The sequence below is a fragment of the Mycobacterium sp. 20KCMC460 genome (assembly GCF_022179425.1).
In the GTDB taxonomy this organism is placed as follows: Bacteria; Actinomycetota; Actinomycetes; order Mycobacteriales; family Mycobacteriaceae; genus Mycobacterium; species Mycobacterium kiyosense.
Map to the genome: position 1 here is coordinate 5,090,224 of NZ_AP025524.1, position 57,671 is coordinate 5,147,894.

At 66.6% G+C, this 57,671-nt stretch carries 47 protein-coding genes and 1 pseudogene (2 of these 48 only partly in view); 20 read left to right on the plus strand and 28 right to left on the minus strand.

Annotated elements, in window-relative coordinates:
* Both MKCMC460_RS23420 and MKCMC460_RS23425 read right to left on the minus strand, forming a co-directional pair.
* Nucleotides 1–97 carry the 5' end (the start) of a cytochrome C oxidase subunit IV family protein gene (locus MKCMC460_RS23420; protein ID WP_236977437.1) on the minus strand. The gene continues 179 nt to the left of window position 1, outside the view, so only the first 97 of its 276 coding nucleotides appear in the window; the start codon lies at nt 95–97; its stop codon lies off the left edge, out of view.
* 3 nt (nt 98–100) lie between these two features.
* A complete protein-coding gene (locus tag MKCMC460_RS23425) occupies nt 101–724 on the minus strand; it encodes a cytochrome c oxidase subunit 3 (RefSeq protein WP_236977438.1) in 624 nt (207 codons plus the stop codon).
* A 233-nt stretch (nt 725–957) separates the two neighbouring features.
* Between MKCMC460_RS23425 and MKCMC460_RS23430 the strand changes: the two genes are divergently transcribed.
* Both MKCMC460_RS23430 and MKCMC460_RS23435 read left to right on the plus strand, forming a co-directional pair.
* Nucleotides 958–1,734 (plus strand): enoyl-CoA hydratase, encoded by a 777-nt coding sequence (locus MKCMC460_RS23430; RefSeq protein WP_236984345.1) that lies wholly within the window; start codon nt 958–960, stop codon nt 1,732–1,734.
* Nucleotides 1,735–2,288: 554 nt separating this feature from the next.
* Nucleotides 2,289–3,194 (plus strand): alpha/beta hydrolase-fold protein, encoded by a 906-nt coding sequence (locus MKCMC460_RS23435; RefSeq protein ID WP_238304898.1) that lies wholly within the window; start codon nt 2,289–2,291, stop codon nt 3,192–3,194.
* Nucleotides 3,195–3,240: 46 nt separating this feature from the next.
* Here the strand turns inward: MKCMC460_RS23435 and MKCMC460_RS23440 are convergent, their stop codons facing one another.
* Nucleotides 3,241–3,684, minus strand: coding sequence for a lipoprotein LpqH (locus MKCMC460_RS23440; protein WP_236977439.1), 444 nt, complete (start codon nt 3,682–3,684; stop codon nt 3,241–3,243).
* 180 nt (nt 3,685–3,864) lie between these two features.
* Here MKCMC460_RS23440 and MKCMC460_RS23445 point away from each other — a divergent pair, with 180 nt between their 5' ends.
* Together MKCMC460_RS23445 and MKCMC460_RS23450 are read left to right on the plus strand one after the other, a co-directional pair.
* The gene (locus MKCMC460_RS23445) at nt 3,865–4,461 is read left to right on the plus strand and encodes a CAP domain-containing protein (protein WP_264889385.1); all 597 of its coding nucleotides are present in this window, start codon (nt 3,865–3,867) and stop codon (nt 4,459–4,461) included.
* Nucleotides 4,462–4,552: 91 nt separating this feature from the next.
* On the plus strand, nt 4,553–4,978 hold the full coding sequence (locus MKCMC460_RS23450) for a hypothetical protein (RefSeq protein ID WP_238304899.1): 426 nt from the start codon (nt 4,553–4,555) through the stop codon (nt 4,976–4,978).
* A gap of 65 nt (nt 4,979–5,043) precedes the next feature.
* On the opposite strand, the gene MKCMC460_RS23455 is transcribed toward MKCMC460_RS23450, so the two are convergent.
* From MKCMC460_RS23455 to MKCMC460_RS23500, 10 genes are all read right to left on the minus strand, one after another.
* Entirely contained in the window at nt 5,044–6,348 is a 1,305-nt protein-coding gene (locus MKCMC460_RS23455) for a hypothetical protein (protein ID WP_238304900.1), read from the minus strand.
* Nucleotides 6,345–7,010: an Mce protein gene (locus MKCMC460_RS23460; RefSeq protein ID WP_238304902.1), complete on the minus strand. Its 666-nt coding sequence runs from the start codon at nt 7,008–7,010 to the stop codon at nt 6,345–6,347. The genes MKCMC460_RS23455 and MKCMC460_RS23460 overlap by 4 nt, the downstream gene beginning before the upstream one ends.
* Before the next feature lie 131 nt (nt 7,011–7,141).
* Nucleotides 7,142–8,647 (minus strand): MCE family protein, encoded by a 1,506-nt coding sequence (locus MKCMC460_RS23465; protein ID WP_238304903.1) that lies wholly within the window; start codon nt 8,645–8,647, stop codon nt 7,142–7,144.
* Between the two features lies 1 nt (nt 8,648).
* Entirely contained in the window at nt 8,649–9,797 is a 1,149-nt protein-coding gene (locus MKCMC460_RS23470; protein ID WP_236977442.1) for an MCE family protein, read from the minus strand.
* The gene (locus MKCMC460_RS23475; protein WP_238304904.1) at nt 9,797–11,200 is read right to left on the minus strand and encodes an MCE family protein; all 1,404 of its coding nucleotides are present in this window, start codon (nt 11,198–11,200) and stop codon (nt 9,797–9,799) included. The genes MKCMC460_RS23470 and MKCMC460_RS23475 overlap by 1 nt, the downstream gene beginning before the upstream one ends.
* Nucleotides 11,197–12,612, minus strand: coding sequence for an MCE family protein (locus tag MKCMC460_RS23480; RefSeq protein ID WP_238304905.1), 1,416 nt, complete (start codon nt 12,610–12,612; stop codon nt 11,197–11,199). Before MKCMC460_RS23480 ends, MKCMC460_RS23475 begins: the two co-directional genes overlap by 4 nt.
* Nucleotides 12,609–13,637 (minus strand): MCE family protein, encoded by a 1,029-nt coding sequence (locus MKCMC460_RS23485; protein ID WP_238304906.1) that lies wholly within the window; start codon nt 13,635–13,637, stop codon nt 12,609–12,611. Before MKCMC460_RS23485 ends, MKCMC460_RS23480 begins: the two co-directional genes overlap by 4 nt.
* A 33-nt stretch (nt 13,638–13,670) precedes the next feature.
* On the minus strand, nt 13,671–15,077 hold the full coding sequence (locus tag MKCMC460_RS23490) for an MCE family protein (protein WP_238304907.1): 1,407 nt from the start codon (nt 15,075–15,077) through the stop codon (nt 13,671–13,673).
* Nucleotides 15,078–15,082: 5 nt separating this feature from the next.
* Entirely contained in the window at nt 15,083–15,946 is an 864-nt protein-coding gene (locus MKCMC460_RS23495; RefSeq protein WP_236977444.1) for an ABC transporter permease, read from the minus strand.
* Entirely contained in the window at nt 15,943–16,737 is a 795-nt protein-coding gene (locus MKCMC460_RS23500) for an ABC transporter permease (protein ID WP_236977446.1), read from the minus strand. Before MKCMC460_RS23500 ends, MKCMC460_RS23495 begins: the two co-directional genes overlap by 4 nt.
* 727 nt (nt 16,738–17,464) lie before the next feature.
* On the opposite strand from MKCMC460_RS23500, the gene MKCMC460_RS23505 reads away from it, so the two are divergent.
* Both MKCMC460_RS23505 and MKCMC460_RS23510 read left to right on the plus strand, forming a co-directional pair.
* Complete coding sequence (locus MKCMC460_RS23505) at nt 17,465–18,073, plus strand: DUF305 domain-containing protein (RefSeq protein WP_236977447.1); 609 nt, start codon at nt 17,465–17,467, stop codon at nt 18,071–18,073.
* A gap of 271 nt (nt 18,074–18,344) precedes the next feature.
* Nucleotides 18,345–18,557 carry a hypothetical protein gene (locus MKCMC460_RS23510; RefSeq protein ID WP_236977448.1) on the plus strand — a complete coding sequence of 71 codons (213 nt, stop codon included), beginning with the start codon at nt 18,345–18,347 and terminating at the stop codon, nt 18,555–18,557.
* Between the two features lie 60 nt (nt 18,558–18,617).
* Here the strand turns inward: MKCMC460_RS23510 and MKCMC460_RS23515 are convergent, their stop codons facing one another.
* Together MKCMC460_RS23515 and MKCMC460_RS23520 are read right to left on the minus strand one after the other, a co-directional pair.
* Entirely contained in the window at nt 18,618–19,283 is a 666-nt protein-coding gene (locus MKCMC460_RS23515; protein WP_236977449.1) for a TetR/AcrR family transcriptional regulator, read from the minus strand.
* Nucleotides 19,284–19,376: 93 nt separating this feature from the next.
* Nucleotides 19,377–20,156, minus strand: coding sequence for a hypothetical protein (locus tag MKCMC460_RS23520; RefSeq protein WP_236977450.1), 780 nt, complete (start codon nt 20,154–20,156; stop codon nt 19,377–19,379).
* Nucleotides 20,157–20,772: 616 nt separating this feature from the next.
* Here MKCMC460_RS23520 and MKCMC460_RS23525 point away from each other — a divergent pair.
* The 3 genes from MKCMC460_RS23525 to MKCMC460_RS23535 all read left to right on the plus strand — a co-directional run bounded on the left by MKCMC460_RS23525 (nt 20,773) and on the right by MKCMC460_RS23535 (nt 26,526).
* The gene (locus MKCMC460_RS23525; protein ID WP_238304908.1) at nt 20,773–22,590 is read left to right on the plus strand and encodes a serine/threonine-protein kinase; all 1,818 of its coding nucleotides are present in this window, start codon (nt 20,773–20,775) and stop codon (nt 22,588–22,590) included.
* Nucleotides 22,591–22,618: 28 nt separating this feature from the next.
* Nucleotides 22,619–24,424: a serine/threonine-protein kinase gene (locus tag MKCMC460_RS23530; protein ID WP_238304909.1), complete on the plus strand. Its 1,806-nt coding sequence runs from the start codon at nt 22,619–22,621 to the stop codon at nt 24,422–24,424.
* A 146-nt stretch (nt 24,425–24,570) separates the two neighbouring features.
* A complete protein-coding gene (locus tag MKCMC460_RS23535) occupies nt 24,571–26,526 on the plus strand; it encodes a serine/threonine-protein kinase PknH/PknJ (protein ID WP_238304910.1) in 1,956 nt (651 codons plus the stop codon).
* Between the two features lie 11 nt (nt 26,527–26,537).
* Here the strand turns inward: MKCMC460_RS23535 and MKCMC460_RS23540 are convergent, their stop codons facing one another.
* The 3 genes from MKCMC460_RS23540 to MKCMC460_RS23550 form a co-directional block, all read right to left on the minus strand.
* On the minus strand, nt 26,538–27,104 hold the full coding sequence (locus MKCMC460_RS23540) for a hypothetical protein (protein ID WP_236977453.1): 567 nt from the start codon (nt 27,102–27,104) through the stop codon (nt 26,538–26,540).
* A gap of 262 nt (nt 27,105–27,366) precedes the next feature.
* Entirely contained in the window at nt 27,367–27,504 is a 138-nt protein-coding gene (locus tag MKCMC460_RS23545) for a hypothetical protein (RefSeq protein ID WP_236977454.1), read from the minus strand.
* Nucleotides 27,501–28,889: an amidase gene (locus MKCMC460_RS23550; protein WP_236977455.1), complete on the minus strand. Its 1,389-nt coding sequence runs from the start codon at nt 28,887–28,889 to the stop codon at nt 27,501–27,503. The genes MKCMC460_RS23545 and MKCMC460_RS23550 overlap by 4 nt, the downstream gene beginning before the upstream one ends.
* Nucleotides 28,890–28,928: 39 nt before the next feature.
* Here MKCMC460_RS23550 and MKCMC460_RS23555 point away from each other — a divergent pair, with 39 nt between their 5' ends.
* From MKCMC460_RS23555 to MKCMC460_RS23560, 3 genes and pseudogenes are all read left to right on the plus strand, one after another.
* Nucleotides 28,929–29,357, plus strand: coding sequence for an HIT family protein (locus MKCMC460_RS23555; protein WP_236977457.1), 429 nt, complete (start codon nt 28,929–28,931; stop codon nt 29,355–29,357).
* 152 nt (nt 29,358–29,509) lie between these two features.
* A complete protein-coding gene (locus MKCMC460_RS31900) occupies nt 29,510–30,376 on the plus strand; it encodes a hypothetical protein (RefSeq protein ID WP_370652964.1) in 867 nt (288 codons plus the stop codon).
* Nucleotides 30,358–32,340: pseudogene (locus MKCMC460_RS23560) on the plus strand (putative bifunctional diguanylate cyclase/phosphodiesterase); the annotation flags it as partial. The gene MKCMC460_RS31900 and the pseudogene MKCMC460_RS23560, both read left to right, overlap by 19 nt.
* Here MKCMC460_RS23560 and MKCMC460_RS23565 read toward each other — a convergent pair.
* From MKCMC460_RS23565 to MKCMC460_RS23575, 3 genes are all read right to left on the minus strand, one after another.
* Complete coding sequence (locus MKCMC460_RS23565; RefSeq protein ID WP_236977459.1) at nt 32,337–33,377, minus strand: LLM class flavin-dependent oxidoreductase; 1,041 nt, start codon at nt 33,375–33,377, stop codon at nt 32,337–32,339. The pseudogene MKCMC460_RS23560 and the gene MKCMC460_RS23565 sit on opposite strands and share 4 nt — an antisense overlap.
* Before the next feature lie 142 nt (nt 33,378–33,519).
* Nucleotides 33,520–34,641 carry an FAD-binding protein gene (locus MKCMC460_RS23570; RefSeq protein ID WP_236977461.1) on the minus strand — a complete coding sequence of 374 codons (1,122 nt, stop codon included), beginning with the start codon at nt 34,639–34,641 and terminating at the stop codon, nt 33,520–33,522.
* A complete protein-coding gene (locus MKCMC460_RS23575; RefSeq protein WP_238304912.1) occupies nt 34,641–35,468 on the minus strand; it encodes a uracil-DNA glycosylase in 828 nt (275 codons plus the stop codon). Before MKCMC460_RS23575 ends, MKCMC460_RS23570 begins: the two co-directional genes overlap by 1 nt.
* 76 nt (nt 35,469–35,544) lie before the next feature.
* On the opposite strand from MKCMC460_RS23575, the gene MKCMC460_RS23580 reads away from it, so the two are divergent.
* Both MKCMC460_RS23580 and MKCMC460_RS23585 read left to right on the plus strand, forming a co-directional pair.
* The gene (locus MKCMC460_RS23580; protein ID WP_238306036.1) at nt 35,545–36,789 is read left to right on the plus strand and encodes an MFS transporter; all 1,245 of its coding nucleotides are present in this window, start codon (nt 35,545–35,547) and stop codon (nt 36,787–36,789) included.
* Between the two features lie 52 nt (nt 36,790–36,841).
* Nucleotides 36,842–38,161 (plus strand): FAD-binding oxidoreductase, encoded by a 1,320-nt coding sequence (locus MKCMC460_RS23585; protein ID WP_236984349.1) that lies wholly within the window; start codon nt 36,842–36,844, stop codon nt 38,159–38,161.
* A gap of 5 nt (nt 38,162–38,166) precedes the next feature.
* On the opposite strand, the gene MKCMC460_RS23590 is transcribed toward MKCMC460_RS23585, so the two are convergent.
* Nucleotides 38,167–39,036 (minus strand): class I SAM-dependent methyltransferase, encoded by an 870-nt coding sequence (locus tag MKCMC460_RS23590; RefSeq protein ID WP_238304914.1) that lies wholly within the window; start codon nt 39,034–39,036, stop codon nt 38,167–38,169.
* Between the two features lie 162 nt (nt 39,037–39,198).
* Here MKCMC460_RS23590 and MKCMC460_RS23595 point away from each other — a divergent pair, with 162 nt between their 5' ends.
* Complete coding sequence (locus MKCMC460_RS23595) at nt 39,199–40,440, plus strand: cytochrome P450 (protein WP_238304916.1); 1,242 nt, start codon at nt 39,199–39,201, stop codon at nt 40,438–40,440.
* Nucleotides 40,440–41,012 carry a TetR/AcrR family transcriptional regulator gene (locus MKCMC460_RS23600; RefSeq protein ID WP_236977468.1) on the plus strand — a complete coding sequence of 191 codons (573 nt, stop codon included), beginning with the start codon at nt 40,440–40,442 and terminating at the stop codon, nt 41,010–41,012. Before MKCMC460_RS23595 ends, MKCMC460_RS23600 begins: the two co-directional genes overlap by 1 nt.
* 53 nt (nt 41,013–41,065) lie before the next feature.
* On the opposite strand, the gene MKCMC460_RS23605 is transcribed toward MKCMC460_RS23600, so the two are convergent.
* The 3 genes from MKCMC460_RS23605 to MKCMC460_RS31565 all read right to left on the minus strand — a co-directional run bounded on the left by MKCMC460_RS23605 (nt 41,066) and on the right by MKCMC460_RS31565 (nt 48,225).
* Entirely contained in the window at nt 41,066–42,196 is a 1,131-nt protein-coding gene (locus MKCMC460_RS23605; protein ID WP_236977469.1) for an acyltransferase, read from the minus strand.
* A complete protein-coding gene (locus tag MKCMC460_RS23610) occupies nt 42,193–43,878 on the minus strand; it encodes a DEAD/DEAH box helicase (RefSeq protein WP_238304918.1) in 1,686 nt (561 codons plus the stop codon). Before MKCMC460_RS23610 ends, MKCMC460_RS23605 begins: the two co-directional genes overlap by 4 nt.
* Before the next feature lie 126 nt (nt 43,879–44,004).
* Complete coding sequence (locus MKCMC460_RS31565; RefSeq protein ID WP_370652966.1) at nt 44,005–48,225, minus strand: PE domain-containing protein; 4,221 nt, start codon at nt 48,223–48,225, stop codon at nt 44,005–44,007.
* A 288-nt stretch (nt 48,226–48,513) separates the two neighbouring features.
* Here MKCMC460_RS31565 and MKCMC460_RS23625 point away from each other — a divergent pair, with 288 nt between their 5' ends.
* On the plus strand, nt 48,514–49,104 hold the full coding sequence (locus tag MKCMC460_RS23625; RefSeq protein ID WP_236977471.1) for an LppP/LprE family lipoprotein: 591 nt from the start codon (nt 48,514–48,516) through the stop codon (nt 49,102–49,104).
* Nucleotides 49,105–49,703: 599 nt separating this feature from the next.
* On the opposite strand, the gene MKCMC460_RS23630 is transcribed toward MKCMC460_RS23625, so the two are convergent.
* Together MKCMC460_RS23630 and MKCMC460_RS23635 are read right to left on the minus strand one after the other, a co-directional pair.
* Nucleotides 49,704–50,141 carry a hypothetical protein gene (locus MKCMC460_RS23630; protein ID WP_236977472.1) on the minus strand — a complete coding sequence of 146 codons (438 nt, stop codon included), beginning with the start codon at nt 50,139–50,141 and terminating at the stop codon, nt 49,704–49,706.
* Nucleotides 50,142–50,155: 14 nt separating this feature from the next.
* Nucleotides 50,156–50,764, minus strand: coding sequence for a ParA family protein (locus MKCMC460_RS23635; protein WP_370653198.1), 609 nt, complete (start codon nt 50,762–50,764; stop codon nt 50,156–50,158).
* A 429-nt stretch (nt 50,765–51,193) separates the two neighbouring features.
* Here MKCMC460_RS23635 and MKCMC460_RS23640 point away from each other — a divergent pair, with 429 nt between their 5' ends.
* Nucleotides 51,194–54,598 (plus strand): TM0106 family RecB-like putative nuclease, encoded by a 3,405-nt coding sequence (locus MKCMC460_RS23640; protein ID WP_238304919.1) that lies wholly within the window; start codon nt 51,194–51,196, stop codon nt 54,596–54,598.
* Nucleotides 54,599–54,619: 21 nt separating this feature from the next.
* Here MKCMC460_RS23640 and MKCMC460_RS23645 read toward each other — a convergent pair whose 3' ends face one another.
* A complete protein-coding gene (locus MKCMC460_RS23645) occupies nt 54,620–56,527 on the minus strand; it encodes an MFS transporter (protein ID WP_238304920.1) in 1,908 nt (635 codons plus the stop codon).
* 210 nt (nt 56,528–56,737) lie between these two features.
* Here MKCMC460_RS23645 and MKCMC460_RS23650 point away from each other — a divergent pair, with 210 nt between their 5' ends.
* Both MKCMC460_RS23650 and MKCMC460_RS23655 read left to right on the plus strand, forming a co-directional pair.
* The gene (locus MKCMC460_RS23650) at nt 56,738–57,502 is read left to right on the plus strand and encodes a hypothetical protein (protein WP_236977475.1); all 765 of its coding nucleotides are present in this window, start codon (nt 56,738–56,740) and stop codon (nt 57,500–57,502) included.
* Nucleotides 57,503–57,629: 127 nt separating this feature from the next.
* A protein-coding gene (locus MKCMC460_RS23655) for a multifunctional oxoglutarate decarboxylase/oxoglutarate dehydrogenase thiamine pyrophosphate-binding subunit/dihydrolipoyllysine-residue succinyltransferase subunit (RefSeq protein ID WP_238304921.1) crosses the window boundary here: on the plus strand, nt 57,630–57,671 show its start. Its footprint extends 3,705 nt past the window's final position; only the first 42 of its 3,747 coding nucleotides appear in the window; it begins with the start codon at nt 57,630–57,632; the stop codon falls past the right edge of the window.

Consider the following 57,671-nt stretch of genomic DNA (forward strand, 5'->3'; position numbering starts at 1 on the left):
CGAATCCGTGGTCAGTACCCAACGACCACGACAAAACGGTCAGCGCACACAGTAGAAACCAGACCAGCGAGGCGTTGGTACGTACCAGCGATTTCACGTTTCACCTCACCAGGAAGATCAATGGATAAATGACGATCCAGAGCAGATCGACCATGTGCCAGAAGCACGCGCCGCCCTCGAAGAAGGCCAAATGCGTTTTGGTCGGTTCCGGTTTGCGGGCCAGGGTCGACAGAACGGTCAGCACGATCAGCCCGATGATCACGTGCGCCAGATGTAGTCCGGTCAGCACGAAGTAGTACATGAAGAATTCGTTGGTGCTCGGCGTGATTCCGGCCGAGACTTTTTCGTGGTATTCGTACGCCTTGATGGCCACGAAGCACGAGCCCACCAGTGCGCCGCCCAGGGTCAAGGGCCGGGCGAGGTGGCGCAGTTCGGGACGCTGCAGGGCATGCGTCGCGAATACCACGAGAATTGAGCTGGTGAGCAGCACCAGGGTGTTGGTCGCGCCCAGCGCCCGGTTGAGGGCCCCCTGGGACTCGGCGAACAATGCCGGCCGGACACCCCGCTGGTGCAGGTACACCGTGAACAAGACGGTGAACACCATCATGTCGCCGAACAGCAGCACCCAGATGCCGGGCTCGCCCGGCACATGCCGTTTGGAGGCCCGTGACCGGCCCTGGTCGGCATCGCCGGAGGAGCGCGCCACCCCGATCACTTCGGTCATGTAGTAGATCCTTTGCCGTCGTTGCCAAAAGGTCATCTTTGAGATAATGCGTCTCAATAGTAGGCAGCGGCCGGCCGGTTCGTCAACGAGACCTGAAGCCGTGAACGATCGCTCACATCAGATTGATATCCTCGCATCCGATCTCGTAACGTGACGGGTGAGCCACCGCGTGGCCGTTGCGCACCGCCGGATGGCGCCTGATTGAGCAGTGCGCCCACACCATCCCGCCGCTGATGCGGCCGAGAAAGGAACTGACCGACGTGGATCGCGTACTGCTCGAGGTCGACAGCGGTGTCGCCCTGATTACCGTCAACGACCCCGACCGGCGCAACGCGGTGACCGACGAGATTTCGGCGGGATTGCGCCGCGCGGTCGGCGACGCCCAGAACGATCAGCGCGTGCACGCTGTGATAGTCACCGGCGCGGGAAAGGCATTCTGCGCCGGCGCAGACCTCAGCGCACTCGGTTCCGCTGCCGAGGCCGGGTTGCGAAACCTCTACGACGGATTCATCGCGGTGGCCGAGTGCCGGCTGCCGACGGTGGCTGCCGTCAACGGGCCCGCCGTCGGCGCCGGACTGAACCTGGCACTGGCCTGCGATATCCGGATCGCGGGACGCAGAGCGCTGTTCGACGCCCGCTTCCAAAAGCTCGGCATCCATCCCGGCGGAGGCATGACGTGGATGCTGCAACGCGCAGTCGGCCCCCAGGTCGCACGGGCCGCGCTGCTGTTCGGGATGCGGTTCGACGCCGACGCCTCCGTCAGACACGGTCTGGCACTTGAGGTTGCCGACGATCCGGTGGCGGCGGCGCGAGAACTGGCTGCCGGTCCGGCATCGGCGCCACGAGACGTGGTGACCGCAACGAAGGCCACGATGCGTGCGACCTACGCCCCGGGCTCCGTCGACACCGATCTGCACACTCTCGCCGTCGAGGCCGAGCTGGGCCCACAGGCCGCCTCGGTCCAGTCGCCGGCTTTCGCGGAGCGCCTCGCCGCCGCGCGCAGCAGGTAGCTCAATCTCGCCCCGAACGATCGTTCGCACGCCGGTCAGCGCCCCCCAGACGGGCTGAGACTCCTGCCCGGCAACCTGACGAAGGGAGCGCGCTATGCGCCGGTCAGACCGAGAATTTGAACGTCCATTCGGTTGCCGGCCAGTACACATCCCAGCGGCGGTCCGGTGGATCGCGGTCTGACTCGAAGCCGCCCCTGGCGATCAATCGGTGCGGTTACCGCTGGCAGCTACCACAAGTTGAGGGCCGCGACTCGATTCCGCTAGTTGGACCCATAGTAAGGCGGCGGGTAGACCCCCCTGGCAAGCCACGCGATCGCCGCCAAGCCGTATTCCAGCTCGTCGGTCGCGTCGTAATCCGGGTACTGGTCCATGCGATCACCTCTGGTCCTCTTTGCCGACAACCCAACCGATACCAGTCTAGGCTGCCGACGGCGAAGAGCGAAAGATCGTTCGCGCATCCGATCTTGCCGCCCAGAGGCGAATAGTGGTTCACTGTGAGGAAATTGACAATTACATTGCGACATTTGATGCAGTGGTAGACGAACGAGGTTGATGTGAAAGGTTTGTCGATGCGGCTGCGTGTCGTCTGTGCTGCAATTCTCGCTGTTGTGTTGTGCGACATCACGGCAACGGCGGGTGGTATCGCCACCGTCAAGGCCGCGCCCGCCTTCGAGTCCCTCATGGTGCCGTCGGCGGCGATGGGCCGCGACATCCCGGTGGCGTTTCTCGGCGGAGGTCCGCACGCGGTCTATCTGTTGGACGCGTTCAACGCCGCCCCTGGCGTGAGCAACTGGGTAACGGCGGGTAACGCGATGAATACGCTTGCCGGTAAAGGGATCTCCGTGGTTGCGCCCGCCGATGGGGCCTACAGCATGTACACCGACTGGGAGCAGGATGGCGGCAAACAGTGGGATACCTTCCTTTCCAGCGAACTCCCGGACTGGTTGGCCGCCAACAAAGGATTGGCGCCAGGCGGACACGGTGTGGTCGGCGCAGCCCAGGGCGGTTACGCAGCGGCGGCACTCGCCACGTTTCACCCTGACCGATTTCGTTATGCCGGATCCCTGTCCGGAGTGCTCGCTCCCGAACGGACCGGCGTAGACGGCGCCGTGCGCGCCGTGCTCGGCGACGGCGGTGCCGATTCGGCGAACATGTGGGGCGCTCCCCAGTACGGCCGCTGGAAATGGCACTCCCCTAATGCGCACGTCGTGCGGTTGGTCGACCAGAACACCCGGCTGTGGGTCTTCAGCCCGGCAGCCGGCAGCCCCAGCGATGGTGGCGCCGTGGGGGCCTTCCCAGACATCTGGCAGAGCACCTGCCGCGATTTCTACGCCGGCTACCGCGCCGCGGGCGGCCACAATGGTCACTTCGACCTGGGTGCCGGCGGCGGCAACGACTGGGGTACCTGGAGCCAGCAGCTCGGCGCGCTGTCGGGCGACCTGGCCGCAAATATCCGGTAACCGCTGCAGGCGCCGCTAACGGCCTAACCGCGGCTGCGCCATCAGATCAGCACGACAACTTCATGGTGAACGGCACCGTAGTGGGTTCGGGAGATTTCGGGCCGTAACCCCGTGCCTCACCGGTGATCTGGTAGGTGTTCTCGGTCATCTCGACGGTGGCATGCAGGTCCGCCAAGCCTCGGTTGTAGTCGCCGGAGAACCCGTTCAGGTTGCGAATTCGGACGAACTCGACGGTGAGCTTGCCCGCGTTGGACACCATCAGCGTTGCCCCCGAGTCATTGTCACCAAGGGAGACCGTGGTGAGGTGTTGCTCCGGTGGCGCACACTCCACGGTCCGGATCAACGGGAGTTCGCTTCCGTCGATGGTGAGCCGTGCCGTGCCGGGATCCAACGTTCCGGGTGTCCGCTTGGCGGCCACTGCCGACGAGCAGGCCGCGCTGCTCCCGACCAATACTGCGGCCGCAGCGACGAGGGCAAAGCGATTCTTCACGGCGATCCTCCTGTCCGCGAATCGTTCTTGCAGTGTATCGAGCCGCAGGTGGGTGCGCGCAAGTATTTTAGGACGATAAGTTTCAGAAATTATCGGTTGCATCGTGCCATGGTTCGGCAAAGGCCACAGCTCGGTGGGACGAAGCGTTACAGCGCATGGTGCCGCCGGTCGAGTGGACCGATGGCGGAACATGATTCGAGAGGGCACCGAAAGGTTCCAACTCATGGATTTGCTGCACCAACTGTGAAAAAATCAGCAATTATGAAAGCGCGCGAAACAAACCACCGGCAGCCTGCGGCGCTTCCGACCCTGGCCTTCATCAGTGCCGGAATCGTGACGCTGTGCGCCGTCTCCGCCACGCCGATAGCAAACGCCGACAACAATCGGCTCAATAACGGTGTGGCGGCAAGCGTTTACGCCATCAAGCGTCAGGCCGGCTGCAAAACCGACTTGAAGAACAACGCCGCCCTCGAAGCCGCCGCCCAGCGGCACGCCGACGATGTTCTGAACAACGTGGACCTCGACGGTGACATCGGGTCCGACGGGTCGACGGTGCAGGCCCGCGCCCAGGCTGCGGGCTACAACGGCACGGTGGCCGAGACGGTGGCCACCCTGCCGTCGGCGTCGATCAACGCCATTGACATCCTCGGGAATTGGTATTACCGCCCCGACTACTACGCGATCATGTCCAACTGCGCCAATACCCAGATCGGTGTCAGAACGTCGAACAGCGTGCCTCGCAGCGTGACGGTGGCGGTGTACGGTCAACCGGCCTGAGCCCCGCGACGCGATGCGGCACAAGCGTATTACCTGCTCGATCCAGAATTTCACAGTCGTTAAAAAATGGTCACTGCGATAGGCTGAGCTGATGATTCGACCGTTCGGGGCTGCGTCGGCGTTCTTTGCGATTTGTCCGGTGGCGCTCTGTATCGCGGGCTCCGCGGCTGCCTCGCCGCAAGACGAGAACGGCCGCTGCACCTTCGTGCTCGACGGCCCGAAAGTAGTAGATGTTTCGGGTGTGAACTACGTGACGGCGAGCGTGACCGTGGGAACATGCACGCTGCATGTCCACACCGAGGCCACCGTGTGCCTCTCCGTCGACGGAGGCGATTCGGCTGGTCAGTGCGGATGGGGATCCGAGCCGCTACCGGCGGTGGTTTACTACCCGTACCGACCAGGCGCGACGTACGTCGTCAAGGGCCACGGATGCACGGACGTCTTGCAGGGCAGCAACAGCCCGGCGTCGCCCACGACCGTGTGCCAAGATATTGCACCGACCCGGGTCACGTTGTAAGAACCCGCATTACGGTCCCCCGGACCACGAACCGAAAACCGTGGTCGGTCAAGCCTCCTGGACTCCTAGACCGGGTCGAACCCCGAAAGCAGCCAGCGCCCGTCGATCTTGTCCAACGTCACCCGCACGCACGTCGTGGAGTCGGCGGGCGGATTCTTGTCGACGACGGCCGTCTGATTGACATAGAGCAGGACCACGGCGTGGTTGGGAGTCGCCGAAACCGAGGCCGCGGCGGGAACGGAGGCTGTGGTGGAGATGTGGCCCTGTTTCGCGCCAGGAATCACCACGTCGTTGATCAGCCGCGTGTAGGACTCCTTGAACCCACCGGTCATCCGATTCTTGGCGGACTCAAGATCCTTTTCCACGGACTCGGACTTATACGAAAGCAGGGCGATCGTGGATTCCTTTGCGGCCGCGACGGATTCGATACGCGCGAGCTGCGTCTGGCGCGTCGTGGAATCCTGCCACTTCAAAAAGCCGGCGCCGGCAGCCAGTAGCAGCGCGATAGCGGGAAGTAGTCCGTACACCACCACCCGGGACCAACTGATCCGGCGCCTGGCCTTGGCCGGCTTCGAGGCTTTGCCCTCGTCCTCATCGGCATCGGTCTCGGCGTCGGTCTCGGCATCGTCGGTGTCGTCGGCCTCGGACGTCGCGGCGTCGGCCTCCTCGGTGACCAGCGTCTCCTCGGTGACCTGGGTATCAGTCGAGTCCGCGGTTTTCACAAGCTCTTTCGCGTCGCCGTCGACCGACTCCTCGTCCGACCGCGCGGATTCGGTATCCGGCACTTCCTTCGTCACGCGAACGCGCGGTTGCAGACGGTGGCTCCTGCGCCGGGTTCTGCCGGTCTCCGGACTCGCGACGAGCCGATCACCCTCGCTCGAGGTGTTTGGTTCGGATGCCGTGGCGTCGCCGCACTCGTCGGATTCCGCGGCTTTGATCTCCTGGGTATCCGCCGAGCGCGCCGTCTCGATGGGTTCTTTCGAGTCGCCGCCGTCCGATTTCTCTTCCCGCGGGCCGGATTCGACGTCGGCGTCCCGCACCAGGCTGGTCACCCGGCCGACGCGCGGTTGCAGACTGTGGCTGCGGTGCCGGCCCGTAGTGGTGCCAGTACGCGTGAGTCGGCGCGGCTCCCTGGCCGGCCCCAGGCGTTTCTGCTTGCCACCCGGGTCGCCGGAGGTGGCCGTGCCGAGCTTCCCGGAGTCAGGTGCGGCGACCGTTCGAGTAGTGGTCTCGCCTGTGATCGACTCGGTGCTCTGCGCCTTCACCCTGTCTTGCTTGCTATCACTGCCTGGTCTAACCCCCACGGTGGCTGAGTCCCCTTCTGATCGATCGGATTTCGCGCCGGCATCGCCGGTGTGCGGCGTGGTCATGGAACGAAGGCGACGTTGGAGACCTTGGTATCGCCACCAGACTTCTCCACTGTGATGCGCATCCGCCACTGCCGGGGCGCCTGCTCTTCTGCGCCGAGGTTGGTGGTCTTGATGGACACGGCGACCAGCACCTGCGCCTTATCGCCGGACTCGGATTCCACACCCGCTTCGGTGATCGTTCCCACCGACTTGGACTGTGCCTTCTTGAGCACATCGATGAAAGGTTGCTTGCGCTTGGAGAATTGGTCGTAGAACTGACCGGTTGCCGAATCGAGAACCCGCTGAACGTCGCCCTCGGCGTGCTGCCAATCGATGGTCGTCAGGTTGAGGGCGCACTGCCGTCCGATCTGAAGGAACATCTGGCGCTGCGTTTCGGCCTGGTGCGACTCGTACGAGCGAAAACCCAGCCAGCCGACGGTGGCTGCCAGGGCGACGATGATGACCGTCCCGACCATCGCTGCCTGTCGCAGATGCGACCGCCTCACCGGAGCCGCGTCCTCGGAGACGTCGTCTTCGTCTTCGCTCTCGGCGTCTTCGCTTTCGGCGTCTTCGTTTTCGGCGTCTTCGTTGACCGCGGTTTCGTTGTCTGCGGACTCTTTGACTGCGGCGTCGTAGTCCTCGGCTACGGCGTCGCCGTCTTCGACCGCGGTGTCGTAGTCCACGATCTCGTCGGCAACGTCATCCGTTTGCTCAAGCTCCGCCGTCGGCGACTCGGTTTCCTTCGCAGTTGGGGAAGCGCCGTCGTCAGTTCGTTTCCGCTTCAGCGAAAATCGGGCTCTCCGCGGGGTTTTCGTTAGTTTCCGGTCGGGGGTGTCAGCATCTGCTGCCATGTCCGCTCCTTGCGCCCACCAGCCAACGTGGGCTGACTGTACCTTTGCCCGTCCGGCCCAACATACTCTCCGGTTGCCGGGTCATATTCTGCTGCCGCGATCGGCGACGGCGGCAGCGCCGCTGGTGAAGCCTGTTCCGGCGAAGCCGGCGGGCCCCCAGGGAATCCCGGTGGAATCGCTTCCCCCGGGTCAAACTGCGGCACGCCCTGTCCGGTGAGCGTCGCGTTCGGGTCGCCCTTCCAGTTGAAGCCATCGTTCAGCGGAATATAGGGCTCATTGCTTTCGCACTGTTTGACGGTCGCGGCCCGTTTGCCCGGCCGCGTCTCACACGGATAGTTGCGCGCACCACGCACCGCGTTGAAAGTCGAATCTTGCGGTATGCGGCAGTAAACCAGGCCCGGCGGACGTGGCGGGGTGTCCTCGAAAACAGCCGAGCGCTGTTGCTGGGTCGGAAAGAACCCGGTAGTACACGGCGGCGGCCAGTTGAGGTTCAGGTTGAAGCTCAGGCCTAGGCCCCGGTAGGGCCCCTTGAGGTCCTTGTCGGCCAGCTGTATCGCCTGAGAGTCGGCCACGATCTGCGGGAGCTCGGTCAACAGCGCTTCGACGTTATCGCGGTAGGTCAACGTGGCGTCGGCAACCGGGACGAGGTTGTTCACCGCATTCGGCAGCGACGGATCCAGCCTGCCAATGACATCACGCAGCGACGCGAACAGTGGACCCACGCCACGAACGGTGCCGCTGAATGCGCCGTCGTTCTGTTCCACCGCCTGCAGTTGCCGGGTGACGCTCGCCAGATGAGCAGCCCAACCCTGAATCGCGTCCGCGGACTCGCCCTGGCTGTCCAACAGCGGCTTCGACTGGTCTATCAAGGTCAGAATGGCGTCAAGATTCTGCCGCGCATCGGTCGCGAGTTTGGCGCCCCCGCCGAACAGCCGGGACAATTCCGGCCCGAGACCCCCTACCGCCGTGTAGGACTCGTCGACCACCGTTCGGAGGTTATCCCGGGGGATGGCATTCAGGCCACGATTCACCGCGCCCAACAGCGAATTGATGTTCGGTGGGACGCGGGTGCGCTCCGGGGGGATGATGTCGCCGTTCTTGAGCAGCGGCCCGTTGCCGTTGCGCGGAACCAGATCGACGTACTGCTCACCGATGGCCGAGGCGCTGTGCACATAGGCCGTGAGATCGGCGGGGATGTGGAACTCCGACCGCAGCGAAAGCACCGCCTCCACACCGGAATTGGTGAGTTGCACCTTGGATACTTTGCCGACTTCCACACCTCGGTAGGTGACGTTGCCGGCGCGGTACAACTCCCCTGCCCGCTCCAAGTGCACCTTTACCGTGTACCGCCCGATGCCGAGATACACAGCCGGCAACTGCGCGTAGTACAACCCGACCAGACCCGCGAAAACCGTTGCGATCAGCGCGAAGATCGCCAGTGTAATGAACGTTCGCCGATGTAGGCGCATATTACGGCCCTTGCTCGAATTGATAGGGCGCAACCAACGGGTTACGTGCGGTGTACGGGCTGGGCATCACTCCGAGCGTGCGGCCCCACTGCATCTCGAGTTCGGTCAGGTTGCCCTCCCACCGGGTGCCGGTGAAGAACGACGAGTCAAGTCGGCTGAGCGTCAGGTCGAAAACACCGGTCAAGTTGCCGTAATCGCCACGAATCCATTTGGCCAGCGGCGGTTTCGAGAACAGGGGGACGGTGATGTAGTCCAGCCCGCGGGTCAGCGCCAACCCGGCGTTGGCCAATGATTGCTCCACCGGACCCACGTCGCCGAGCTCTCTGATGAGGTTTTCCTTGACCTCGGCGACGGTGTCAGCGGCGTCACCAGCGGCTGGCCCGAACCGGGAAAGGGCGCCGGTGAGCTTCTCTTTCTCCTTGTTCAGGATCTCGATGGCGGCCGGGATGGTCTTGAGCGCCTTGTCCAAAACCGGTCTCTGGTCGGCGAATTGACCGACCAGGTTGTTGAAGCTCTCCAGCGCGGCGATGATATCCGCGGTTTGGTCGTTGAGGTAGAAGGTGAACTTGTCCAGCTGCCCGATCAGACTACGCACGTCATTTTCCCGGCCCGCAAATATCTTGCTGACCGACGAGGTGATGTCTTGGAGCTGACCCACACCGCCGCCGTTGAGCACCAGCGACAAAGCGCCCAGCGACTGCTCGGTGGACGGGTAGGCACCCGCCGACGACAGCGGTATCACCGAGCCGTCATGCAGCTTGCCCTTGGCCGGCACACCCGCCGGAGTCGCCAACTGGATGTGCAACGTCCCCAGCAGACTCGTCTGGCCAATGGTGGCGGTCGCGTTGCCAGGTAGCTCCACGTTGGGATCGATTGTCATGGTGACCAGCGCATGCCAGCCCTGGCGCTCGACTCTGGCGACGTTGCCGATCAGCACGTCGTTGAACTGGACGCGGGAATTCTCCTTGAGGTTCTGCACATCGGGCATCTGCGCCTGGATGGTGTAATGCCCTGCGCCAACACCGGCCCGACCCGGCAGCGGCAGCGAGTTCGCACCCCGGAAGTCCCGCAGCGCACCGCATCCCGAAACGGCCACCGCCAGCGCGAGGACGAGCAGCACGCCCACGGGGCGCGCGTAACTTTGCCGCATCAATGTCCACCCCCGAGGCCGTCGACGTTGTCCAAGCTGCCCGGCAGCATCATCGAGCGCAATCCCGTCGCCGGATCGACCGGCAGCGGAGTTGGCGGTTTGGCCGGCACGTATGGAGCGTTGGTGTTGATCATCCCGTTGCCGAAGTAGTTGAAAATCTCGTTGGCCGGCGGCAGCGGCCCGTTGGGCGGCGGCGGCACCGTGCGGAAGGCCTCGGTGGGCGGCGGGCCGGGCGGCGGGATGTAGTCCGGCCGCAGCCAGTCCTCGCTGTAGGTGACTTCGTTGGGACGCGCCGATTGGCCGACGAACGGGTTGAATCCGAGCGGGAAGAAGTTGATCTGACGGTTCTTGATGATCGGCGCCAGATACTGCACGCACAGCTTGGCTGACTGTTCCGCGCCCAACCGCGACGCCGCCTGTACTGCCGAACATATGAACTGAACCGTGTTCGAGAAGTTTTGCAGCGCAAGCGCTCCGGTGAAGGCGCCCTGCGAGGGCTGATAGATGTTCAGCACGTTCTGGAACACGTGGGGTCCCACATGCAGAGCCTGCTTGACGTCGTCGAGGCTCTGGTCTATGGCCGTCGTCAACGTGACGAGTTGATCCGCGGTGACACCCAGCGTCTCGCGATTGTCATCGAGAAATTTCTTGCTCTTGTCCAGAATTTCGTTCAGAGAGGTGGCCCAGTTCCCCACCTCGTTGGGATCGTTACTCAACAAACCCGTTACCGCGGAAAGGTTTTGATTCAGCTGGCGTAGCAGGCCGCCGCTGTCATGCAGCGCCGAAACCAGAGCCGCGAGGTTCTTGAACGTCCCATACAAGTCGCCACTATGGTCGGCCAGCGCCGAAACCGCTTGGGACAGTTTGACAATCGCTACTCGGATGTCTGCTCCCTGGCCGCGGAGGTTGGCGGCCGCGGTGTTGACGAACGCCCCCAAGGTGCTGATTCCGCCGGGCTGGGTTGGTTGCAGAACATCGGTGAGCTTCTCCAGCTGTGCGCGAAGGTCGTCCCACTCGACCGGTACTGCGGTTCGGCTCAGCGGCATGACCGTGCCGTTGGCCAGCGCCGGCCCCCCGGTGTAGACGGGGGTGAGTTGCAGGGCACGGACCGTGACCAACGAGGGGGACAGAATCACCGCTCTGGCGTTGGCAGGCACCTTGTATTTGTTGTCGTACCAGAACGAGATCTTGACGCGATCAGGTTGCGGTTCGATTTTTTCGATCCGGCCGACGGCCACACCGAGAATCATCACATCGTCGCCGACGTAGATACCGTTGGCATTGTCGAAGTAGCCGACGATGTTCGTGCGGCCACTGGACGGTCGTATCAGCGTCACCACCCCGCCGACCAGTGCCAGCAGCAACACCGCGGCCAGAATTATCCGTGATTTGCCGGAGTTCACTGTTGTCCCCCCTGCGCAGGTGCCGGACCCGGCCGCGGACCCGCAGATTCCGTTGGAGCGACCACCGTCGGTGGTCCCGGCGGTATCTGCCCGGGCGCCTGCATCTGGACCGGCCCCGAGGACGCATTGCCAGGCCCGGGACCGAGGGCAGGCGGACCCGGTGGCGGACCGCCCGGCGGCGGCGCCGGCGGCTCCGGCCGCAGCGGGTAGCAGCCGACACCGTTGATCGGGCCGCACGGGTGATCGCCGGGATTGCCGGTGATGGCGTCGGGAATGCTCAGCCGCGGATCGCCACCCTGGCCGGTCCGCGGGTAGGGCATCGGCAGCGGTGGCGTGGCCGGCTGACCGGTCTGCGGATCGGAGAGCTGGGACGGCAGCAGGGTCGCCGGATCCATTCCGAGGTCGGAGAAGGCGGCATCGATGAACGGCTGAACGTACTGTCCGGGAAGCAAATTCACGATGTAGGCCTTGAAGAACGGACCCGAGGCCACCGCTTCACCCAGCGCGAGCGCGAAGCTGTCCAGCCCTTTGATCGCTTCCTGAATCCGCTCTTTGCGGTTGTTGAGCAGCTCGATAACCCCGTTGAGCTTCTCGAGCGCCGGCCGCAACGTTGCGTGGTTGTCGTCGACGATCGGCCCAAGCGCCTGGGCTATCGCGGCGTTGTCGACCAAAATCTTGTCCACATAACGACTTTCGGCCTTCAGCTTGACCAACAGGGTGTTGGTGTCGCCGACCAGGTTGACGATCTCGTCGCTACGCTTGGCCAAAACCTCGGTTACCTTGGCGGCGTTGCCCAGCAGGCTGCGCAGCTCCTTGTCTCGCGCATTCAGCGATTCGGCGAACCGCGCCACACCCTGCGCAGCGGCCTTCACCTGAGGCGGAGTACCGCTGAACTCGTTGGCCAACACCGAGAGCGCGTCGGAGAGCTTGTTGGTGTCCAAGTTGGCCACCGTTGTCGAAAGATCACCCAGTACATCGGGCAACTGATACGCCGGAGTGGTCCGCTCCAGCGGAATCGGAGCCCTGAGCCGACCTTCACCGCGCGGGGTCAGCTCGATGAGCTTGCTGCCCAGCAGTGTCTTCAACTTGATCGCAGCCTCGGTGCGGTCACCGAGTCGCACCGAGTTTGGAACGCGGAATTTGATCAGTACCTTGGGTCCGTCCAAGTCGACCGAAGACACCCGTCCGACGCGAGCGCCCGATACCTCGACGACACTGTTCGTCTCCACGCCGCCCGCTTCGGCGAAGTACGCGGAGTACTCCGTCTCGTCTTTGAGGAACGTCAACTTGTCGTAGTTGAGCGCGGCGAACGAAATGACCAACAGTACGACGATGCCGACCAACGCAACGCGATACGGGTTGCGTTCGGAGAACTGCTTCCCTTCGTAAAGGCGTTTGAGCGGGTTTTTCATTTCGGGGTGCACCTCCCCGAGCGCTGGCTGGCCAGCGTTATATAGGTCGGCTGCCCGTTCTTGCCGTTCACCTTGAGGATCAGGTCGCAAAGATAAAAGGTGAAGAAGTCCCCGTAGAGCCCCTCCCTGCCGATGATCCGGTAGTCGTCGGGCAGGGTGTTGATCAAATTGTCGACGAAGTCCTTGTCGGCCATGATGGTTCCGGCGACGCGGTCGGTCTGATCGACGACCTTCTTCAGTGGCACGCGCGCCCGCTTGAGCACCTCGGCGCCCACCGCGAACAGCCGGTCTATGCCCTTGAATGCGCTGGCGACCTCGTCCCCGTGGGTCCGCAACGTCACCATCAGTGCCGACAGCGAGTCGATCGTCTTGGCCAGCTGACCGCTCTGGTCGCCGACCGAAGCCAATGTGGTGTTGAGGTTGGTGATGAGCTGTCCGATCAACTGATCCCGGTCAGCCAGGGTGTTGGTCACCGCGGCGGCCTGGCCCAGCACCGACTCGACCGTCGGGCCCTGACCCTGCAGCGCCTGGATCAGCTGCCCGCTGAGCGCGTTGATCTGATCGGGGTTCAACGACCGAAAGACCGGACGCAAGCCGCCGATCAGTGCGTCCAGATCGAGCGCCGGCTCGGTCTGGCTGATCGGAATGGTCGAACCTGGACCCAGCTTCTTGACCGAGCCCGCGCCTTCTTGTAATGCGATGTATCTACCACCGAAGAGGTCGTCGTAGCGCACGAGGGCCCGGCTGCCTTCGGTGAGCACCACCGAATCGTCGGCGGTGAATTCCACTCGCACAGTGGAATCGGGCTGGACGACAACTTTCTTGACCTTGCCCACCTCGACGCCCGCGATGCGGACGAAATTGTTCTCCCGCAGCCCCGATACGTTTGCGAATATCGCGTTGTAATTGGTGGTCTTCTGGAAGCGGGCCTGGCCAAACACGGCGAACAGCAGCGCAATACCCGACATACACACGATCGCGTAGATGGCAAAGCGCAACAAAGTGCTGCGGAAGTTCTCGCGCAATGTCTGCCTTTCGTGGTCGCTGGTGGAATCGCTCTAGCGGGGCTTGGGCGGAGTTCCCGGGAAGGGCGGAACGAATGGTTCCGATCCCGCCGGCGGGTTGCCCATGCCGGGGTCCTTGGGCCGGCCGGGCGGCGGCGCGGGCGGCAGGTTGGGATACAGCGGCGTCCCGTCCGGGGCGTATCGCTGCGCACCGTACGGCGGTGCGCCCGGGTACGGCACCGGACCCGGCGCCGGGCCGCCTTCGTCCTTCAAGGTCGGCGGCAGCGGTGTGCCGCGGGTGTACGGCCCGTAGTTGGCGTAGCCGGGGAACCCGACGCCAGGGTTGGGCCGCACATCCAGCCCGCTGCCGAATCCGGAGTCAGTGATCAGGTAGCGCTGCGGGAAGTTCTTCTCCACGTCGGGCAGCGAGCCACAGCTCGGCGTCCCGCCGGGACCGCCCTTGATGTCAAGTTTCGGCAGATTGTCCGGGTAACGATAGGTGTCGTCCCCGAACAGCAGCCCCGCGTCGGCGATGAACGATCGTCCGTTGAAGGTGAAGGCGTCCGCGTAGCCCCGATCCATGAGAAGCTTCGCGCCGAGGAACGTGCAGGTGTATTCGGGGTTGTACTTGTACAGCAACCGGGTCAAGGGCTCCAGCGTGTTGACCAGATGCACGATGTTGGCCTTGTTTATGCCGAAGAGTTGTTCACCAGTCGTACCCAGCCCGGTAAGCGAGACAAGCGCGTAGTCGAGGTCCTTTTCTTGCCTGATGATCACCGAGCTGTCCGCGGTCCCGGCATCCAGCACGTTGACCAGGTTCTGCGCCGCGCCACCGTAGGCGTCGCTGAATCCCTTGAACGCGCGCCAATCTGACCGGATGAGCTCGCTGCGGGGATTGACGGCCATCAGCACCTGGTTGAAGTCGGTGATGGACTGCCCGATGGCCTCGCCCTTGCCGCGCAACCCTTCGGCCAGTGCCGCGATTATCGCGTTGAGTTTGGCCGGGTCGATCTGGTTCAACACGCCGACCAGATCCTTGAGGACCGTGTTGGCTTCGATACTCACCTTATTCGTACGCAACACCGCCCCCGACGCCAGGCGCTTTTGACTCGGGTCGCGCGGGGCCACCAAGTCGACGTACTTGGCTCCGAACGCAGTAGGCGAGCTGATCTGGACGTCGACATTGGCCGGGATGTATTGCAGCTGGTCGGGCCTGATCTCCAAGTGCAGAGTCGCTCCGTCTTTCGGTTGGATCGACGCGACCCGCCCGACCTCGACGCCGCGGTACTTCACGACGGAGTTGGCATCCATGACCAGACCGGCCCGGTCCGAAACGAGCGTCACGTTTGCGTAGGAGATGAAATCGCGGTTGAAGCCGATGATGACAAGCGGGATAGAAACCAAGACCCCGATCACGGGGATCAAGGCCAGCCAGCGGGGGTTCACCCTCTTCTGATTCATCGCGGTTATCCCGACAGGTGGAAGTCGCCCGACTTCCCGTAGAGGAGCAGGGACAAGACGAAGGTGAGCGTGATGGAGACGACGATGGACGCACGCACCGCCCGTCCGACCGCCTCGCCGACGCCGGCGGGCCCGCCCGACGCGGTGTAGCCGTAGTAGGTGTGGATCAACATCACGATGACCGCCTGCACGGTGCATTCGAACAACGACACCAGCACGTCGCGCGGCAGCAGGAACGTGTAGAAGTAGTGGTCAAAACCGCCGGCGCCCTGGTGGTAGGCCAGGGTGACGACCGTCCGCGTGGTGAATACCGACCCGACGAACGTCACGCAGAACAACGGCGGCACCACCATCAGACCACCCAGCACCCGGGTGGACACCAGGTACGGGATGGAGCGGATGCCGATGACCTCCAGCGCGTCGATCTCCTCGCTGATCCGCATCGCGCCGAGTTGCGCGGTTGCACCGGCACCGATGGTGGCTGCCAGACCGTTGGCCACGATGAGCGGAAGCTGTAGGCGCACGTTGGCATAGGCGGAGAAGAACCCGGCGATCGCGCCGACGCCGAGGCTGCTCGCCTGGACATAGCCGAAGATGCCGATGATGGCCGCGGCGCTGCCGGTCAGGACCGCCAGGATCACCACCTCGCCGCCGACCAGTGCCAGGGCGCCGACACCCAGGCCCATCTCGGCCAGCACCCGCAACGTTTCCGAGTGATATTTGACGATTGCGTCGCGCATCGAGGCGAACGCCTTGATATAAAAGGCCGTCTGCTCCCCGAGGCGATCCCAGTGCGCCACCACATTGCGCGCCGACCGCGCCAGCCGCGGAAAGCGGGCCCTGACCACCGTCACCGTCTCGCTGCTCATGTCGCCAACGTCGCTGTCGCGGTCAGGACGCTGATGATGATGTTGACGATCAGCAGCGCCATGAAGGTGTACACCACGGTCTCGTTGACCGCATTGCCTACCCCCTGGGGGCCACCGCCTGCGGTGATGCCCTTATAACAGGCAATCAATCCGGCGAGCATTCCGAACACGGATGCTTTGATGAAGCTGACCAGCACCACCGTCGCGTTGGTCAACAACGTCAAACTCGAAGCGAAAGCGCCGGGATTGCCGTTCAGCGCGAAGACCGAAAAGAGGTAATCGGCGCAGAGGCCGGCAATGATCACCACGCCGTTGATCAGATTCCCGGTGATGAGCAACGCAGTCACCCTCGGCACCACCAGGCGGTGGATCGGGTCGATGCCCAACACCCTCATGGCGTCGAGTTCCTCCCGGATGGTGCGTGCCCCCAAGTCGGCACACATTGCCGTGGCGGCAGCACCGCTGAGCACGAAAACGGTGGTTACCGGCCCGATCTGGGAGACCGTCGCCAGCCCCGATGCCGCGCCCGTGGTGTCACCGGCTCCGAATGACGTCGCCGCCACCCCGAAGAGGAAGACGACCATACCGTTGAAAGTCACCGATTGTGCGAAGGCCGGCAAGGTCGCGACCCGAGCGATGAACCAGCATTGTTCGATGATCTCGCGCCAGAAGAACGGCGGACGCAACGCTTGAATGAACGTGTCCAACGCCAGCGCGATAAAACCGCCGATCTCCCGCATCGGCTTTTGCAGCGGTTTGGTCAGCCCGACCAGAGGAGTAGTGGAAACCATCAACGACTCCTGTTAGTCCACTCGGCGCCGACCGCGATGGTGGCACCCGGACCGGTCAAGTTGGAAGTGAGGGCTCCTGGGATGGCGGCCGCACGCACCCGACCGGCTCCGGTCGGGTGTGGATAGGCACCTGGCGCGATGTCAACCACCCCCATTTGTATCCATCCCCCTCGGGCGGTGAGTTCGGCTTCCAGATGATGCGACTCGGACCACATTCTAAATCCGATGTGCGCGGAACCACATTATGCAGCAACCAGTCTCAAGTCAACACTTTTCTGTCCTTGCCGTCTCAAAACCCCTACGGACCGGCCTTGCCAACACCAGGATCAACCCGACTTGCGCTGGCATGCTTCAGGTTTCGGGCGGGCTTGGCCAGATTTTCGGCTCCGGGCGCGCGATACCAAATACAGTGTTGCTGTACCAATATTTCACCGAGATTAAAGACTGCGACGGCGCCCGGACACCCGCCGACGCGGCGCCAGTAAGCCCGTCCTAGCTGGTCGCAGCCGGTAGACCGAGCGGTTCGCGGGCGACGAAGTTTAGCGACGCTATACCAACCAGAGCCCGTGTCGGAAAAGCGATCTCGCGGCACGCAGCACACACCGGCGCCTGCTGGCACGCAACCTGGCGACGAAACGATAACGGCGCTCGCACGTGTCACAGCCGCCGACCGTATCGCGCGCACCGCGACGAAGAGGGATACCGAAACGTCCTCTACGCTGACGGCGTGCCGCCCCTTTCCGCCCGCATCGCAATCACCGTGACGGCCTGTTGCCTCGCGATGTCGCCGGCAGCATGCAACAGCTCGCATTCCGGCGACCACGCGCATTCCTCCCGCAGCGACGACAAGCCGGTGATAACCGGTGAACCCGCCGCGTACAACGCCGCCGACATCGCGTTCGCGCACAACGCAACCGCGCGTGAGGAACAAGCAATCAGCATGTCACGCCTCGTCCCGGAGCATTCCAACAACTCGGACGTCATTGCGTTCGCCGCGAAGACCGAGTCGGCTCTCCAACTGGACACGCAGGTCTTGAAAGCACTGCGAGCCCAGTGGAAGGAAAGCCAGGACAACCAGACAGGCTCCAGCGCTGCCCCCGCCACACCCGCCGATCCGAGCGCCAACCCCACCGTCGCAAAGCTTGATTCGCTGCACGGGTCCGACTTCGACACACTCTGGCTGAAGTCGATGATCGAACTCTTCCAGGGAACGATCGACCTCGCCAATGCCGAGGTCACCGGCGGAAAAAACGTCGACGCGGTGAGTCTGGCCAGACAAATTGTCACCGCACGGCAGGCCGACGTCGGACAAATGCGGCAGCTTCTCGCCGGCTGACCGGCTGCGGTGTTCGCGCTTCGCGCCAAGCGACGGGCGCCAGCGAACCGAATCCCGCCGGCCGCGGCGTCGCCTGGCTCGTTTCGTGCCACGCACGCCCTTGGCGCCGGATCGACGCCGGTCTGCGCACCACTCCCCCACGCAGCCCTGGCTTCAGGACACTGAAGATCGCGCAGTGCGAGCCGGCCGCAGCTCGCCTTCGGCGGCCCGGTCGTTGGCGTACCAGATCCAGATCGCCGGGGGCGCCGTAATTGGATTACATTGACCGTCAATGCTTTTCGTCGCGTCCGGCGACGGCGGCGAATTCATGCGGCAACGAGGCTTTGGCCGCACGATCGGCCGGTACCGCACTATCCCTTCGGCGGCGACGATAACTCTATTCGGCCGCATTCAAAAGTATTGCACAACAATCGATTTCGAATCGTCATACATTCCGTCCGGCGGGAAACCGAATTCGCGGCCGGTTGAAATGCACAACCCATGAGAATACGAAATGTGTTGCGGTAAGGACTATCTAAGCATCACGACGACCCGGGACTACGGCTCACTGAGCCACCACCGGCGCGACACCCTCGGGGTAGGCACCGTAGATCGTGAGACGAGCCATCTCCTCAAGGAAAGCTTCGGCACTCGGGCTCGGGCGGGTCGCACCCTCGAACATCCAGTCCCCGAACACCGCGAGCGAGAAGACCATCCCGAAGATCACCCGGGTCACCACCGCCGGTTCGAAGGGACGGAAGCCGCGCTGACTGATCTCCTGCTCGATGACCGCCTCGAACTCTTCGAGAAGCGCACCTAGTTGAGGGGCCACCTCGGTGTCCGCACTCAGTGGCCCGCCGACCGCCCGCGCCGCGATCATCTCGTGGATGAGCCGTCGGTTGGCCGACAACACATCGTAGACACCGCGATAGAAGTCGTAGGTCTCCACATAGGCACTTTTCATGCCGCGGGGCCGCCGGCCCCAGTCGGCGATGTATTCGGATACGAAGGTGTTGAACGGGGCCAGTACGGCCTCCTGGAAAAGCTTCGACTTGGATCCGAAGTGCCGGAAAATCATCGGTTCCGTCACCGAGGCCGCACGCGCGATTTCTCGCGTGCTGGTCCCGGCGTAACCGCGCTCCGCGAACAAGGCGCGAGCCGACTCCAGCAGCAAGCGCTTGCCCTCGCCGCGCGTTACTGACTGGCCGTTGGCCGTTGACTTGCTGGACACACCATTATTCTGCATCGACCGCCACTCGCGGACGCGCGATTCCGCGCAGTGGCGCGGAATCGCTTTCGCGACTCTTAGACGACGTTGTCCCGGCTACGCGAAGAAGTTCTCGCTCGGGTCGTCCTGCTGTGCCCGGATGGCCCGGAAGCACAGATTGCTCTGGATGATGATCCAAATGGTGAACAGCACGAAGGGTGACCAGAACACCAGGAGCCCATTCCAGGCGAACGGCCCGGTACGGGGCAGGAAGGCGAACGCCCCGGCCTCGAACATGAACGTGATCCAGAGCGAACCGTAGGCCCACCACCGAGGGAACGGGTTGTTCTTGACCAGCTGGGTAGCCGGACGCAGGGCGATCACCGACACCGCCACCCACGCGAAGATGTAGGCCTGGTCGGTCGTGGTCATCGTCAGCGACGCCAGCTCGTGCATGAGTGTCGTCACCTCATTGTTCTTCCGCGGTGCGGTGTAGGCGGCCACTCCCCAGAACATCGGTGGCAACGCCAGGTAGATCGACATCAAAGTGCCACTTGCCAGGGTGAGCGCACTCCAGACTTTCCAGCGCCCCGGTTCTACCCGGGCCATCTGCGCGGCGAACACGGCCCAGATCGGCATCATGAAACAGCCGGTCCAACTGCAGATGACCGCGCCCCACTTGATCTTGGTCCGGTTGTCCACGTACCACTGGGCCACCTGTTCCGGTGACCACTGCGGGTTCTTCAGGGGGACCTGCTGCAACAAGAACAGGAAAGCGAGGCCGTAGACGATGGCGAGAACGACGCCCCACCACAGGACGGCACGCTGACTCGCCAGGGAGAAGTGGCCGCGATTGTCGACAGTGCTGTGCGGCGGCGATGTCGTGGATGACGTCATGAACTGCCCTCTCAAAGATGCGATCGGTCGTACTCGGTAGGTCGTGTCACACGCCGCGGCAAAGTTTCACGACTACGACATGTACCGAAGTATGATAACGATCGTTCGCATAGGTTCGTCAATAGCTGAACCGGCGCCGCACTGAACGACAGCAACGTGCCGCACCCCGGACCGGCATCGGTCTCGTTCTACTCTGATCGCGCCCGTCACCGCGCGGGAAAATCGACGCTGGTCCGGTTTCGGCAGGGCAGTCAGCCTGCCGCGAAGACCGATCGTTGACATCCGCGCGGTCCCGCCGCGTGCCACCTCGCTTCGAACACCCGGGGACAGAGCCCTGTCACCGGCAGGACGCCCGCGTCGCAGGGCAATCCTCCTCCTTGCCAACCGAATTCGAGCTCCGCGTGCCGATGACGGTGCCGTACATCCGTTTGCTAACCGCCGGCCGGATCCTTTGGCAGGGGGCCTTGCGTTGCCCGTAAGATCTGTTTGCGCTGTCGCATAGCGGGCAGAATGCCGGTCTCCACCTCGCCATGGCATTACGTGCAGTTTTCTCGGCCTGCTATTCCTGGGATCTTGATAGTGTCGGCGGCACCGGGTTGATTTGGAAGGATCAGCGATGAGCGACACGCAGGGCTCACGGGTGGGCTCGATGTTCGGGCCCTACCACCTCAAACGGTTGCTGGGTCGCGGGGGGATGGGCGAGGTCTACGAGGCCGAGCACACCGTCAAAGAGTGGACGGTGGCGGTCAAGCTGATGACGGCCGAATTCAGCAAGGACCCCGTCTTCCGCGAACGCATGAAGCGCGAGGCCCGCATCGCCGGGCGCCTGATGGAACCCCACGTGGTGCCCATCCACGACTACGGCGAAATCGACGGCCAGATGTACCTCGAGATGCGGATGATCGAGGGCACCGACCTCGACACCGTCCTCAAGCGGTACGGCCCGCTGACCCCGCCGCGCGCGGTGGCCATCATCACCCAGATCGCCTCGGCCCTGGACGCCGCCCACGCCGCCGGCGTGATGCACCGCGACGTCAAACCGCCCAACATCCTCATCACCGGCGACGACTTCGCGTACCTGGTGGACTTCGGCATCGCCAGCGCCACCACCGACGAGAAGCTCACCCAATTGGGCACGGCGGTGGGCACCTGGAAATACATGGCGCCGGAACGCTTTTCCAATGACGAGGTCACTTATCGCGCCGACATCTACGCATTGGCCTGCGTGCTCTACGAATGCCTGACCGGCACCCCGCCGTACCGCGCCGACAGCGCCACCACGCTGGTCACCGCGCACCTGATGGACCCCGTCCCACAGGTGAGCACCGCACGTGCGGGCATCCCGAAAGCCTTCGACGCGGTCATCGCACGGGGTATGGCCAAAAAGCCCGAGGATCGCTACGCCAGCGCCGGCGACTTCGCCCGCGCCGCCCACGAGGCGCTCAGTACCCCCGACCAGGACCACGCCGAAAACATCCTGCGCAAGAGTCGGGAGTCGAACGTGCCGAGCACCGCGGCGCTGTCCGGGCCACCGGGAGCCCCTGCCGGCCCCCCGCCACCGGCCGCCCCGCCGCAGTATTCTCCGCCGCCTTCCTATGGCGCCCCGCCCGGTTCGGGTCCGGTCCCGCAGCAGGCACCGCCCAGCGGGCCGGCCTGGACGCCGGGCAGTGGACCCGTGCCCGCACCGAGCGGCCCGGCATCGGCGCCGCAATACCTCGGCAGCAGTGGCTGGGGCGGCACACCGACCCAGCCGCCACCGCCGCCGAGCGGACCGAACCCCTGGGACCAGGGCAACCAGCCGGCCAAGAAGCGCAGCCCGTGGCCGATAGTGGCTGCGGCAGCGGCGGTGGTCGTGGTCCTGGTCCTCGTTGGTGTGGTGATCGTGATGGCTACCGGGTCCGACGACAAGACAGACGCAAGCGGCACCACCACGTCGGTCACCACCAGCACGAGCAAGCCGTCCGTCACGACCAGGACGCCGCCGTCGACGACCCCGGGCGGCGACCCGGCCAGCAAACTGCTCTCGATGCTGCCGTCCGGCTACGCGCCCGGGGTCTGCAACACGACGACGCCGAAGCCGAACACAGTGTGGAGCGGAACCCAGGCGATGATCACCTGCGGACAGAACACCAACCCAGGTGGGCCGAGCCACGCGATCTACGGGCTGTTCCCCAACCTGAACGCGCTCAAGCAGTCGTTCACCGACGACATCAACGCGGTGCAATTGACGAACTGCCCCGGCGAGGGAGCGTCGCCGGGCGGCTGGCATTACGACCGCGACCCGAACGTCACTGCCGGCCAGATCGCTTGCGGCACATACAAAAACCATCCCAACGTGATCTGGAGCACCGAGGGCAAGCTGATGCTCAGCGACGTGTTCGGCGATCCCGCCACCCTCGAGGAACTGCACACCTGGTGGACCAAATACGGCTGATCGACCGGTCCGGCCGATGGGGGGCCCGATGAGTCAGGAACCCGGCTCGCGGTCAGGTTCGATGTTCGGGCCCTACCGCTTCACGCGACTGATCGGGCGCGGCGGGATGGGCGAGGTCTACCAGGCTGAACACACCATCAAAGGGTGGACGGTGGCCGTCAAGCTGATGTCGGAAACCGTCAGCAAAGATCCGGTGTTCCGGGAGCGGATGAAGCGCGAAGCCCGCATCGCCGGCCGGCTGCAGGAGCCGCATGTCGTGCCGATCCACGACTACGGCGAGATCGACGGCCAGATGTTCCTGGAGATGCGACTCATCGAGGGCGACGACCTCGACAGCACGCTGCAGCGCTACGGCCCGATGCCGCCGACCCGTGCGGTCGCCATCATCACCCAGGTCGCCTCGGCGCTGGACGCCGCGCACGCCCTCGGGGTGACGCACCGCGACGTCAAACCGCCCAACATCCTCATTACCCGCGACGACTTCGCTTACCTGGTCGACTTCGGCATCGCCAGCGCCAAAACCGAGGAGAAGCTCACTTCGCTCGGCGCCCCGGTGGGCACCTGGAAATACATGGGTCCCGAGCGGTTCAGCGACGGCGAGGTCACGCCGCGCGCCGACATCTACTCGCTGGCCTGCGTGCTGTACGAGTGCCTGACGGGTGCCGCGCCATACCCCTCCGACAGTGCCGGCGTCCTGATCAGTGCCCACATGATGAACCCCATCCCCCGGCCCAGCGCCGCGCGCGAAGGGGTTCCCCGGCCCCTGGACGCCGTCATCGCCCGCGGCATGGCCAAGAGGCCGGAGGATCGCTACGCCAGCGCCGGTGAGCTGGCGCAGGCCGCGCGTGACGCGCTGAGCAACCCTGACCGCGACCGGGTCTCCGATATCGTGCGCCGCTCGCAGGAGACGGCGTTGCCCGAACGGTTCGTCGATCCCAAGACCGTCCGGCATTCGCGCCCGCCGTCCGCAGACCCGCCCCGCCCGTCCGGTCCGATCCGGTCGGGACCGCCGCCCCTCAACCACCCGCCGGCCGGCCGGCGTGCGCCGCATCCCCCGCAGATGCCATCTGCCCCAACGAGTTCCACGGGCAACCCGACCTGGGCCCCCGCCCGACCACCGAGTGGACCCATCCCCGGCGCGCCGCCGACGCCGCCGTTCAGCGGACCGGTGTCATGGCAGCCTGCGGCGCCACGCGGGCGCAACCACTGGGCGATCGTCGCCGGCGTGGCCGCGGTGGTCCTGGTGCTCATCGTGGCCGCGATCGGCATCTGGGCGGCCACCAAGGACGACGGCAGCGCGCAGGCAGGGGGGCGCTCGACGACCATCGCCCCGCCCACGACCCAGACCACCGCGTCCACCACCGCACCGACGACGCCGGTCCCGTCGTCCGGCTCGTCCGGTTCGCCCGCAGCGCAAGCCCGATTGTTGGCCGCGCTGCCGACCGGCTATCCCGCTGGATCCTGCAAACCGGACGACAAGACGATGCCAGGGGCGATGGTGTCGGTGACCTGCGGGCAGAACACCGACAGCAACGGGCCCAGGGTGTCGGGATACGGGTTGTACTCCGATATCGCCGCGCTGAAAAAGGCGTTCTCCGGGTTCATCGGGACCTTCACCGTCCAGCAGTGTCCCGGCGGCAAGGCGTCCCCGACCACGTGGTGGCACACCAAGGACCCGAACACCATCCTCGGCCAGATGGCGTGCGGCACCTACAAGGGCGACCCGCAGGTCATGTGGAGCAACGAGCAGACGCTGATGTTCGGGCTGGTCTCCGGCAGCCCGCAGGGGCCAAGCATCGACCAGGTGTTCAAGTGGTGGGGCTCGCACTCGTGACCCGGGTTTGACGCCGGCTGGAAATCGCAGCTCGTTTCAGCTTTTGCCGCCGGCCGCCGCAGCTGCCAGTGGCAGATTATCTGGCAATTTACCTCGGTGTTGTTGATAGTGTCGGCGGCAGCGCGGGGTGATTGGGAGGATCAGCGATGAGCGACACGCAGGGCTCGCGGGTGGGCTCGATGTTCGGGCCCTACCACCTCAAACGGTTGCTGGGTCGCGGGGGGATGGGCGAGGTCTACGAGGCCGAGCACACCGTCAAAGAGTGGACGGTGGCGGTCAAGCTGATGACGGCCGAATTCAGCAAGGACCCCGTCTTCCGCGAACGCATGAAGCGCGAGGCCCGCATCGCCGGGCGCCTGATGGAACCCCACGTGGTGCCCATCCACGACTACGGCGAAATCGACGGCCAGATGTACCTCGAGATGCGGATGATCGAGGGCACCGACCTCGACAGCCTGCTCAAGCGGTACGGCCCGCTGACCCCGCCGCGCGCGGTGGCCATCATCACCCAGATCGCCTCGGCCCTGGACGCCGCCCACGCCGCCGGGGTGATGCACCGCGACGTCAAACCGCCCAACATCCTGATTACCCGCGATGACTTCGCGTACCTGGTGGACTTCGGCATCGCCAGCGCCACCACCGACGAGAAGCTCACCCAGATGGGCACGGCGGTGGGCACCTGGAAATACATGGCGCCGGAACGCTTTTCCAATGACGAGGTCACTTATCGCGCCGACATCTACGCGCTGGCCTGCGTGCTCTACGAATGCCTGACCGGCGCCCCGCCGTACCGCGCCGACAGTGCCGGCATCTTGGTGACGGCTCATCTGCGCGACCCGGTCCCGCAGGTGAGCACCGCACGTGCGGGCATCCCGAAAGCCTTCGACGCGGTCATCGCACGGGGTATGGCCAAAAAGCCCGAGGATCGCTACGCCAGCGCCGGCGACCTCGCACTGGCCGCCCACGAGGCGCTCAGTACCCCCGACCAGGACCACGCCGACAAGATCGTGCGCCGCAGCCAGGAGGCCACGCTGCCCGGTCCCCCGACGATGGTCCCACCGACCATGCCGGCCGGGCCGATGTCGCCGCCGCGGTCCACACCGCCACCGCGATCCACACCGCCGCCGCAGTCAACTCCGCCGCCGAACACCCCGCCGCCGGACCCGCGCTATGCCCAGCCCCAGTACCGCGGCGCGCCCGGCTCGTCGGGACCGGTCCCGCAGCAGCGGCCGCCCGCTCCGGCCGGCAATCCCGGCTGGGCCGCGGCCAGTGGCCCGATCTCGGCGCCGAACCCGACACCGCAGAATCCCCCGTACTACCCCGGTGGCGGCCAGCCCGGCGGACCGCCCAGCACACCGATTCCGTATCCGCAGTCGGGTCCGGTTCCGGCCTGGAACCAACCGCCGCCCAAGAAACGCAACCCCTGGCCCATCATCGCGGCCGCCATCATCGTGGTCGCGCTGGTGGCCGGAGGAATCGGCATCTATCTGGCCACGCGGCCCGACCCGAAACCCAAGGTCAAGCCGATCTCCGAGGATCGGCTGAACTCACTGTTGCTCAGCCCATCGGAGATCAACTCGGTGATGGGTTCGTCCACGATGCAAGCCGGCAAGACCCTGACGTCGATGGACACTTCCGACGTGACGCTCTCCGCGCCGGACTGCCGGAGCGCGCGTTACGTCGGCGCGGCGCCGGTGTTCGCCGGTACCGGCTACACCGGGATCAGCGCCGTGCAGCTCGCCGAGCCGGACGAAGATTACAAGCACTGGGTGGTACAGGCCGTGGTCGCGTTCCCGACGGCCGAAAAGGCCCGCGAGTTCATGGACAGTTCGCTGAAAAAATGGAAGAGCTGCGCCGGCAACACCCTGACGGTCACCAGTAAGTCCAAGACCTACCGGTGGACTTTCGCCGACGTGCAAGGCGCGCCGCCGAAGATCACCATCGTCGATACCCAGGAGGGGGCCGACGGTTGGGAATGTCAGCGGGCAATGGGTGTGGCGAACAACGTCATCGTCGATATCAACGCCTGCGGCTACCAGATCACCGATCAGGGCAGCAAGATCGTGGACAAGATCGTCGCCAACGTCAACAAAGAGAAGTAACGCCGCCGGGGTCAGCTCGACAGATCGGGGCCCTGCGCACGCAGGTCGTCGACCGCGGACATCGCGCTGCGCAACTTGGCGAGCCATTCCTCGGTGTGCTCACCGACCAGCTTGACCGACCAGGCCAGGGCGTCGGCGCGGGAGCGAGCGACGCCGGCGTCGACCAGCGTATCGAGCACCTGACGCTCCGGTTGACGCAGCCGCGTCATAACCGGAACAGCGATGTGGGTGAACAACTTTCGTTCGCCGTTGACCTCCACACCCCAGGACACCTTGCGCCCGTAGCGCGCCTGCGCCTCCTCGGCGATGGCTATCCGCTCCGCCCGGGTCTCCTCACGGAATCGCGACGCCCGGCCCTCGGCGCGTGCGGCGCTTTCTTCCTCGGCGCCGTCCGGGACCGCGAGCCTGCCGACAACCGTGATCTCCTCGCGGTCGACCACGACGGTGGGGTCGCCGTCGAACCAGCTTTCGGGTAAGCGACCGGCGAACCATTCGGCCGCGCCGGCCGCGTCGGGCTGATCGGCCTGCTGCCAGCCGCCGGGTCGCCCGTGCCGGCGACCGTGATGATGAATACTCATGATTACATGATTACACCATTACATCGATTACTGAACGATGGTTCGCCGCGAGCGAACAACAAGCGCCGGACAACCTGGCTGAGACAGCCCCCGGAAGCGTTGCCATCAGGTACGGGCGGTTGTATTTTTGGGAGCGAAGCAGGCCCGGAAGTGACCAAATCTCAAGTGCCGGAAGACGGGGTAACACCCGGCCGCGTCCGACCCGCGTACGACGGAGTCGGAACGCCCCCCGAGTCACGCCGGGCCTGCCCTATACGCGTGATCAGTCCCGCCGGACTCGATGCACCCTGGTCTCCCCCTCGATGCCTTTCAGCCGCCGCGCCGGCGAACGACCACTGAAAATCAGCATCGTTGCGTCCAGGCCGTCGAGCAGGTCGTCGATATCGGACCCGTCGCTCATGACACCGGCGGCCGGCGCTGCGCCCACGGCCGGGCCGCTTCGATCTGCGCCGACAGCGACAACAGCGTCGCCTCGTCGAAGGGTCGCCCGACCAGTTGTACCGACATGGGCAGGCCGTCGTCGTCGAAGTCCCAGGGAACCACCGCGGCCGGCTGACCGGTCAGATTCCAGACCTGCTGATACGGAACCCGCTGACCGACCAGCAGTAACGTCGAGATGCCGCCGCGGCGCTGGTAGGCGCCGATGCGGGACGGCCCCGCAGCACAACCCGGCGTTACGACGACGTCGACGTCGTCGAAGATCGACTGGATCCGCGCGCTCAGCCCGATCTCCGATTCCCGCAACGCCGCCATCCGCCGGTCGGAGAAAAACGAACCCAGCCGGGCGAGGTGGCGGGTGCGCGCCTCGAGCCGCTCCGGGTGGGCCTGTGCGTCGGCGTCGTCGCTGATGCCGCGCAGCATGCGAGGCAGATAGTTCGCGTAGAGCGACGGCGGGTACTGCGGGTCGCGATCGATCACCTGATGACCCAGGTCGCGAAGCAACGCTCCCGCCTGTTCGAGCGCGTTGCGCTGAGCCGTGCCGACCCGGACCGGCATCGGCGTCGGCACCTTGGCGCTCAACGCGATTCGCAGCTGCCCCGGCGGTCGTGTCGCGGCGGCGGCGAACTCACCTTCCGGCCCGGGCACCGTCGTCGTCGCATCGAGCATCAGCGCCGCGTCCAGCACCGACCGGGTGAGGGGGCCGTTGACGCTGAGCCCCTCCCAGGCGTCGTCGTGCGGCTCCAGCGAGACCCGGTCGCGCTGCGGCTTCAACCCGAACAGGCCGCACCAGGTCGCCGGGATGCGGATCGATCCGCCGCCGTCGGAGCCCAGCGCGATCGGGGCCAGGCCGGCCGCGACCGCCGCGGCGCTGCCCCCGCTGCTGCCGCCCGGCGTACGACGGGGGTTCCACGGATTGCGGGTCGCCCCGAACGTCAGCGACTCGGTGAACGGCATGATCATCAGCTCGGGCACCGCGGTCTTGCCGATGACGACCGCACCCGCGGCACGCAGCCGACGGACGACCTCGGCGTCGTCCTTCACCGCCGGGCCGTGCGCACCGCTGCCGTAGGTCGTGACCTCGCCCGCGACGTCGACGTCGTCCTTGATCGCGATCGGCACCCCGAGCAGCGGTCGCCGCACCCCGGCGTCCAGGCGCTGCTGGGCGAGCTCGGCCTCCTCGCGGGCGCCGTCGTACCGCACCACCCGGTAGGCGCGCAGTTCGCTGTCCAGCCGCTCGATCCGCTCCAGGTAGACCTCGAGCAGCTCGGGAGCGGTGATCTCGCCGTCGGCCAGCATCCGGGCTTGCTCGGCGGCGCCGGCGAACGCGAGATCGCTAGGGTCCACTGCCGCAGCGTATCTCGGGTTGCCAGTACCGTTGGCGACATGTCCTGCGTGTTCTGTGCGATCGTCGCCGGGACAGCTCCGGCCATCCGGATCTGCGAAGACGACGACTACCTGGCAATCCTCGACATTCGTCCGTTCACCCGCGGCCACACCCTGGTGATTCCCAAGCAGCACAGCGTGGACCTCGGCGACACCCCACCGCAGACCCTGGCCGGGATGATCACCATGGGTCAGCGCATCGCTCAGGCTGCCAAGACGACCGAGTTGGCCGACGCCACCAATATGGCGATCAACGACGGCAGTGCCGCGTTCCAGACCGTGTTTCACATCCACCTGCACGTGCTGCCGCGACGCAACGGCGACAAGCTCGCACTGGCCAAGGGCATGGTGCTACGTCGAGATCCAGATCGGGACGCAACGGGACGGATCTTGCGCGCAGCATTAGCCGGTACTGACAGCCGTGGTTAATCGTACGGCTGGTCGCGAAACCCATTCGATGACTGAATCTGCGTCAGTAATGAGGTAGAAATGCAGTCCAGCGGTCTATTCTGTGAAAGCGCGCGGTGGAAGCCTTCGATTACCTCGCCGGCAGGCGCGCTACGGGCTAGCTGGAGCAGGGAATGAAGCGCTGGACGGGATTGCCGTGCCCGCTCACCGGGCTGACGATGGGCGTCAGCTGTGCGGTGGTCGGCGGTTACGCGCTCGCGGCGGCCCTGGTGCTCCCTTCCTCGCTGCTGGGCTGGCAGGGCCCCTACGCCACGCGGCCCCTCGTGCAGGTCGTGACCGTGCTCTGCCTGCTCTTCGCGGCCGGCTGCGCTGCGCGAGCCGCTCGGCACGCCGTCGGCCGCCGCCGCTTCGGCTGGCTTTCGCTGGCTGTCGCGCTGACCGGCTGGGTGGTCGGTGAAATCATCTGGGCCGTCCTCGACGTGCGCACCGAACTCGACCATGCCAGCCATCCCGCTGCGGCGGAGTTCGTGCTACTGCTGTTCCCGATCGGCGTCCTGACCGCACTGGCGTCGCTGGCCAACCCGCAGGGCCACAACATCTGGCGTCTGGTGCTCGACGGCATCATCGTGGCAACCTCGCTGTTTGTCGCCTCGTGGGTGTTCGTCCTGGACAAACTGCTGCAGACGGCTAACAGCTCACGGCCGACCACGGTGGTCCACGTCGTCACCGACGTCATGCTGATGACCGTCGCCATCCTGGTGTTGTCGCGAGGCCGTCCCGGCGGTCGCCGCAGCATCACCCTGCTGGCCGGCGGAATCACCACCATCATGCTGGCCGACCTGCTGGTCCTGTTTCGCACCGGGGTGGGCAGCTACCACACCGGCGACCTGGTCGACGTCACCCGGGTCGCGGGACTGGGACTGGTCGCGCTGGCGGGTCTGGTCAGCACCACGGAGTCCCCGACCGCCACGAACCTGGACGAGGTCACCTCGCGGGTGCGGCTCTGGTTGCCCTACCTGCCGTTGCTGCCTATCCGCTGACATACGCCGGTCTGCTGCTGCTGATGCAGGCGCGGCTCAAGCGGGTGCCGCTCGCGGTTCGGCTCGACTCGGTGGTGTGCGGACTGGCGATGGCCGCCGTGGCCGCAGCGCTGACCGCGGGGCCGATCCAGGCCGCCACCGCGCGCGCGCCGGCCACCGTGCTGGTGGGGCTGATCTACCCGTGGTGCGACCTGGTGTTGCTGGCGCTGGCCGCCGGGATGCTGCCGATCCTCGGCTGGCGGCACGAGTTCCGCTGGAGCCTGCTGGTCGCCGGATTCGTGTTGTTCGCGGCCGCTGACACGGCCTATCTGTTCGAGACCTCCGCCAGCGAATACCGGGTCGGCACCCTGCTCGACGCCTGCTGGCCCGCGTCGTCGCTGTTTCTCGCGCTGGCCGCCTGGACCGCGTGGTCATCGACGCCCCCACTGCCGCGACGCGGACTCGGCTACTACGCCGCTCCGGTGGCGTGCACCGTCGTGGCGCTCGCCGTCACCGCGGTAGGCCACGAGTCACGCAGCGCGCCGATACTGGCGGCGCTGAGCCTGATCGCGGTCGCGGCCCGATTCTCGGTGACCTTCCGCGAGGTCAGCAATCTGGCCGAGAACCACAAGCAAGCCATGACCGACGGGGTTACCGGGCTGCCCAACCGGCGGTCTCTGGCCACCACGCTGACCGAGGTGCCCGTCTCCCCGCCGCGGACGCCCGTGGTCGGGCCGCCGCTGCTAGCCCGGGCACCGGCTCGTCGTGCACTGCTGTTGTTGCAGCTACTGGAGTTTCACGAGATCAACGACACCGTCGGTCCGCGCTTCGGCGACGAACTGCTACGCCAGATCGCAGATCGATTGTCCCAGAACGTGCGTCGCGACGACCTTCTTGCGCGCGTCGGTGACGACCAGTTCGCGATACTGCTCGCCGAGGGCGCAGACCTGATCGCCGCACGCGCCCAAGCGGGCCGGCTGCTCGAGGCGCTGGGTGAGCCGTTCGCCCTGGACCCGGTGACCATCCAGGTCGACGCCCGGATCGCGATCGCACTGTTCCCCGACCACTGCGACCATCCACAGGAACTGCTGAACCGCGCGGAAATCACACTGCCGCATGCCAAGTCGGCCCACGGCAGGATCGCGGTCTACGACACGGCGTTCGAGCTGTATCGGGAGAACGACCCCAGCCTGATCGAGGAACTTCGAGCCGCCCTGGCCGACGGCTCCGAATTGACCTGCCACTACCAGCCCAAGATCAACGCCGCGGACGGCAGCGTGCACAGCGTCGAGGCGCTGCTGCGCTGGCACCATCCCGCCCGCGGGTTGCTGCTGCCCGAAGAGTTTCTGCCCGAGGCCGAACGCGCCGGCCTGATGCGCAAGATCGCCAACCGCACCGTCGACCTCGCGCTGAAACAAGCTCGAGCTTGGCGCGACCAGGGACTGCCGCTGACCATCGCGGTGAACCTGTCCACCACCAACCTGCTCGACCTCGACCTGGTCGGCAGCATCGATCAACAACTGCGCACCCATGGCCTGCCCGCCGACGCGCTGATCATCGAGATCACCGAAAGCACGCTGGTGGACTCGGCGCGGTCGCGCAACACCGTCGCCGCGTTGCAGCAGCTGGGGGTGCGTATCTCGCTGGACGACTACGGCACCGGATGGTCGTCGCTGGCGCGGCTGCAGGACGTGTCAGTGGACGAACTCAAGCTGGACCGGGTGTTCGTGGCACGACTGGCCCAGGACCCGCGTTCGGTGGCCATCGTGCGATCCACCGTGGCGCTGGCCGAGAGCCTGGGCGCCGATCTGGTCGCTGAGGGTGTCGAGGACGAGGTGACGTTGCGGGCGTTGCGGCAGTACGGCTGCACCATCACCCAGGGTTTCGTGCACAGTCCGCCCCTGCCCGGCAGCGACCTGCGGGACTGGATCCTGACCAATGCGCCCGGCCCGGCGCCGAAGAAAGCTCAGCAACAGCCGAGCTAGAACAGCTCCTTGGCGAGCAACTCCAGTGTGTTGACCCGCGCCGGCGACGTCGCCGGGTCGGTGCCGCGGTACGCCGCGGCGACCGGGTGCACCATCACCTCGTCGACGTCGAAATGCGCTGCCAGCGAACGCAATTGGTCGGCGGCCTCAGCGGGGGCGCCGACGACGGCGCGGCGCAGGCCGCTGTCCACGATGTGCTGTTGTTGCGGCGTCAGGCGGGCCTGTTGAGCCTCTTCGACCAGTTGCACGGGTCCCAGCGGTTGCCCGGTACGCAGCCGCGCCATCATCTGCAGATTGGGCAACAGCAAAGCCGTTGCTTCGTCCCGTGTTTCGGCTACGGATGCATTGACGGTAAGGAAGGTCACCGGCTCGTGGGTCAAATCGCTGGGCCGAAAGTGCTTGCGGTAGTAGGCAAGCGCCTCTTCGGTACCTTGCCCGGAGAAATGATGGGCGAACACGTACGGCAAGCCCTTGGCGGCGGCCAGCTGCGCCGAGTACATCGAGGACCCCAGCAGCCACAGTCTCGGCTCGCTGGTGGCGGCGGGGGTGGCCTTCAGCGTGTAGTCACCGGAACGCAGCGCCAGCCGCACGCCGCTCGCGCTCATCAACGCCGCGACGTCGTCGAGGTACTGCGGGAAGTTCGCTATGTCGCTGTCGTCGGCGGCGCCCCGGCCCGCACGCAGCATGTAGGAAGTCACCGGGTCCGAGCCGGGGGCGCGGCCGATGCCCAGGTCGATGCGGCCCGGCGCGGCGGCCTCCAGCAGCGCGAACTGCTCGGCGACGGCCAGCGGCGCATGGTTGGGCAGCATCACCCCGCCCGAGCCGAGTCGCAATTGGGTGGTCTGGGCGGCGAGGTAGGCGATCAGCACCGGCGGGCTCGTCGCGCCCACCGACGGCATGTTGTGGTGTTCGGCCAGCCAGTACCGGGTGAAACCGAGCCGGTCGGCCGTCTGCGCCAACGCCACCGTCGCGGCCAGCGCATCCCCGGTCGACTGGTCGGAACGCACCGGGACAAGGTCGAGTACAGAAAGTCGCACGCCTTCCTCAACGCGTTCGAGGGTGCAAACCTTCCCGCGCTGAAGTCGGAGTTGATCCGCCGACCGCTGCACTGGCGTGTCGTTCGGCACCCGACGTTGCGCCAGCGTGACGCTCGGCGCGAAGGGGGGAGTCGGGCGCGGATCAGTAGTTCATCAGCGTGATCGAGTTCACGATCATGTCGAACTGCTCCTGCGATATCGGCGCGCCGCCGGGAATGCTGTCGCTGGCCAGGAATTGAGTGCGCTCGGTGTAAGCGTGAAAACGCTTGAAGTAGTTGGCAAATCCGAGTCCATGGTCGGTGCGGGCCAGTTTCAGCTCGCCCGCCAGAATGGTCGCGCCCAGCAATGCCAGGCTGGTGCCCTGCCCGGACAGCGGCGAGGCGCAGTACGCGGCGTCGCCCACCAGCGCCACCCGCCCGATCGACCAGTGGTCCATCACTATCTGCGACATTTCGTCGAAGTAGAAATCCGGCGCCGAGCGCATCAGCTCCAGCAGTTTCGGCCGAACCCAGCCGTCGTCGGCCATCCGCCGTTCCAGCTCGGCGAACTGCGCTTCGGTGTCGCGGTAGTCGATGCGCAGCTCGGGGTCCATGAACCCCAGCATGGCTCTGGCCTCGGAGTTGTTGCGCGCGCTGTACACCCCGGCCATGGTGTGGTCGCCGTAGTGCCACATCTGCCAGTAGTCCAGATTCAAAAAGTTGGGCACCGTGAAGATCGCGGCGAAGGTGCCCAGGCGCTTGATGAACCGCTCCTCCGGTCCGAACACCAGCCGGCGCACGTTGGAGTGCAGGCCGTCGGCGCCGATCACCAGTTCGAAGGTGCGGGGCTCCTCGCGTTCGAAGGTGACCTCCACGCCGGGGCCGAGATTATCCAGAGTGACGATGGTGTCGTCGAACAGGAACTCGGACTTCAATTTCGTTTCGTCGTACAGCAATTCGACCAGGTCATCACGCAGCAACTCGATGTCGGGGCTGCCGATCGGCCCGCCCGTCGGTGTCGACTCGGTGTCCTCGGACAACACGTTGCCGTCCCGGTCGACGACGGACGAACCCCGGATGCGGGTCCGGCAGTCCTCGGCCACCGCGCGCAACCCCATCCGGTCCAGCACCTCTAGCGCCGGGCCGCGCACGTCGACCGCCTGACCACCCGGCCGCAGCCCCGGGTAGCGCTCCACCACGGTCACCGCATAGCCGATCCGGTCCAGCCAATACGCCGCGGTCAGACCCGCGACACTGGCCCCGGAGACCAGCACCCTCTCGACCATTAATCAATCCCTGCCAGCTTCTTAGCGTCCGCGAAGACGTCGTCGAGCATTGCCGGAGTCAACCTACCGGTGAACATGTTCTGCTGGCTCGGGTGGTAGCAGCCCAGCACCCGCACTCCTGACGGCAGTTCGGCGACGACGCCATGGCCGAACTTGGCCCGGCCCGTCCGGCTCGCGCCGGCCAGCTTGAGCGCAATCTGCCAGGCGAAACCGCCCAGCGCCACCAGCACCCGGACATCCGCTGCGACCAGCCGCCACTCGGCCGCCAGCCAGGGTGCGCAGGTGTCGCGCTCGGCGGGCGTCGGGGCATTGGCCGGCGGCGCACACCGCACCGGCGCGACGATGCGAATCTGCTTGGCGCACAATCCGTCTGCGGCGTCGACACTGGTCGGCTGGTTCACCAGGCCGGCCCGGAACAGCGCCGCGTAGAGCTGGTCGCCGGAGCGGTCGCCGGTGAACATCCGGCCGGTGCGGTTGGCGCCGTTGGCGGCCGGAGCCAGCCCGACGATCAGCAGCCGCGGCCGCTCCGCTCCCCAGCCCGGCACCGGACGACCCCAATAGGGCTGGTCGGCGAACGAGCGGCGCTTGGTGACCGCGACCTCCTCGCGCCAGGCCACCAGCCGGGGGCAGGCCCGGCATACGCTGATCCGCGCGTCCAGTTCGGCGATGTCGGGTGCCGTGTCGGCCAGCTCTACGACGCGCGCGGCGTCGGCGGCTACCGGCGTCTCGAGGGTTGCCCGGTCGCCCGGCCACCCGGAGCCCGGCGCGACGGGCGAGCTGAACGCCTGGCCGGTGTTCGGGTGGAAGAGCACCCCTACATCCTGCACGGGCCAGCAAATTCGGTGGTTTCTGTGGCCGGTTTGGCGTTAGATTCAGCCGCGATATCCCATGAGCAGCTTGTCGATGGAAAACAACCGCGGCCCGGTCATTCTCGTCCTCTTTGCCAGTCTGATGGCGTGCTCCGGCGACGGCATCTCGATAGTCGCGTTCCCCTGGCTGGTGCTGCAGCGCCAGGGCAGCGCCGGTCAGGCCTCGATAGTGGCCGGCGCGACGACGCTGCCGCTGCTGGTTTCCACGCTGGTCGCGGGCACCGCGGTCGACTTCTTCGGTCGCCGGCGGGTGTCGATGGTGGCCGACGCGCTGTCCGGGTCGGCGGTGGCCGGCGTGCCGTTGGTGGCGTGGGCGTTCGGCGGGCAGGCCGTCGACGTCGCGGTGCTGGCGGTGCTCGGTGCGTGCGCGGCGGCGTTCGACCCGGCCGGTATCACCGCGCGCCAGTCGATGCTGCCGGAGGCCGCCGCCCGGGCCGGCTGGTCGCTGGACCGGGTCAACAGCAGCTACGAGGCGCTCCTGAACCTGGCCTTCATGGTGGGCCCGGGCATCGGCGGGCTGATGATCGCGACGGTCGGCGGCATCACCACGATGTGGATCACCGCAGGGGCGTTCGCGATGTCCATCCTGGCGATTGCGGTGCTGCGGCTGGAGGGCGCCGGCAAACCGGTGCACGTGAACCGGCCCCGAGGATTGAGGTCTGGGATTGCCAACGGGCTGCGTTTCGTGTGGAGTCTGCGGGTGCTGCGCACGTTGGCGCTGATCGACCTGACCGTCACAGCGCTGTATCTGCCAATGGAGACCGTGTTGTTCCCCAAGTACTTCAGCGACCGGCATCAGCCCGGGCAGCTGGGTTCGGTGTTGATGGCGTTGTCCCTGGGCGGCTTGCTGGGTGCGCTGGGCTATGTGGCGCTGGCAAAACGAGTACCGCGCCGGGTGATCATGCTGACCGCGGTGCTCACCTTCGGGGCCGCCGCCACCGCGATCGCGTTGCTGCCGCCGCTGCCGGTGATCCTGTTGCTGGTCGCGCTGGTCGGCCTGGTGTACGGGCCGATCCAGCCGATCTACGCCTACGTCGTGCAGACCCGGGCGCCGGCGCACCTGCGCGGTCGGGTGGTCGGGGTGATGGCGTCACTGGCCTATGCCGCGGGCCCGCTGGGACTGTTGCTGGCCGGTCCGTTGGCCGATGCGGCGGGCCTGCACGTCGCGTTTCTGGTGCTCTCGCTGCCGATCCTGGCGACCGGGTGGCTCTGCATCGGGCTGCCGTCGTTGCGAGAACTGGATCGCGCACCGGAGTTCGCTGTCGGCTCCTCAACGTAGGATCGGCCCGGTGAGCGTGCTAGACGGCCTGATCTCCGAACTGCCCGAGGGGATGGTGATCACCGACCCCGCGGTGACCGAGGGCTACCGCCAGGACCGCGCCCTGGACCCGTCGGCGGGCAAACCGCTAGCCGTAGTCCGGCCGCGGTGTACCGAAGAGGTGCAGACCGTGTTGCGCTGGGCTTCCACCCACAAGGTGCCGGTCGTACCGCGCGGGGCCGGCAGCGGGTTGTCCGGCGGGGCGACGGCGGTGGACAACGGAATCGTGCTCTCGACCGAGAAGATGCGCGACATCACCGTCGACCCGGTCACCCGTACCGCGGTGTGCCAGCCCGGGCTGTTCAACTCCGAAGTCAAAGCCGCCGCCGCCGAGCACGGACTCTGGTACCCGCCGGACCCGTCGTCGTACGAGATCTGCAGCATCGGCGGCAACATCGCCACCAACGCCGGCGGGTTGTGCTGCGTCAAGTACGGAGTCACCACCGACTACGTACTGGGCATGCAGGTGGTGCTGGCCGACGGCACCGCGGTGCGGCTTGGCGGCCCGCGGGTGAAAGATGTTGCGGGACTTCCCCTTACCAAGCTGTTCGTGGGTAGCGAAGGGACGCTCGGTGTGGTCACGGAGGTGACGCTGCGGCTGCTGCCGGCCCAGCACACCTCGAGTGTGGTGGTGGCCAGCTTCGCCTCGGTGGAGACGGCCATTGATGCCGTGCTCGGGGTCACCGCACGGCTGCGACCGTCGATGCTGGAGTTCATGGACCAGGTCGCGATCAACGCCGTCGAGGACACCTTGCGGATGGACCTGGACCGGACGGCGGCCGCGATGCTGGTAGCCGGCTCCGACGAGCGGGGTCGCGCCGGCACCGAAGACGCCGCGATCATGGCCGAGGTGTTCGCCGAAAACGGTGCGGTGGAAGTGTTTTCGACCGACGACCCCGACGAGGGCGAGGCTTTCGTGGCTGCGCGGCGATTCTGCATCCCGGCGGTGGAGGCCAAGGGATCGTTGTTGCTCGAGGACGTCGGCGTGCCGCTGCCCGCCCTCGGATCGTTGGTGACGGGGATCGCCCGGATCGCCGACGAGCGGGACCTGATGATCTCGGTGATCGCGCATGCCGGTGACGGCAACACACATCCGCTGTTGGTTTTCGACCCCTCCGATGCCGCGATGGCCCAGCGCGCTCAACTGGCCTACGGCGAGATCATGGATCTGGCCGTCGAACTGGGCGGCACCATCACCGGTGAGCACGGTGTCGGCCGGTTGAAGCGGCCCTGGCTCGAGGGGTATCTGGGACCCGAGGTGATGGAGCTGAACCGGCGGATCAAACAGGCGCTGGATCCGTTGGGGATTCTGAACCCGGGGTCGGGAATCTGAGTGGCTCAGAATGAAAATCGGTTGATCACATCGTAATTGCGAATCGGTGTGGCGTTGACCAGCCGCCAAACCAACCGCAGTGACGCCGACGGGATGCGTCCCGACAGTGCCCCAACCGGCGACTGCTCAAGGAATCGCAGCCGCGGGTTCCAGCGCTCAATCTCTCGGGCGTCCCGGATGCCCCACTTGGTGATGCCCCGGGTGAGCACCTTGGACAGTCGCGGCCCCAGCGGCGAGGTGGTGTCGAAGATTAATTCGCCGCTGCTGAACCGATCCGTGAGCCGCTGCAACAAAGTGCACACCTCGGAACCGGTCAGATACATGAGCAGCCCCTCGGCGACCATCAGCAGCGGCCGGTCGGTGGGTATCTCTTCCAGCCAGGCCTCGTCGGTCACTGTTGCGCCGATCATCTGATGCTCGGCCGTGTCGTGATAGAGCTTGCGCCTCAGCGCGATCACTTGCGGTTGGTCGACGTCGAACCACCGCACGGTTTCGGCGGGTTTCTCCTGTCTGAGCGGCGCGCTGTGAGGAGGAGCCGGGTACCCGGGCTTCAGCCGGAACGCGCGGGTATCCATGCCGCAGCCGAGGTGCAGTACGACGGCATTCGGGTGGCGTCGCAGAAAGTCGGCACACCAGTCGTCGAATTGCCTGGCGCGCATGGCGACCAGGTACTGGTTGGACCGGGGAAACGTGGCGCGATGTACCCGGGCCCAGTCGTATTCGATGCGGTCCACCGCTTCAGCTGCCGCGTGGTCCCCCAGAATCGGCTCCGGCGAGCGGCTCTCGTATGCCCGTAGGTACAACGTGCACAGGTTGGTCCATTCCACCGAGCCCCACTGCACGCCGCTGAAGTCGACTTGGTCGGGCGTGGTCATGCTGTTTGTTTGGCCTCCGACACTCGAGTGTGCACCGTGGGCGTTTGCGAGTGAAGCCAGGGCGGGACCTTTCTTTCCCCGCCCAGGATTCACCGGCAACGCTCAGGCGAACGCCACCGGTGCTTCGTTGACAAATACCGGCGAATGTCGTAGATGTAAGACATGACCGCTGTTATGTCTCACGAGGCGCCCGCGAAGTTCGTCCTTGCCACCGCAGAGACCTGGCCCAACCCCTGGCCGATGTACCGGGCGCTGCGCGACCACGACCCGGTTCACCACGTCGTGCCATCCGGGCACCCGGAAAACGACTACTACGTACTGTCCCGGCACGCGGACGTCTGGGCCGCCGCGCGCGACCACCAGACGTTCTCCTCGGCGGAGGGCCTGACCGTCAATTACGGTGACCTGGACATGATCGGGCTGCGGGACAACCCGCCGATGGTGATGCAGGATCCGCCGGTGCACACCGAGTTCCGCAAGCTGGTCTCGCGCGGGTTCACCCCCCGTCAGGTCGAGGCGGTCGAGCCCAAGGTGCGCGAGTTCGTGGTGCAGCGGATCGAGGCACTACGCGCCAACGGCGGCGGCGACATCGTCACCGAGTTGTTCAAGCCGCTGCCGTCGATGGTGGTGGCGCATTATCTTGGTGTGCCCGAAGAGGATTGGGCCCAATTCGACGGGTGGACCCAGGCCATCGTCGCGGCCAACACCGCCGAGGGCGGTATCGCCGGGGCACTGGAAACCGTCGGCGATGCGGTGGGGACCATGATGGGCTACTTCACCGCGCTGATCGAACGCCGTCGCACCGAACCCGAGGACGACACGATCTCGCATCTGGTGGCCGCGGGCGTCGGTGCCGACGGCGACATCGCCGGCGTGCTCTCGATCCTCGGCTTCACTTTCACCATGGTCACCGGAGGCAACGATACCGTCACCGGAATGCTCGGTGGCTCAATGCCTTTGCTGCATCAGCGACCCGATCAGCGCCAGCTGCTGGTCGACGATCACGACCTGATTCCGGAAGCCGTCGACGAGTTGATGCGGCTCACCTCCCCCGCGCAGGGCCTGGCCCGCACCGCCACCCGGGACGTCACGATCGAAGACACCACCATTCCGGCCGGACGTCGGGTGCTGCTGCTCTACGGGTCGGCCAACCGCGACGAGCGCGTGTACGGGCCCGATGCCGGCGAACTCGACGTGCGGCGCCGCCCCCGCAACATCCTGACTTTCAGCCACGGTGCACACCACTGCCTGGGCGCGGCCGCGGCGCGGATGCAGTCGCGGGTCGCACTGACCGAATTGCTCAGCCGCTGCCCGGATTTCGAAGTCGACCCCGAGCACATCGTGTGGTCGGGCGGCAGCTATGTGCGGCGCCCGCTGTCGGTGCCGATCCGGATGCGATCCTGATGGACTGGCTGGCCGAACGGCGCACCGAGGTGGCCGCCGACCGGATTCTGGACGCCGCCGAGAGGCTGTTCACCGAGCACGGGCCCGATTCGGTCGGCATGAACGAGATCGCAAGGGCGGCAGGGTGTTCGCGCGCAACGTTATACCGGTACTTCGACAGTCGGGAGGCACTGCGGACCGCGTACGTCCACCGCGAGACGCACCGGCTGGGCAGCGAGATACTGCGGCGGATCGAGCGGGTTGCCGATCCCCGCGAACGGCTGATCGACGGCATCATCGCCACCCTGCGGATGGTCCGCGAAAACCCCGCGCTGGCAGCCTGGTTCGGGGCCACCCAGCCGCCGATCGGCGGCGAGCTCGCTGGGCAGTCCGCGGTGATCGTCGCGCTGGTGTCCGGCTTTCTGAGTTCGCTGGGCCCTGACGACCCTGTGGCGGTGCAACGGCGGGCCCGCTGGGCGGTACGGGTGATCATCTCGATGCTGACGTTCCCCGGCCGCGACGAGGCCGACGAGCGAGCGATGATCGAGGAGTTCGTGGTGCCGGTGGTGACGCCGGTGTCGGCGCGTCGCTAGTTTTTCCTTCGCTATCTTTTCGCGGTCAGGGTCTGACCCGAAAAGGCGATCGCCTAGACCCGGGTCAACCGGTTCAGTAGCCAGGCCAACGGAATCGTCACCACCACCGTTGCGACGTAGAGATACAGCATCGGACCGGTGTACACGTGCGCTCGCACGATGTAGACCATCGCGAACTCCATGGTGATCAGGTGGATCAAGAAGATCTCGTAGGAGATCTCGCCCAGCCACACCATGGGCCGGCTGGCCAGCAGGACCGAGTACCAGCCCTGATTCCCCAGCGCCAACGGCGCCACCGCCAGCGTGGCGATCACCGTGTAGAAGACCGTCTTCCACAGCGCCTCCGGCAGCGACGCCGGCGAGGTGGTGGGCGCCCCCGCGATCGGCGTGGAGACGATGAAGTAACAGACGACCGCCAGGGGGATCGCGGCGAATGCATAGCAGCGCACGCGCTCCGCCTGCAGCACCGTCAGCAACATTCCGCCCAGAAACCAGGCCAGATAGGTCGGCAGCCACAATCGGGCGCCGTCGGGAATCTGATGATTACTGTGCACCAGGATCAGCCATCCCGGACTGATCAACATCAGCGCCAGGATTGTCGCGATCACCAGTTTGGGCCGCCAGCGCCGTCGGCTTATCGACACCAGCAGCAGGTAGGACAACAGCGGCAGCAGCACATAGAAGGACGCCTCCACCGCCAGGCTCCACATCTGCGTCAGGCCCTGATGCAGGTACTTTCCGAGGTACCCGTCGGTGTAGATCTGGGTGAGCGTCAGGTTGCGGATCAAGCCGAGCCAGCTGTGTCCGGGGTTGGGTCCGGCCTCGCGGAAGTGGTACAGCACGTAGGCAACCAGCACGGTGATCACATAGGCGGGCATGATGCGCCGAACCCGGTGCCGCGCATAGCGAGTCAGCGACGGCGGTGGACCGCCGGTCTGCGCCGCCTTGACCCACGGACGGAACAGCAGGTAACCGGACAGCACGAAGAAGATCGGCACCCCGATCTCCATCCTGGCTCCCACCAGACCCCAGTAGCCGTGGGTGTACTTGCCGGTGGTGTAGGCGGCGTGAGTGCCCACCACCAGCAGTGCCGCGACGGCGCGGACACCGGTCAGCGAGGCCACCCGGTCGACACCGGAGACCTGCTCGAGTCCGCCCTGATCCTGCTCCTCGGAGACCGTCATCCGGCGGGTTTCCGGCGCGGTCTGCCACCGTCGTTGCGGGGCGCCCTCTTGTCGGACTGCCGGTCGGGCCGAAGGTTGATCAGCACACCCGAGATGCGGGTATTTTCAAGCTTTTTCAGCACCGCCCTGGGCAGCTTTGCCGGGAGTTCGACCATCGAGAAATCGGGTCCGATGGCGATATGACCGAAGTCGCTGCGGTGCAGACCCCCTTCGTTGGCGATGGCTCCCACGATCGCTCCCGGACCGATCTTGTGCCGCTTACCCACATCGATTCGGTAGGTGGTGAAAGGCTTTGTCTGCCTGGGCCTTTCGGTACGATCCTGCGGGCCTCGTTTTTCGCGATCGCGTCGCTCCGGCGGCGGGTCGGGCGCCAGCAGGAACGCCTCGCCGTCGCGGGACTGCAGCGCCAGCGCGGCGGCGATGTCGGCCATCGGAACGTCGTGCTCGCGTTCGTAATCCTCCACCAACCGCCGGAACAGCTCGATGCCCTGGCCGCCCAGCGCGCTGGTGATCGAGTCGGCGAACTTGGCGACCCGTTGTGCGTTGACATCCTCGACGGTGGGCAGCGCCGCCTCGGTGAGCGGCTGCCGGGTGGCCTTCTCGATCGCCTTGAGCAGGTGGCGTTCTCGTGGCGAGACGAACAGCACGGCCGAACCTTTGCGTCCGGCGCGGCCGGTGCGCCCAATGCGGTGCACGTAGGACTCGGTGTCGTGCGGGATGTCATAGTTCAGCACGTGCGAGATGCGCTCCACATCCAGTCCGCGCGCCGCCACGTCGGTGGCGACCAGGATGTCGATGTTCCCATCCTTGAGTGCGGCGATGGTGCGCTCCCGCTGACCCTGCGGGATGTCACCGTTGATGGCGGCGGCGGAAAACCCTCGGGCACGCAGCTTTTCGGCGACCTCCTCGGTAGCCTGCTTGGTGCGCACGAAGACGATCATCGCCTCGAACGGCTCCACCTCGAGCACCCGCGTGAGCGCGTCCATCTTGCGCGGGCCCGCCACCTGGATGTAGCGCTGTGAAATATTCTCTGCGGTAGCGGTTTTCGCCTTCGAGGTGACTTCCAGCGGGTCATGCAGGTACTTGGTGGTGATCTTGCGGATGGCCGGCGGCATGGTCGCTGAGAACAGGGCGACCTGCTTGTACTCCGGGGTCTCGGACAGGATGCGGTCCACCTCTTCGGCGAAGCCCATGGTGAGCATCTCGTCGGCCTCGTCGAGCACCAGGTAGTCCACCCGGGACAGGTCCAGCGTGCCGCGCTCGAGGTGGTCGATGACCCGGCCGGGGGTGCCGACCACTACCTGTGCGCCCCTGCGCAGCCCCGCCAGCTGGACGGTGTACGACGCCCCACCGTAGATGGGCAGCACGTTGAGCTGCGGCAGATGCGCCCCGTAGCGGCCGAAAGCCTCGGCCACCTGCAGCGCCAGCTCCCTGGTAGGCGCTAGCACCAGCGCCTGAGTCGCCTTGCTGGTGGTGTCGATCTTGGACAGGATCGGGATCGCGAACGCCGCCGTCTTGCCGGTGCCGGTCTGGGCCAGCCCGACGACGTCGGTGCCGGCGAGCAACGCCGGAATGGTGGCCGCCTGGATGCCGGTCGGCGACTCGTAGCCGACGTCTGCGATCGCCCGCAGGACCGACGGGTGAATCTGCAGGTCGGCGAAGGTTTCGGGAGGGGTGTCCATCGGTTAGGGAGTCTAGTGGTCGGTAAGCCGGCGCCGTCGGGCGCAGGAGGTTAGCGGCCGGTCGGCGGTGCGCAGCATGACGCGGCTCCGGCCAGGCCGCAGCCCGGCCGGAGCCGCGTTCCTCGGTTACGGGTGGTTGGCGCCGTTCATACCAGTGGGGTTGTTCTCGTAGATCGCGTTGTCGACCATGATCACGTCGGCCTTACCGCCGTTGCCACCCGTTCCGATGGTGGTGGCGTTGCCGCCGTTACCGCCGTTACCACCGTGGACTGTCTGGTTGACCAGGTGCGAGGAGTTGCCGGGATCCCCGCTGGGGGAGAGTGCCGCGATGATGTTTCCGTCGGCCGGGCTCCCGCCGACACTGCCGGCACCGGTACCGGTGCCGCCGCTGCCGCCGGTGGCGCTACCGCTCGCGAAGGTGTTCTGACCCAGCGCGCTGATCCGGCTGGCACCGGGAGAGCCTGTGTTGCTCCCCGTTCCGCTGACATTGGCGCCGCCGCCGGTGCCGCCGTTGAGGCCGTCACCGCCCCGGCCGCCCTGCGACGTGCCCGTGGCCTCGGCGTTGGCCCCGCCGGCGGCGATGGACGCGCCTCCTCCGTTGCCACCGTGGCCACCCACAGTCCCGTTACTGGTGGCGTCGCCACCGGCCCCGCCGGTCGACGTACCATGAGCCGTCCCACCGGGGCCGCCCACCGAGATGTCGGGGCCGCCGCTGGGATTGACGACCACGGTCGTCTTGCCGCTCTGGATGTCGGACTGTCCACCCAGACCGCCGACGCTGCCGGTGCCGGTGCCCTTGCCGCCGGCACCGCCGGTTGAGTTTCCATATGAGGTGCCTTGCGGGCCGGCCTCGAGTTCGCCGAAGCCGCCTCGACCACCGGTCCCGCCGCTGACACCTGCTCCGCCTGTGCCGCCGGTTGCGACGGCCTGGAGCCCGGCGCCACCGATCGTGCCGCCGGCGACGGTCGTACTTCCCGTGCCGTCGACGACGACGAGGCCGGAACCGCCCGCGCCGCCGGTTCCGCCGGTGCCTGCGCCACCCTCGCCACCTTGGGCGGTCGCTCCGAAGATGGTGCCACCGTGAACCGTGCCGGTAGTGGGGTCGAAGCCAACGAGGGCCGCGCCGCCGCTTCCGCCGGTGCCGCCGCCGGTGCCGCTGCCGCCCAAACCACCCAAGGCATTGCTGTTGGTGATGTGCCCGCCGCCGCTAGCGGAGACGATGGCCGCGCCGCCGACCTGGCCCGCACCGCCGTTGCTACCGCCGGCACCGCCCTGGCCACCCTTGGCGGTGGTCCCACTGACGGAGCTGCCCGTATCGGACGCGGAGATAGTCGCGGCACCGCCACCGGCGCCCCCACCGCCGGCGGCGGTGCCGCTGCCGTCGCCGCCCCGACCACCGAGCCCGCCAAGGGCAGAGCTGTCGTTGACCGTGCCGCCGCCGGCTGTGGTGATCTGCGCCGCTCCGCCGGCACCACCATTCCCGCCTTTGAAGCCATCACCGCCGGTGCCGCCGGCCCCGCCGCCGCCGCTTTCGATGTAGTTGCCGGACATGTTCTCGCCGGTGACATCGACTTCCTGGGCGGATCCGCCGTTGCCGCCGGTGCCGCCAACGCCGTTGCCGCCCGCGCCGCCGGCGCCGCCGTTGCCGCCGTGAACGGTCATGTCAGTGGAGTGGGTGCCGTTCAGAGGTATCAGCCTGGCGACCGCACCGTCACCGCCATGTCCACCCACGGCGCCGTTCGTGCCGTTGGCGCCGCCGTTTCCGCCGTTGCCGCCGATCGAGGTGCCGTTCACAATCTGTGTGCCGAGCGGACTGGTGTCGGTGTTGTTGGTGACCCACGCGTAACCCCCGTTACCGCCGCTGCCGCCGAGGCCGTCGCCGCCGTTGCCGCCAGTGGCGTGGCCGGTCGCAGAACCGTACAGGCCGCCGACTTGGGCATTGCCCGCCAGGCCGCCGCTGGCATTGAGGGCGCTGGCACTGCCGCCGTTACCGCCCGTGGCGGTGCCGGAAGCCGAGCCGTCAAGCCCCCCGGACAGCACTACTCCGTAGCCGCCGCCCCCGCCGTGTCCGCCGTTGATCGCATCGCCTCCGTTACCACCGGTAGCGATTCCCGAAGAGTCGCCGCCGGTGAGACTCCCCCAGCCTGCCTGTACTTCGCCGCCGCCGTGGGTCGGGTCGTACGCGTTGCCGCCGACGCTGTCGGCGCCGGTGGCCTTGCCGCCGTTGCCTCCGGTGCCCGTGCCGCTCGCGGTGCCTCCGGCACTCGCATTCACGTCACCCAGGCCGCCGTAGCCGGCTGTGCCTCCGTCGACGCTGTCGCCGCCCCTGCCCCCGTTGCCGAAGCCGCTGGCGTGACTGTCCGCGCCGCGGGCCACGATCGCGCCCTGCCCGCCGGCACCGGCGGTGCCACCGGTGCCGAAGGCGTTGCCACCGTCGCCGCCCTTCGCGGTACCGCCGGCGGTGCTGGTTGCGGTGTCGGCCCAAATGGTCGCGCTACCACCGGTCCCCCCGGTGCTGCCGGCCGCACTGGCGCTGCCGTCGCCGCCGTGCCCGCCGTAGCCGCCGGTCGCGGTACCGCTGACGGTGCCGGTGGGTCCCGAAATGAGGGCACCGCCGCCACCGCCGCCACCGCCGCCGCCGTAACCGGGGCCGGCTGCGGTACCGACCGCACCGGCACCACCCGATCCACCAATCTGTCCGGTCGCACCGCTACCGATGCCGGCACCGGTACCGCCGGCCCCACCCGCGCCGCCGCTGCCGTTGGCGCCGCTGCCGTGACCGAGGCCACCCTTGCCGCCGGTACCGCCCGTTCCACCAGCCTGTGCCTCATTTGCGCCACCGAAGCTGGGGTTGCTGAACTGGTTCTGGCCGGCGCCGCCCTTGCCGCCGGCGCCGCCGGTGCCGCCGGTGCCGTTGACGCCACCGTCACCACCCGTACCACCGTTGCCGCCGTGGCCCGCCTGTTGACCGGTACCACCGTCGGCGCCGGCACCGCCTTTCCCGCCATCCCCGCCGTGGCCGAACGCAGTGCCATTGCCGCCGGTGCCACCATTGCCGCCCGTGCCGGTGCCGCCGGCGCTGAAGGTGCCGGTTGCGCCGTCACCGCCATTACCCCCGTCGCCGCCGCTGGTGGCCGCGGCACCACCATGACCCGCCGATCCTGCAGTTCCGGTGCCGGCCAGCCCGCCGGTGCCCGCTGCGCCACCGGTCCCGCCAGTGGCGTGAGCGGTACCGGCGTTGCCGCCGTTGCCGCCGTGACCGCCGTTGCCGGCGCTCAGGGCAGCGCTCCAATCGCCTGCCGCGCCGGCGCCACCCGTGCCGCCGATTCCAGCGTCACCGCCGTTACCGCCGCTGCCGCCGTCGCCATTGGCGCCCAGGGAGCCGAACAATCCGCCGGCGCCGCCCGCGGCACCCTTGCCGCCGTTGCCGGCGAGGCCGCCGTTACCACCGTCGCCGCCGTCGCTGCCGAGACCGGTACCGCCGCTGGCCCACGTGCCGGTCGTGCCGGTGGCGCCGGTGCCGCCCGCACCGCCGTCGCCGCCGACACCTCCCGCGCCGCCGGCACCGCCGGTGGAGAACAAGGCGCGTCCCGCGCCACCCACGCCACCGTCTCCGCCGAGACCGCCGTGCCCGCCATCTCCGCTGGTGCCGGCCGTGGTGACGCCGATGCTGCCGTTACCACCCGCACCGCCGACACCGCCCGCACCGCCGTTGCCCCACAGCAGGCCGCCCGCGCCACCGGCGCCGCCGGTCCCGCCGGACGTGCCGGCCGCGCCATTCGTCCCGGTCCAGCCGATTCCACCGGCCCCGCCGGCACCGCCGTGGCCGAACAGGAATGCGGATCCACCGGCCCCGCCGGTGCCGGCGGCGGTGGTAGCCGTTCCGGCCACACCCGACCCGCCCTTGCCTCCGTTACCCCACAACCAACCGCCGTCGCCACCCTGCTGTCCCGTCCCGGCCGCGCCATCCGCACCGTCGCCGAACAGTGGACGCCCGGTCAGCGCCTGGCTTGGTCCGTTGATCAGGCCGGTCACCTCCTGGGCCAACGTGTCCAGCTGCGATGCCGCGGTCGCTTCGGTCAGCGAGTAGGCCCCGGCGCCGGAACCCAGCGTCTTCACGAACTGGTCATGGAACACCGACGCCTGCGCGCTGAGCGCCTGAAATTCCTGTCCGTAGGTGCCGAACAGCGCTGCTATCGCCGCCGACACCTCATCCGCGGCCGCGGCCGCAACCTGGGACGTCGACCCCGCCGCCGCCGCTCTGGCGGCCTCGACCGCCGTGCCGATGTCGGTCAGATTTGTTGTTGCTGCAGACAATGCACTAGGCGAAACCAACAGGTAATACATTTGAGAGCCCCCATCCGAAATCTGCACGCTCAAGCCACCGCTCCGCTCCCGCCGCGGAGCTTTCAATGGATTAACTAGTGATTGCCAGAGCTCGGTGTGAGTTTTACACAGAAACTTTCGCAGTAGGTCATATTGAAAAAGTAATTTCAACAACTTTTCAGCCGCCGAACGACTCCACCTCATATGACCGGTGGTCATCAACTGCGAGGCAGCAGCAACGCAGCACGGTCACACGCCACATGGTGGTACGGCCGCGCCTGCCACACCCGGCAGCCCGGTGCCGGTACGGTGCCCGATGTGTGGTCGCTCCGTTGTCGTGCCGCTGCACTGACAGCTTTGTCAGCCGCGGCGGGGGCCGCGACATTGGCTGGATGCGGCTCGGGGGACTCAACCGTCGCCAAGACGCCACAGGCCACAAAGCCCACCGCTGCGTCGGCTGTCACCACCGCGCCGACAGCCGCGGCGGGCCCGCCACCGAGCACTAGTGCGGCCCCGCCCGATCCCTGTGCAGTCAATCTGTCCGCACCCACCATCGCCAAGGTCGTCTCGGAACTACCCCGCGACCCGCGCAGCCAGCAGGCGTGGAACCCCGAACCGGTGGCCGGCAACTACAACGAGTGCGCCCAACTGTCGGCGGTGATCATCAAGGCCAACACCAACGCCGAGAATCCGACCACCCGGGCGGTGCTGTTCCATCTCGGCAAGTTCATCCCTCAGGGCGTCCCGGACACCTACGGGTTCAACGGGATCGACCCCGCGCAGAGCACCGGCGACACCGTTGCGCTGACCTACCCCAATGCGCTCGGGGTGGGCAGCGTGGTGAGGTTCCGGTGGAACGGCAGCGGCGTGGAGCTGATCGGCAACACCGGCGGCCGCTGAGCTGCCCGATCATCGCTCGGAGGACGCTCAACGGCGAGCGGATACTCCTCCCCTGACTCGCGCGCCACAGGTGATTGCCAACTAGGGACAGATGGGGCCGCCGGGTCGGGCTTGTCGGCGTCGCCTCGTGCTCCGTCGGCGGTGACGCAGGTAGTGCCGTAGCTGCGCCGGGTCCCTCCGGGATGCGACACACAAAGACGACGGCAAAGACGACTGCGCATCCCGCCACAGCTAGCGCGGACCCCACTCGCAGTAGCTTCCGAAAAATGGTGCGAACGGTTCTCGGCCTCGAGCTTTGCATCAAATTATCTAAAGATTCCCGCCAGAACAGCTATTTGCTAACTCGAACCATAAGGATTTATGGAAGTACATATATGCATCAATATGCGAATGCAAGAACGCTTTTTACAAAGATACTGAATAGTTAAGCAGATGACTATTTAAATAGTAGTGCATTATTTGCCAGATGGCTGGCTGAATCACGTGGTGGCAACTGGGCATCGCGAGCCACCGCTGCGCGCGGCGCGACGACGACAAGCTGAGGCGACTCGGGGACGGAGCTAAGCGGCCACTGGCGTGGCCGTACGGCCTCTAGCCAATCAACGCAGGTCAGGGTAAGTCTGAACGATTGCCGCCATGACAAGCGCTTGCAGGCTCGTCGCCTCATCCGCCACGACCCGCTTGAGGGTACGGTGCATCGCCCGGGGCAAGTCGAGCGTGGTCCGCACACCACCGCCCGCGCCTCGATGAGTCACGGATGCGCGAGCCAACCCAACGGGATCCTTCAGCCCCAAATTGATAGCAGTACGGATGAGTTCGCCCATGGTCGTTTCCTGGTCTAACGCCCGACGCTTGAGTGCGGTACGCATCGTCTGCTGCAGGAGCAATGTGGTCCGCATGGCCTCGTGGCCCACCGGTGCTGGCATGGGTGTGAGCTGCGAAGCCTCGTCGTAGCCCTGAAATGCACTCGCCGCGCGCGCCGTGGCGGCCGCTCCGGTAGGCCGGCGGATCACGGCCTCCCGCACGGCTGCGGACATCGAAGACTTCTCCGTCATACCGTCGCGGCCTTCCCGTCGGTCCACGCTGCAGCAATGAGTTCGTCGAACACGTCGGCGTAGTCTCCCAAATCTTGCGGTATGTCGCGACCGAACGCACGCTCGATCGCACTGTGATGCCGTACCACGCTGTGCATGACCGGGGCGTTGGCAGCAATTAACGCCTGCGGCATTTCCACTGCCTCGACCTTCCGCGCATCCACCAGGGTCAGCAGTATCGTCGTGGGACGGTGCTGCGTGACGTCCAGCGTGGGCCAGACTCGGTCGATGTCCGCCGCGCGGGGGCCGGTCGGAATGATTACCAGGTCGGCTACGTCGATCGCGGCATCGATCGCCGCCGCCACTGCGGGCGGGCTGTCCACCAATATCAGTTCGCCCGGTTCACTCGCCAAGGCGCGCACGGCCGCCGCTGTCCCGGGAACGACATCAAAGGGCAGCGGCGTCCCCCGGTGCGCGGCCCGATCGGCCCACGAAGAGGCTGATCCTTGCGGATCCGCATCGACGACACGCACCGCAATCCCCCGCCGCTCCGCAGCCGCGGCCAAGAACATCGCCGTCGTCGTCTTCCCGACGCCGCCCTTTGTCTGCACTAGCGACCAGATCACAGCTCTGCAAAATCCCCCAAGTAAAGCCCGTATGACGCCGACACCTCGTATTGCGTCGGCACAGCAATCTAGCTGGTGAAACACACCACAGAGTCGACCGCGGCCCGGGGCCGTGGACCGCTGACCGGAGGTGAGTCCAACCCGCCGGCACAGCCCACGGTCAGGCGATATGGGCAACTCTCGCGCAGGAGGTGGATCGACACCGGGACCCCGACCCCTCCTCCCGAACGATCGATGACATTACGCACGATTATGTGCGTTCTGCATGAGTTTCCACAATCTTGTGTGGACGATTCAGAATTCACTTGGCCCGGCGATCGGTTGCACCGCGGGATTTTCAGACCCTCGATGCTCGCGGTCGTCGCGGCTAGCTGCAGCGAACAGAAGAGCCGGCCACGCCTGTCGTACCCCTGACCTACAGTTGCGGCTGTGTTCGTCACCGGCAACAGGATCGTCTACAGCGCTTCGGATCTCGCGTCCGCCGCGCACTGCGAGTACGCGCTGCTGCGTGACTTCGACGCGCGGTTGGGTTGGGGACCCGCCGTCGCCGCGGAGGACGACCTGCTCGTGCGAGCGGCGGTGCTGGGCAACGAGCACGAACGCCGCATGTTCGGGCAGTTGCGCACCAACTACGGCGACGAAGTGGCCGTCATCGGCCGGCCCGCGTACACCGATGCCGGGTTGACTGCCGCCGCGGCGGCCACCATGCGGGCAGTCACCGACGGCGCCCCGGTGGTGTACCAGGCGGCGATGTACGACGGGCGCTTCGTCGGGTTCGCCGATTTCCTGATCCGTGACGGCGAGCGGTACCGGGTCACCGACACCAAGCTGGCCCGTTCCCCAAAGGTCAGCGCGCTGCTGCAGCTGGCGGCCTACGCCGACGCCCTGACGTCGGCCGGTGTCCCGGTGACCGAGCATGCCGAGCTGATTCTCGGTGACGGCACGGTGGTGCCTTACCCGGTCGACGACCTCATCCCGGTCTACCGGTCTCAGCGCGCCCATCTGCAGGAGTTGCTGGACGCCCATCACGCCGCCGGCCGGGCGGTGGACTGGGAAGACGAAGGCGTGCAGGCCTGCCTGAGGTGCACGCTGTGCGCTGAGCAGCTGCGAGACCGCGACGATCTGCTGCTGGTCGCCGGGATGCGGGTCAGCCAGCGCGAGAAGCTGATCGGCGCGGGCATTACCACCATCGGCGAGCTGGCCAACACGGGCGGTCCGGTGGCCGGGCTGTCCCCCAGCTCACTGAGCACGTTGTCCGCGCAAGCCAAAATTCAACTGCTGCAACGCAATACCGGTACTCCGCAGTTCGAGATGGTGAACCCGCAACCGCTGGCTTTATTGCCGGAGCCCGACCCGGGTGACTTGTTCTTCGATTTCGAAGGTGACCCGCTGTGGACTGCCGACGGAACGAACTGGGGCCTGGAATACCTCTTCGGCGTGTTGGAAGCGGGTCCGACGGGCGCTTTTCAGCCGCTCTGGGCGCACAACCGGGCTGACGAGCGTGAAGCTCTCAAACAGTTCCTGGCCATGGTGGCCAAGCGCCGCAAACGCCGCCCCAACATGCACATCTACCACTACGCGCCCTACGAGCGAACCGCGCTGCTGCGACTGGCCGGGCGCTACGGCGTCGGCGAGGACGAGGTGGACGATCTGCTGCGCAACGGTGTGCTGGTCGACCTGTATCCGTTGGTGCGCAAGAGCATTCGGGTGGGCGCGGAGTCGGTCAGCCTCAAGGCGCTGGAGCCGCTGTACATGGGTGCGCAGCTGCGGTCCGGGGACGTCACCACCGCCGCCGACTCGATCACCGGCTACGCCCGGTACTGCGAGTTGCTCTCGCAGGGTCACGCCGGCGAGGCCGCCACGGTGCTCAAGGAGATCGAGGACTACAACCACTACGACTGTGTGTCCACCCGCAACCTGCGCGATTGGTTGCTGATCCGGGCCTGGGAAGCCGGAGTCACCCCAGCCGGAACCCAACCGGTTACCAACCAGGACACCATCAAGGACCATGATGAGCTGGCGTCGAAGCTCGCGAAGTTCACCGGCGACGCCGCGGCCGACGACCGCACCCCGGAGCAGACGGCGGTGGCCCTGGTGGCGGCGGCGCGCGGCTATCACCAGCGCGAGGACAAGCCGTTCTGGTGGTCGCATTTCGACCGCCTGAACTATCCGATCGACGAATGGTCGGACAGCACAGACGTTTTCGTGATCGACAACACAACGGTCGCCGTCGATTGGAACACCCCGCCCCGGGCCCGCAAGCCGCAACGGCGCCTGAAGCTGACCGGTGAACTTGCGCGCGGCGAACTCCACTCGCAGGTGTTCGCGCTCTATGACCCACCGGCCCCGCCCGGCATGACCGACGACCCGGATCGTCGTGCCGCGGCGCACGCCGAAGTCATCGAGGTCGACGATCCGACGCTGCCCACCACGGTCCTTCTGTTGGAGCGAACCGGCAGCGACGGCCACCCTTTCGACCAGGTGCCGTTCGCGCTCACCCCGGGCCCGCCGGTGCCGACGACGGCGCTGCGGGAATCGATCGAGTCCACGGCGCAGGCAGTGGCTTCGGGGTTGCCGGAGCTGCCTCGCACGGCGATCACCGACGTGCTGCTGCGGCGCCCACCGCGCACACCGGGCGCGCTGCCCCGCACCGGCGATACCGTCGCCGACATCACCGCCGCGACACTGAGCCTGGACTCGTCCTACCTGGCCGTGCATGGACCACCCGGCACCGGCAAGACGCACACCGGCGCCCAGGTGATCAACACACTGGTCACGGACCACTCGTGGCGCGTCGGCGTGGTCGCGCAGTCACACGCGGCGGTGGAGAATCTGCTGGACTGTGTGATCGACGCCGGCCTGGACCCGACCCGAATCGCCAAGAAGCGCCACGACGGCAGCCCCAAACGCTGGCAGCAGATCGACAACAGCGCCTACCCGGCGTTCATCGCCGACAATGCGGGCTGTGTGCTGGGCGGCACCGCCTGGGATTTCGCCAATGCGAACCGGGTGCCGCCGGGTAGCCTCGACCTGCTGGTGATCGACGAGGCTGGACAGTTCTGTCTGGCCAACACCATCGCCGTGGCGCCGGCGGCGGCCAACCTGCTCCTGCTCGGCGACCCCCAACAGCTGCCGCAGGTCAGTCAGGGCACCCACCCGGAACCGGTCGACGTGTCCGCACTGGACTGGCTCGTCGACGGCCAGCGCACCCTGCCCGACGAGCGCGGATACTTCCTCGACCTGTCCTACCGGATGCATCCGGAGGTGTGCGCGGCCGTCTCGAAGCTGTCGTACGAGGGCCGGCTGCACTCCCATTCCGAGCACACCACCGCACGCCGGCTGGCCGGATTCCGCCCCGGCGTCCAGGTGCTTCCCGTTGCGCACCAAGGCAATTCGATCGACAGCCCAGAGGAAGCGGCGGCGATCCGGGCCGCGATCCAGAAGTTGATCGGCAATGCATGGTCCGACGGACACGCCACCCGCCCGCTGGACCCCGCCGACGTGATGGTGCTCGCGCCCTACAACGCGCAAGTGACGCTGATCAGACATGAGCTGGCCGCCGTCGGGCTCGACCGGGTGCGGGTCGGTACCGTCGACAAATTCCAGGGCGGTCAGGCGCCGATCGTGTTCATCTCGATGACGGCGTCCTCGATCGAGGAAGTACCACGCGGAATCTCGTTCCTGCTCAACCGTAATCGGCTCAACGTGGCAATCAGCCGAGCGCAGTACGCGGCCGTGATCGTGCGCTCCGAACAGCTGACCCGCTACCTTCCCGCCACCCCGGCCGGCCTGCTCGAGCTGGGTGCGTTCCTGGCGTTGACGCACGCGGACTAGGCGTGTCCGGCCAGTGCCTAGCTAGGACGCCCCGGGGCCCCCGGGCCGGCGTGGTGGAGCCGTTTCGCCGCGCCGGAACGGCACCCGTTGCCGCACACCGACCTGCGGCCCGTGCGGGGCGCCGCCGCCGGGCACACCAGGCCGGGGGCCGGCGGCCGGCGCAGCACGCCACGGCTCGCCGGGCTGCCTTGGCTCGATATGCCCTGGCCCGACACGCCTTGGCTCGCCGGGATGCCTCGGCTCGCCGGAAAGCCTCGGCTCGACGGGACGCCGTGGCTCGACCACGGACCGGCGCGTCTCGATGGGCGGCGCGGGTCGCACTGCGGTAGGCCGGGGTTCGGGGTCGGGTTCACGGCACAGCACGTACTCGACATACGCGTCATCATCGAGTCCGGGGTCGAATTCGGGTTCGCCGGTGTCGTCACCCGCCCCAAAACCCCGCCGGTCGTCGCCCGCCCCCCGACGCCAGCCCTGCGCCGCCCCGACCAGAAACAGCGACGCGACGACGCCGAACAACGCGATGAACGCCGGTAGCAGCATCGACTGCGACATCGCCGCCGCGAACGGCCCCCGCAGGAATTCCGGCAGCTGTAACCCCTCATCTCCTGTTGGATGTGCCGCACCGCCCGAGCCGGGCAGTTCCGCGCCGATCCGTGAGGTCATGAACGCAGCCATGCCGGCGCTGCCCAACACCGCGCCGAGCTGCCGGGTGGCGTTGTAGGCGCCCGAGCCGGCGCCGGCCTGCTCATGCGGCAGGTTTCGGGTGGCGGTCGCTGCCAACGGTGACCAGATGAACGCGTTCGCCACCCCCAGCACTATGAACGGAAGCACCAACCGCCAGATCGGTGTGGCCGGATTCAACTCGATCGAGATCCAGGTCAGCGAGATCGCCAGCGCCGAGAAGCCGAAACCCAGCAGCGGCACCGGGTGGGTCCGGTCGATGAACGTGCCGACGATGGGCGCCAGCACACCGCTGGCGATGGCCACCGGCGCGATCAGCAGCGCCGAACGGGTCGGCGACAACCCGCACACCAGCTGCGCATAGAAGGTCAGCGGCAGCATCATCGCGGTGGACGCGAACGAGATGATCGCCACGCCGATGTTGCTGAGGCTGAAGTCGCGGTCACCAAAGATGCTCAGCGGCACCAGCGGCGCGTGGCGATTGATGGACTGCCAGTAGACGAAGGCGGTCATGAACCCGACGCCGGCGACCAGCACCGCCCAGATCCACGGCGCCCAATGGGCGGATTGGCCTTCCTGCAGACCGAAGACCAGCAGAAACATGCCCGCCCCCGACAACGCGACGCCGATCAGGTCGAAGCGCTGGTCGCGGATCGGCAGCACCGGAACCAGCCAGACCGCCAGCGCCACCGCGATCACGCCGACCGGCACGTTGACGAAGAAGATCCACTGCCAGCCCAGACTGTCCACCAGTAAGCCGCCGACCAGCGGCCCGATCAGGCTGGCGACGCCGGCGGTGGCGCCCCACATGCTCATCGCGGCGCCGCGCCGGTGCGCGGGGAAGATCCGGGTGATCGTCGACAACGTCTGTGGGGTGAGGATCCCGGCGCCGACCCCCTGCACCATCCGGGCCGTGATAAGCATCGCCGCGGAGCCGGCCAGACCGCACCACACCGAGGCGACGGTGAAGATCACCAACCCGACCAGGTACAGATTTTTCGGGCCGAACCGGTCGCCCAGCCGCCCGGCGACCAGCAGCACCACCGCATAGCCCAGCAGGTAGGCGCTGGTCACCCACACGACGGTGCCGTACCCGATCTGCAGGGCCTTCATAATTGTCGGGTTCGCGACGGCGACGATGGTCGAGTCGACCATGATCATGAAAAAGCCGAGCATCATCGCCCACAGCGCCGCCCAGGGGTTCGCGGACAAGCTGCCCGCATGCTCCCGACCGGTCGCCGTGCTCATGTTGCGCACCTCGTTTCGAATCCAGCCCGCATTATTCCCTCCCGGTTGCCGCCGCGCTGCCCGCCGCCCCCGCCGCCCTTCCCGCCCGCCCGGGAACACCTCGAAGTGCCTGCCGCGTTCCCCAGTGGAACATGTGCAGGTTTGCTGCCCGAACCGCGTCCGGCCGCCCGGACGCTAGCCTGGGGAGAGGCCCTTCCCGAGAGAGGCACCATGAGCTTTCGACGAAACAAATCGGCCCCGGACCAGCGAGCTGCCGGCGAGGGAGATACCGGAGGCCGGCCCAAGGCGTCAACCCGCGCCCTGGCACAGGTGCTCGAACGCAGCTCGCACATCCAGGGCCCGGCTGCCGATGCGTACGTGTCGCGGTTGCGTCGCACCTATCCCGGCGCCGACCCCGCCGAGATCGTCGGCAAGCTGGAAAAGCGGTTCCTGTCGGTGGTGACGGCCAGCGGCGCTGCGGTCGGAGCGACCGCGACATTCCCCGGTATCGGCACGCTGGCCGCGCTGTCGGCGGCCGCCGGAGAGACCGCGGTCTTCCTTGAGGCCACCGCCCTGTTCGTGCTGGCAGTGGCTTCGGTGTACGGCATCCCGCTCGACCATCGGGAACGGCGCCGGGCGCTGGTGCTGGCGGTGTTGGTCGGCGAGAACAGTAAGTCGGCGGTGGCCGACCTGATCGGCGGCGGCCGCACCAAAGGCGCCTGGGTCTCCGAAAGCGTGGCCTCGCTGCCCCTGCCGGCCATCTCGAAGCTGAACACACGGATGTTCAAGTACTTCGTCAAGCGGTTCGCGCTCAAGCGCGGGGCACTGATGTTCGGCAAGCTGATGCCGGTGGGCATCGGGGCGATCATCGGCGCGATCGGCAACCGGATGATCGGCAAGAAGTTGGTCCGCAATGCGCAATCCGCTTTCGGCCCAGCTCCGGCACGGTGGCCGGTCACCTTGCACCTACTGCCGCCGGTGCGGGATGCCGGCTGACGGGCGCCCCGGTCTCGCTGGCTAATCACGGCCGAAGCGATAGCCTTTACTGGGTCGGTCGGGACCTTCAACCCGCCAGGGTGACGCAGGACTCACGCGAGAAAAAGAATCGAGGCGAACAGCGGCCGTGGCCAACATAAGTTCACCATTCGGGCAAAACGAGTGGCTG

What these genes read in the sequence shown, in the direction of transcription:
- MKCMC460_RS23650 (WP_236977475.1), top strand. Translation starts at nt 56,738, where the DNA reads ATGAGCTTTCGACGAAACAAATCGGCCCCGGACCAGCGAGCTGCCGGC.
- MKCMC460_RS23580 (WP_238306036.1), top strand. Translation starts at nt 35,545, where the DNA reads ATGGAAAACAACCGCGGCCCGGTCATTCTCGTCCTCTTTGCCAGTCTG.
- MKCMC460_RS23630 (WP_236977472.1), bottom strand. Translation starts at nt 50,141, where the DNA reads ATGTCCGCAGCCGTGCGGGAGGCCGTGATCCGCCGGCCTACCGGAGCG.
- MKCMC460_RS23595 (WP_238304916.1), top strand. Translation starts at nt 39,199, where the DNA reads ATGACCGCTGTTATGTCTCACGAGGCGCCCGCGAAGTTCGTCCTTGCC.
- MKCMC460_RS23465 (WP_238304903.1), bottom strand. Translation starts at nt 8,647, where the DNA reads ATGCGCCTACATCGGCGAACGTTCATTACACTGGCGATCTTCGCGCTG.
- MKCMC460_RS23535 (WP_238304910.1), top strand. Translation starts at nt 24,571, where the DNA reads ATGAGCGACACGCAGGGCTCGCGGGTGGGCTCGATGTTCGGGCCCTAC.
- MKCMC460_RS23470 (WP_236977442.1), bottom strand. Translation starts at nt 9,797, where the DNA reads ATGCGGCAAAGTTACGCGCGCCCCGTGGGCGTGCTGCTCGTCCTCGCG.
- MKCMC460_RS23605 (WP_236977469.1), bottom strand. Translation starts at nt 42,196, where the DNA reads ATGACGGTCTCCGAGGAGCAGGATCAGGGCGGACTCGAGCAGGTCTCC.
- MKCMC460_RS23495 (WP_236977444.1), bottom strand. Translation starts at nt 15,946, where the DNA reads ATGAGCAGCGAGACGGTGACGGTGGTCAGGGCCCGCTTTCCGCGGCTG.
- MKCMC460_RS23510 (WP_236977448.1), top strand. Translation starts at nt 18,345, where the DNA reads ATGCTTTTCGTCGCGTCCGGCGACGGCGGCGAATTCATGCGGCAACGA.
- MKCMC460_RS23500 (WP_236977446.1), bottom strand. Translation starts at nt 16,737, where the DNA reads ATGGTTTCCACTACTCCTCTGGTCGGGCTGACCAAACCGCTGCAAAAG.
- MKCMC460_RS23585 (WP_236984349.1), top strand. Translation starts at nt 36,842, where the DNA reads ATGGTGATCACCGACCCCGCGGTGACCGAGGGCTACCGCCAGGACCGC.
- MKCMC460_RS23425 (WP_236977438.1), bottom strand. Translation starts at nt 724, where the DNA reads ATGACCGAAGTGATCGGGGTGGCGCGCTCCTCCGGCGATGCCGACCAG.
- MKCMC460_RS23455 (WP_238304900.1), bottom strand. Translation starts at nt 6,348, where the DNA reads ATGACCACGCCGCACACCGGCGATGCCGGCGCGAAATCCGATCGATCA.
- MKCMC460_RS31900 (WP_370652964.1), top strand. Translation starts at nt 29,510, where the DNA reads ATGAAGCGCTGGACGGGATTGCCGTGCCCGCTCACCGGGCTGACGATG.
- MKCMC460_RS23480 (WP_238304905.1), bottom strand. Translation starts at nt 12,612, where the DNA reads ATGAAAAACCCGCTCAAACGCCTTTACGAAGGGAAGCAGTTCTCCGAA.
- MKCMC460_RS23490 (WP_238304907.1), bottom strand. Translation starts at nt 15,077, where the DNA reads ATGAATCAGAAGAGGGTGAACCCCCGCTGGCTGGCCTTGATCCCCGTG.
- MKCMC460_RS23570 (WP_236977461.1), bottom strand. Translation starts at nt 34,641, where the DNA reads ATGGTCGAGAGGGTGCTGGTCTCCGGGGCCAGTGTCGCGGGTCTGACC.
- MKCMC460_RS23600 (WP_236977468.1), top strand. Translation starts at nt 40,440, where the DNA reads ATGGACTGGCTGGCCGAACGGCGCACCGAGGTGGCCGCCGACCGGATT.
- MKCMC460_RS23525 (WP_238304908.1), top strand. Translation starts at nt 20,773, where the DNA reads ATGAGCGACACGCAGGGCTCACGGGTGGGCTCGATGTTCGGGCCCTAC.
- MKCMC460_RS23540 (WP_236977453.1), bottom strand. Translation starts at nt 27,104, where the DNA reads ATGAGTATTCATCATCACGGTCGCCGGCACGGGCGACCCGGCGGCTGG.
- MKCMC460_RS23610 (WP_238304918.1), bottom strand. Translation starts at nt 43,878, where the DNA reads ATGGACACCCCTCCCGAAACCTTCGCCGACCTGCAGATTCACCCGTCG.
- MKCMC460_RS23545 (WP_236977454.1), bottom strand. Translation starts at nt 27,504, where the DNA reads ATGAGCGACGGGTCCGATATCGACGACCTGCTCGACGGCCTGGACGCA.
- MKCMC460_RS23520 (WP_236977450.1), bottom strand. Translation starts at nt 20,156, where the DNA reads ATGACGTCATCCACGACATCGCCGCCGCACAGCACTGTCGACAATCGC.
- MKCMC460_RS31565 (WP_370652966.1), bottom strand. Translation starts at nt 48,225, where the DNA reads ATGTATTACCTGTTGGTTTCGCCTAGTGCATTGTCTGCAGCAACAACA.
- MKCMC460_RS23450 (WP_238304899.1), top strand. Translation starts at nt 4,553, where the DNA reads ATGATTCGACCGTTCGGGGCTGCGTCGGCGTTCTTTGCGATTTGTCCG.
- MKCMC460_RS23530 (WP_238304909.1), top strand. Translation starts at nt 22,619, where the DNA reads ATGAGTCAGGAACCCGGCTCGCGGTCAGGTTCGATGTTCGGGCCCTAC.
- MKCMC460_RS23555 (WP_236977457.1), top strand. Translation starts at nt 28,929, where the DNA reads ATGTCCTGCGTGTTCTGTGCGATCGTCGCCGGGACAGCTCCGGCCATC.
- MKCMC460_RS23645 (WP_238304920.1), bottom strand. Translation starts at nt 56,527, where the DNA reads ATGAGCACGGCGACCGGTCGGGAGCATGCGGGCAGCTTGTCCGCGAAC.
- MKCMC460_RS23430 (WP_236984345.1), top strand. Translation starts at nt 958, where the DNA reads ATGCGGCCGAGAAAGGAACTGACCGACGTGGATCGCGTACTGCTCGAG.
- MKCMC460_RS23590 (WP_238304914.1), bottom strand. Translation starts at nt 39,036, where the DNA reads ATGACCACGCCCGACCAAGTCGACTTCAGCGGCGTGCAGTGGGGCTCG.
- MKCMC460_RS23445 (WP_264889385.1), top strand. Translation starts at nt 3,865, where the DNA reads ATGGCGGAACATGATTCGAGAGGGCACCGAAAGGTTCCAACTCATGGA.